The sequence below is a fragment of the Pseudomonas sp. HY2-MNA-CIBAN-0224 genome, from assembly GCF_040310285.1.
Classification (GTDB): Bacteria; Pseudomonadota; Gammaproteobacteria; order Pseudomonadales; family Pseudomonadaceae; genus Aquipseudomonas; species Aquipseudomonas helleri.
This window is the reverse complement of sequence record NZ_JBEOPQ010000020.1, coordinates 1-57256: the sequence shown is the minus strand read 5'-3', so window position 1 is coordinate 57256 and position 57256 is coordinate 1. Positions and strand designations below refer to the sequence as shown.

The following is a 57256-nucleotide window of genomic DNA, read 5'->3' as shown; positions in this document are numbered from 1 at the left end:
AGGCATACAATATATCTAAATATGAAATAGAGAGTGGGCCGGACAAACAAGGGTAGCTTGTTATAAATATTTTCTTTGAGGAGTCTTTTGATTTTTGCTTGTTTGTTTCCGGTTTTTTTAATTTGAGTATCAATTCCAAAGAAATTGTACTTTTTATTTAATATATCGATCATCTCGCGATCAGCATATTTATTATGCTTTTCAGTCCACCACCGTTGGTTGTTTAAGGGGTTGTGGAGGATCTCCCCTGGAGCTTGTGCAGTTTGGCCGTCACTCAGAACAATATGTTCATCCATCCAACGCGACTCAATTCGACCAGATCCTGTGCGCCAGATACGCAAGAGATTCAAGGGGTCATAACCGCCGAATCGAATCTTACGGCCCATGTAAATATTTCTCAGATGACAGTTGAAACCAACAGTAGAAGGAGGAGCATTCTCCAGTGCTGCCGCGAGCGATTGTTGCATAGCAGGGTTTAGCAGCTCGTCAGCATCCAAGCGCATGACCCATGTTGTTTTAATGTCGCAGTTGTCCAGCCCCCACTGAAATTGGTCCGCGTAATTTTTCCACGCACGCTGGTGGACCGTGGCTCCAAAGCTCTTGCAAATCTCGACTGTGTTGTCAGAGGAAAAACTGTCGACCACGAAAATATGTTTAGTAATAGGCAGTATTGATTCAATACAACGCTTTATATGTATATCTTCATTGTAGGTGAGGATGACAACTGAGATGTTGCTCATGAGTGATCCCGGTATCGTTCTGTGTGTATTTTAGCCGGATTGCCAAAAGCAACTTTGTTTGTAGGCAATGATTTAGTGACGAGAGATTTAATTCCAACGACGGTGTAGTCGCCGATGTTGACTCCCATCAATACAGTTACGTCACTAGTGAGCCAGCATCCCTTCCCAATATGAATTGGTTTTCTTTCAAGTTCGAAATTTACACTTTTATAATTGTGCGATCCTGTGATGAGTTGGCATCCTTGTCCAACGCAGCTGTTTTCGCCAATATGAATTGCCTCTAGACAATAGATCCATGAGCGCTCACCAACTGACGCTTGATGCCCCATTGTTAAGCGCCATGGGTATTCGATGCGCGCACTACTTGCCGGGTGAGCTGTAGAGGCGATTTTTGCACCGAATAAATTTAGAAGAAAAACTCTGTAGCGATACATAAACCAAGGTGTTGGTCGGTAGAAAATTAACCAGACGACATTCCATGCTCGAGCTAGTATCTTTTCTTTAACAGAAAAGGGAGTTGTTTGAGTTGGCGTGTAATCAATCACTTTGAACTTCCCTCTCCTTGAGTAATTTAGCTGGGTTTCCGCCGTAAACACCCCACGGTTGTGCATTTTTTGTGAGCAGTGCCGCCATTCCTACAACCGCACCTTCTGATACTGTTACACCGGGCATAATTTTCGCATAAGCACATATCCACGCTTGATCCATTATCTCAACACTTTTAATAATTAAATCGTTATGCGGGGTGGCAATATCATGTGTTCCTGTACAGATAACAGCATGCTGACTTATGGTTACGTTGCTTCCTATTTTTATAGGGCCCATAGAATAAATATCAGTATATGGGCCGATACAAGAATAATTCCCTACGGATAAGTTCCAGGGTGCCCAAATTTTGGCGCTTGGATAAACAACGCATCCAACACCTATTTTTGCTCCGAATATTCGTAGCGTTGCAATGCGCAGGCTATTTAAAGCCCAGTATGGTGTCAGGGAGAAAAATACGTTTGCAAACCACCATAGAACTCTAGCGACCTTGTTTTTTGTTGAGAATGGTGATTTATTCTCTTTTAGAGAGACGGTGGTCATTTAAGAATTTACTCCTGTGTGGAGGGTATTGATTGCGAGGCGTTTGACGATTGTTACCTCTGTTTGTGAGGTGTCATAAATTAGTAATAAAAAATATTTATTGCGCTTAGGCTTAATGATTGTTTTCTTTAATGATTTCAATCATGCGCTCAGCAGCACGACGAATGTGAAAGCGTTGAGCAAAACATTGCTTTGCCTTTTCGGACATATCGGCATAGCTAGTCGGGTTAAGAGCTAACCAACGATTTATATTTCGAGTGGTTCCTTCGACGGTATCATCATCAACGAAACCTGCTTTGTCCGATTCAATCTCACGCCAAATATTTACTTTATTGCTTATTAGAACTGGTTTGCCACACGCTAGAGCTTCTGCAACAACGATACCGAAATTTTCTTGGTGTGATGGTAAGCAAAAAGCTTCAGCTGCGTAAAAAGCGCCCCATTTAATATCTCCTGATAACATTCCCAGCCAAGAAATTCTGTCGGATATTCCTTGTTGTTCAGCTAAGATTTTAAGCGTAGGAGACCAATCTGTTTGATCTGGGCCTGCAATGACAAGTTGTAGGCTTACATCTTGGTAAGCCGCTTTTGCAAAGGCTTTAATTAATAGGTCGCAACCCTTTTTCTCATGTATTCTGCTGAGATAAAGTAATAGACGCTTTCCGTTTAGTTCAGGATAAGTTTCTAAAAAATTTTTAGAAAGATAGGCTCCGCGGTCTGGAGCATCTGCTGTGCCGAAAGCCGTTACGGCTTCATTTGCTCTATAGAGCCAAAATGTCTGGCGAGCTAAGATTTTTTCATCTTCACAAGTAAATAATACTGCTTTGGCGTCTCGCAGAACTTTGTATTCAGCCCAAGGCCAATAAAGCCATTTTTTCAAATGTTTTAGAGGGTAAGTTTTTTTGAACCATGGGTCGAGCATCCCATGTGTGAATATAAAATAAGGGACATTTTTTTTGGCTAACGAACGCCACGCACCAAAACTATGATATTGCCAAAGTCCGTCTATTATCACAGCATCAAAAGAATCGGCATTTTTATCCAGCCAAGGAGTTAATTTTTTATTATATTGATAACTCCCCTTGGAGGGGCCTAGGGCGTGTGCTTTTACAGGGTAGTCTGAAATAAAATTTGCATTTGGATCATCTAAACAAACAAGTTCAATATGATGCCCAAGGTGCTTCAAAGTTGTGTCAACCTTGCGTGCAGCCTCCATTGGGCCACCACCTGTTGGGTCTATTGAAGATATAACTCTTAAAATTCTCATGTTAGTTCCATCTATAGCTTACATTTGTTTTCGAGAACAAGTTTTACAAACTGGTCACCCATCGGTGGATTGTTGAGATCTAAGTATGTAGCGAAACTAGCGTTGGCGACATTTTTTATTGTTTCTGTTGGAAGCTGCCAAATATGATCTAACACTGCAGAAAGCCCAACTTCATTGAGTTTAGGATCGAATAAAAAGCCGTTTTCATTGTTTGTTATGTATGAGGGCTCCGGGCCCATATGATTTTCAATGTTGTGATGAACTAACGGTGGAAGCCCTAAGCTTAAATAGTGAACGATACTCAGGCCTGCATCACCGGGGTAACAACCTATTCTGCACAGTTTACTGATCTTGGCAATGTCATGATTATTATGTACTGCACCATGCCAATGAATCCATGAAATGTTTTTGTAGTGATTCATGTAGTGATCAGTTAACTGCCCGCTACCGATCACATGAAGTTCAAGGTCTGCCCCGTTATTACGCGACAGCTGAATTGCTTTGATCAAGATATCTAATCTGCAGCCATCTCGTAAGCGGCCTATAAACAATACCCCATTTTCAGTGTATTTTTTTTGATTCGGTGTGACAGTAGTTTCAAGTTCTAATGAGTTTTTTATCGTGATAAGTTTTTCCGGTAGACATTCTGCATCTAGTAAGCTTTTTTTAGAAAGCTCTGTATAGCACACATATTTTGTAGAGTATCTGCATATAGTTTTATACATCATTTTTCGAAATTTGCTTGGATTTGTATATGCGTAAAGCCCCTGGCCGTGAGCATAAAACTTCAAATTTAATATTCGACAAGCAATCATTATCATCCAAAATGATATAAATCTAGGGTTGGCAAAAGTGATCACGGCATCCGGCTTGTCTTGAAAAACTCTTAGAACAACATTTTTTTGATAAAATAAACGCCCACCAAGAAGCGATATTGAAGGGGATTGCACTGTTGTCGAATTGTCTGAACTGACGGCCATATGGCCTTGTTTTATTGCATCCGAGTTGTCATAAAAAGCAGATGTCTCGAAAATGCTTGCCAGTTTTTTAATTATCGGTGCTCTATACCCAGCTAAAATTGGTTGTATATAGAAAACAGTGTGCTTCCTTGGAGAGTTTTTGGTGGTGTTCATATTTATTAGTCGTCTTGTATTAGGTTGTGTATTTATATGCGGACTGGTTCTCGTATACTTAATACAAAAACGATTAGTGCAAAGTATAAAATACCTAGGCTGAGTGCGTCAGCAAGATATCCCTCTGTAATGCTAGTTGTTAATATGCACAAGAGTCCTGGTAGCCAGGCCTTGCGAAAGGAAAAGCACCCTCTGTTTCGAAGTGATCTTGCAATACATAAAATCAGACATACAAGCAGTGGTATGCCTGTGAGTAGCCCTCCTTGTGCTAATACCCGTAAATACGATCCTGCGGTGCCCTGTGTGTTAGAGCCAGCTCCGAAAAATGGGTTGGCAGTAAAGTTATTCCACATGGATACCCATACTTCGTTACGTGTATTACCTGCCTCGGTCATTCTCTGAATTCCTGGTATGAGCTGCTCCAAAAATTCAATAATTGAGTCGATTGAAAGCGTTATAATAAGTGCAATAAAGGCCAGTATTAAAATAGTGCTTGTCTTGAGGTACTTCTGAACATATGCATACCCCAATCCAGCTCCTATCAGGCCAAGTATTCCTGTGCGGGAACCACTCGCCATGACGAGTACTACTGAGAGAATGAGTAAGACAATTGAAAGTGAGCTATTAAAGCCTTTTCTTCCTATTTTTTTAAAGGTTATGTTAAAATCTATAATTATTGATGCGCATATTGCAAAGCTTACGCCTGCAAAATTAGGGTGTTGAAAAAGTCCTAAAAAACGACCTTTCCAACTACTCGTTGAATATTCAAAAAATAATAGATACGTGTTAAGGACTATAACTATACTTGCGAAGTAATATAACCCTTTGATGATAGACTTGTAATGTTCTTCGCTGCGAGCTGTGCCGTTTCGCGACGAGACTATGAAGTACAGTGCGAGAATGCATATGAAAGATATTGCGTGTTCAAGTCCATTTTGAGCTGTGGTCAGTAGTCTTAGAGTAAGTGCTAGTTTAAAAGCAAGTAACCAGATGGCTGGATAAATGATGTTGAATGATATTAGTCTTGGTTTTCGCATCCAAGAGAAAAATAGGGTTAATAGCCCTATAGCCCCAATGAAAGGGCTGTAGCTTTTGAGTATTAGTATTATGCCGCTATATGTTATTGTTTCAAACTCGAGGTCGTATCCAGGCTTGACTGTTGCTGCGAAAAAGAATAAAGCTATGCCAATGGATACTAAGTCTGGGCGCCAGAAATTTTTATTAATTGATTTTGGTAAAGCTGGGTTAGATCTCATTACTTATTAATATCCTTACTTGCTACAGGAGAGTTTATAAGTATCTGTGCGTCAATCTCTTCAACTAAGCTGCCCCCACTGATAGAGTTTACTTTTCTTACAAATAGCTTGTCAGATGAGATGATTTGCTCCCAGTCGTCTAGGGTGTACCATTTTTGCAAAGACGGACATATTAGATGTGTATTTACTAACCGCCATAGACCTCTGCCTTCATAAGCCTGTAGCCCGTCTGCTTTTGAATTGAATGGTGAGTTGCCAATTATCGTATGGAAGTAGTGCTCGTCAGGGGAAAAAGTTTGTTTGTTGGACTCGTAAAACCAAGGATTGTCGTTGTGATAATCTAGAATGTATTCGCAGCATTGAGGTGTCAGTGCGCACCAAGTATGTCCAAAGTAAGGAATAACTTTGTTGCTCCACTTGTTTGGAATACCTAGCTTGCGCAGAGCTTTTCTTACCGATTTATCAGCTAAGTTTAGTATTTTATTTTTACTGTTTGTAAAGGGTTCTAAAAATTGTTTATGTGTAATGAGCTTTAAGTAATGCTCTGGTGACTCCCGCATATCAATGTATTTGATGAATTGTCTTTCAGGCTCTGATACAAATATTTCGAAAATCTGTTTTTCTGGTTTTATTGGGTAATCCGAGCCTGTGATAAATACGAAGTGGGTGTAGTTTTCTGAGAATGGTAAAACAGCTTTAATTAAATTTAGTAGCGCATCAACCATGGAAATACCAGCCCACGCTACATTCACTCGATCTTCGATGAAAGTAACGGTTTTTGGGCAAGCGGATACAAAATCAGATAAATTCGCTTTGATATCTAAATGTATATAAATATCTGCATAAGTGCTTAGAGACTTAACTAAGGCGTTGAGATGTGTAGCGTCACTATGAGCAAGTATAAGATAGGCGATTTTTTTCATGGCTTTAATTTGCATAAGTGGCTATTTGTTTGATTGTTTGATACTTATATAATTGTCATTAGTTGCAAACAATGGTGGTGTTTGTTTTTCTTCGTAGGTTTAGGCGCCGCTTTAGTGTTCTCTGGACGTGTATTTTTAGAATCGATGATTTTTGTTGTTGATAACTTATCTTTAGAATCTCATACGTTAAATTTATTTGCTGTGAACGTTCGTCATCAGTATGAGGTTCAGTACCTTGGTGTATTTCAGAATACCGTGGAGTTTAGTCCCGTACGCTTTCGTACGAGATATGCAAGTACTACTTCGCACGATATTATGCTTAGTGCTGACGCAGTTGCTGCGCCTGCAATATCCCATATGGGGATGAAAATCAAACTAGCAATGATGTTTACTGCAAATCCAATGAAAATACCAATTGAAGCATCACGCTCGTGGCCTGTCATATATAAAATTTGGCCGACAGATCCAGATGCTGCGGCTATAACTTGTGCTACACATAAAATTGTTAGGCTAGAGGCGCCACGCTCAAATTCAGAACCAAATACAGTACCTAAAAGAGGTTCGGCAAACACTCCCAAAATCAATGCAAAGGGTATAGCTAATCCTAGGGTCCCACGTGCTGCAATTGTGATGACTCTTTGGAGATTTTGCATTTCGCCTAGAGAGTAGAGCTTTGAAATGGTTGGTTGTATTGCCATATTGACTACGACAAGTGAGAAGGCAACCAATTCTGCTCCCCGTGTTGCCACCTGGTATATGCCAGCAGATTCAGGGCTTTGAAGCCCTGACAGTATAAGCATATTAATTTGTGATCCGATAATGCCCGTCCCTACTATAAATAGTAGAGGTATAGAGGATTTAGACCATGCTTTCATTTCAAAGCGGGGCGTCGAGTTACGAATTTCTTTAGGTATACGTCTAACCAGAAGCCAAGCACCAACTAAGAAGCTTATCGCAGCTGCGATAAATCGCGCTGCCATTACAGTTTCTGAAGTCAACTCTAAAGAAAGAGCTTGAGAGAACCCAACCCAAGCACTTATAAATATCATGAACAGCCCAGGTGTTAACAGGTTTTCAGAAAGCTGGCCTAAAACTACATAGTGTAGCCCTCTTAATAGTGCTGAGCGCAATGCTCCTAGAGCAACGATAGGCAGTAACGCCATTGCCCACCAAAGAGAGTATGTGTAGGAAGATGCTAAGGAGTCACTTAACAGCCATACGACAATGGCTCCCAAACCCGCAAGTAAAAGTGAAGCTATTAATGTTAGTTGCCCGGTGCGTTCAAGTAAACCCCGCATCAAGCCCCATTCTTGATGTGCACGGTAACTGCTAAATAATCTAATAACTAATGTAGGGAAACCCAGCGTGGCAAAAACGCTAAGTAATGTTAGTACAGCCATTGATGATACATAGAATCCATAGCTTTCCGCCCCTAGCCAACGGGCTAGAAAGATGCTTGTAAGAAGCATCAATGTCTTGGAGGAAAGACTAAGTGCTAAACTACCAGCTGCAGCTCGGACTAAATGACGGCGTAGGGCTGAGCCCCCAGTGATAAAGTTTCGTATTTTTTTTACTGCAGTGGTCATAGACATCAATGCTCATGCTGTATGGCAATATGTAGCAAGTTAAGTCTTAGCGACCAATTGAACGGTACGTAATGCCTTTCTTTTTTATTCGACTTGGTTCAAAAATATTTCTGCCGTCAAAAATAATAGGTTCATGGAGTTGTTGTTTAATTAGTTCGAAGTCAGGAGCTTTAAATGCTTGCCATTCGGTAACAATGATTAATGCATCTGCATTTTTCAGCGACGATTCTTTAGTTCCGCACAGAGTCAGATCATCACGGCTGCCATAAATACGCTGGGTTTCTTCCATGGCCTCTGGGTCAAAAGCTTGCACTTTGGCCCCTGCTTTCCACAAAGCTTCCATTAATACTCGACTCGGAGCTTCGCGCATATCATCGGTGTTAGGCTTGAAGCTCAGACCCCAGAGTGCGAAGGTTTTACCTTTTAGGTCACCATTGAAGTGTTTAAATATTTTTTTGAACAATACAGACTTCTGTTCATCATTGCGGCTTTCTACGGCTTTGAGCACTTTAGCATCGTAGTCGATACTGTCTGCGGTACGGATCAGCGCTTGTACATCTTTCGGGAAGCATGATCCGCCATAACCTACGCCGGCATACAAAAACTGATAACCAATGCGCGGGTCAGAACCAATGCCCTGGCGTACCATTTCTATATCTGCACCGAGCATTTCTGCAAGGTTGGCCATTTCGTTCATAAAGCTGATTTTTGTTGCGAGCATGCAGTTGGCTGCGTACTTGGTGAGTTCAGCGCTGCGCACATCCATGACGATGATTTTTTCGTGGTTGCGATTGAACGGCGCGTACAGCTCGCGCATTACATCTTCAGTGGCTGTGCAACTGGTGCCGATCACTATACGGTCCGGGCGCATGCAGTCTGTTACAGCGGAGCCTTCTTTCAAAAACTCTGGGTTGGACACGACATCGAATGTCAAATCTTCACGCTGGCGCTGGGATAGCACGTGTGCGATGCGCTGGCTTACTTTATCGGCTGTACCGACTGGCACCGTCGATTTGTCGATGATGATTTGCGGGCGTTCCATATGCTTGGCGATGGTTTCAGCAACTGCTAGCACATACTTAAGGTCTGCCGAACCGTCTTCGTCTGGAGGTGTGCCGACGGCAATAAATTGCACTTCGCCATGTTTAACTCCGGCTTCAGCATCGGAGGTGAAATTCAACCGGCCTGAAGCGTAGTTTTCTTTAACCAGTGCTTCGAGGCCAGGTTCGTAAATTGGGATGTGGCCTTGTTTGAGGCGTTCGACTTTGTTGGCATCAATATCAATGCATACGACATCGTGGCCGACTTCGGCGAGTACTGCACCTTGAACGAGGCCGACGTAACCGATGCCAAAAACTGTGACTTTCATGTCGATTCCCTTTAAACATAAAGCAGATTGTAAACAATTGAGAGATGGTTTCTTGCTGAAGCTGTATGGCGATCTACAGGAACATTGGATAGAGCAAGTTATATAGATTGGGCACGCTACCGCCCCAGGATTATTCGCAAATCCCTGAAAGCGGTTTAAATATTTTTAATTTAAATTTTCTTGTTGCTTCTACGCTAAAAGAGCGCCTTTCAACTGTCAAAGGCGCTCATTGGTAGTCAATGCTTAGCTATATTAAGTGTTATCTGATTTGTATTCGTAGTTGTAGTAGCCATATGCCCCATAGCCATATTTAGCGGAAGCACGCTTTTCGACGCCATTGAAGATGGCGCCTTTTAGGTCAATACCGTTTTGTGCAAAGCGGCGCATGGTCAGTTCAACTTCCCGAGCCGGGTTTAGTTCGAAACGGGTCACAATCAAATTGGTGCCGGACTGGCGGCCAACAATGGCTGCATCGGTTACGGCCAAGAAGGGCGGTGTGTCGAGAATGACCAGGTCATATTTAGCGCTGACTTGATTAAGGAACTCGGTGAAGTTCTTGTGCATCAGAAGCTCCGATGGATTCGGTGGGATTTGCCCACGGACGATTACATCGAGATTTTCTATTTCGGTGTGATGAGTCGCGGTCTCTAGGTCACAACGCTTTGCCAAGAGATCGGACAAACCATTTCCGACCTCAAAGCCAAACATTTTATGGATGTAACCTTTGCGCATGTCCACGTCTACCAGAAGCACGCGTTGTCCCGATTGTGCAATCACGGCAGCCAAGTTCGAAGAAATAAAGGATTTACCGACTTTTGGGCTTGGACCAGAAATCATCAGACGGTTATTGTCGGCTTCCAGCATGGCAAAATGCAGGCTGGTACGCAGACTACGCAAGCCTTCAATGGCTAGATCTGTAGGATGGCTGCTGGCTAATAGAGGAGTGACACGGGTGCCTCGACCTTTAGTGCTTTTATCGTCTTCGACTTTTTGCAATGAGCTAAATGGAATCGAAGCATAAACCGGCAAGCCTAGTCTTTCGATATCATCCGGGTTCTCCACACCGCGATTAAGTGCTTTACGAAATAGCACATAGCCCATGGCTAGGAAGGCACCGAACAAGGTTGCAATCAAAACTATAAGAGCCTTTTTTGGTTTGACCGGTGTTCGCAGATCTACATCTGCGGTATCGATCAGCCGTACGTTGCCAACCGTACCTGCGCGCATTACGTCCAACTCTTGGGATTTGTTCAGCAACTGAGTATAAATTTCTGTGCTGACTTTTACGTCGCGAGTCAGGCTCAATAGTTCTTGCTGGGTCGTAGGCAAGCCTTCAACTTGTTTTGCCAACCGATTTTGTTTACCTGTCAGTTCGGCGAGTTGAGCCATCAATGCGCGATAAGCAGGGTGCTGTGGTGTGAACTTACGATCCATTTCTGCTTGCTGCAATTTTAACGTAGAGATGCTGGTGTCCAAAGCCACGATTTGGTCGAGTATGGCTTTAGCTTCGAGGCTGATATCAATCGACTTACTACGGATCTGAAATGCATTCAGCGCATTTTCTGATTTTTCCAGATCTTTACGGACTTGGGGTAGTTGGTCGTTAAGGAACCCCAGACTTTGCGCGGCTTCGGCAGAACTACGCTCAACGTTTTGTTGTACATAGAGACGAGCGATTTCATTCAGAATACTTATCGCTTTATTTGGGTCAGTATTCTCAAGTGCCAGCCCGATCATGCCGGATTCTTTGCCGCGCTCTACAACATCCAATGCTTGTTGATAACTCAAGATAGTACTTAGTCGAGAGTTTCGGCTTACATTGAAATTGGTTCCGGGATTGGCTTGTAGCTCTTTTACTTCTATTTTTATATTATTTTGGTCGTAGGGCGTACCAACTTGACCTTTTACCAATATGTTGTTGTTTTCATCTAACAAAAGATAATTGCCTGCTTCACCGCTTACCAAGGTCAGTTCTTTACCCAGTAAATCATGCGGCAGTTCCAGCTCAGAAATATCAAGGCGCTCTCCGCCCCAAGCATAACTATTCATGCCCAGCCAAGGTTGTGCGACAGTATTTTCTGGGCTAGGTTTAAAGCGCCTCGCAAAATATTCACCAATCAATGGGAAGTATTTAGGCTCAACATGGATATCCAGTTTTAGGTTGTCGACTGCTGCGCCAATATTTTTGCGTGACTTTATCAGCTCAAATTCAGTTGTCGATGGCGATTCCTTGCCCAAGATGCTGCTGACATCTGAGAATCCCAGCATGTCATTTTTCTTGGCCTCAACCTGAACCAGAGCATTCGCCTGGTACACCGGTGTCGCCAAGAGCGCATACGCCACGCCCGCAGCCATAAAGGCCCCGGTAACACTTGCGATCAACCATTTATGATCGAGCATCGTGCCCAGCAACCCCATAAGGTCGATTTCGTCGTTATCGTCTTCGCGGTCATGGGACTTTGTCACGGGAGCTTGCTGCATAATTCGATTCTTTTTCTTCACAGTATTCGAGAATTTGCTCAGCGCTTGAGGCGCTGTGCCCATGCGTTTACAGCTTCTTCAATCAGCGCGTACGCATGGTCGAAGGCGGCTTTCCCCTGGCGATAGGGGTCGTCGATTTCACGGTTGTTTTGCCATTTACCCAACAACAAGACTTTGCCGCGTGCTTCCGGTGCGATTTTCAGTACACCGTCTATGTGTTTCTTCTCCATGACAAGGATGAGATCCGAGTCATTTATCAGAGAAGAGTTCAATTGGGTACCGCTGTGGTCGCCCAGGACATGACCTTTGCTCTCAAGGACAGCACGAGCGTTTTTTTCGATGGCGTGGTTTTCCAAGGCGCCCAAGCCCGCAGAGCTCACGGCGATGCCGGAGGGGGCGAGGGCGACCCGCAGCAGATGTTCTGCGGTAGGACTGCGGCAGATGTTGCCGACGCAGACAATCAAGATTCGTTTAAACAAGGCAGCTTCCTTTGTGCCAAATATGCTCAGCCGGCGAGAGCATTCAACTAATCGTCACGACCACCATGCCCGCGTTTGGGCAATGGTTGTACCTGTCTATAAAAGCCTATGTGCAGCAATTGCTATGTGGACATGGCCTTCACAAGGCAACAGTTCCCTCTGTTTTAATTACAGATAAGGCCGGTGTGAAGTTGGAGGTGCCGAAAATTTTAACGGCGAAGGGTCTCTAAGAGCAACCTTTATGTACAAGATGTAACACAGGGGGCTATATATAGCCTTTTTCAACGATTTTAGCTTGACAAAAAATAACATTTTCTGGGCTTTTTTCTCGCTCAAATCAACCCCTTAAGTGCTGTTACGTTGCTTTGGCAGGTAAGCCTGATGCGCTGTTTTCTACGGTGCAGATGAGCATTTATGCGGCTTCCAGGGCACGTTGTCCGGGCCGGGGTTTGTGCTCACCCACTTGGGTGTGCATTGGCGGATGTCCATCCTTTTAGATGGCAACGTGCGCACTGTTCTGGTGCGGGGTGCTGCCCGCTCATCGCCCTGGCCCTACGGGCGCCGGTGCAGGGGCCACGGGCGATCTCGCGGTAGAACTGTTTACTTATATTCGGCGCTAACTGCGGCTTGGCTCTTCAGAAGTTGCATGACTATTCACCTAAATTTAGTGTTGGTGGCACTGTGATATTGATGTTGATATCAAAACATCAATTTAAGCGATAAGCGGTAAATAGCCTTGCATTACGCCTTGTTGTTGCAGAGTTTGACACTACTAATGCGCGCTAAATGTGTTAGGGCGAATCTGATATTCGCTTCAAGTTAGTGCAATTGCTCCAGATATCGCACAGCGATAAAGCAGAGTATTTAGGTCGGGTATGCGTTTTGCCAATTTGGGATACAGCTGGCTCCACCTGTCGAAATTTCTGACATAAAAATTGACCGGGCTCTTACGTCGCAGTCTACTGTATGCATGTACAGTTTATGGAAAGGCGCGTGTCATGGGTTTCTCTCTCTTGGGTCCTCTTGTTGAAGGCAGCGTTCGCTTGCCGCTGTGTACGTTCAAGATCCCGGCGGGGTTTCCGTCGCCGGCGACGGACCATATGGAGCAGCCCATCTCGCTGGATGAGGTGTTAAGCCTGCGTGCCCCGCATGTGTATCTGGTGACGATTGATGGCGACAGCATGCAGGGGGTGGGGATTTTTTCGGGTGACCTGGCGGTGGTTGATCGCTCTATTGAGGCGGCAGACGGGGATGTGGTGGTGGCTTTGCTTAATAACGAGCCGATCTGTAAGCGGCTGAGTATTCGTGGCAAGCGGGTGGTGCTGTGCTCCGAGAACCCCAAGTACCCCGACCACCATGTGCTGGAGGGCGATGATTTGTCTATTTGGGGTGTGATTACGTATAGCGTGCGCAGCCATGGCCACTAAGTCGCCTGCGGTGTTTGCGCTGATTGACTGCAATAGTTTTTATGCCAGTTGTGAGCGGGTGTTTCGCCCGGACCTGGCCAAGGTGCCGATTGTGGTGCTGAGCAACAATGATGGCTGCGTGATTGCGCGCAGTTATGACGCCAAGCCGCACATAAAAATGGGTGAGCCGTATTTTCAGATCAAGGATCGGCTGGAGGCGTTGGGGATCGTTGCGTTCTCGTCCAACTATGCGCTGTACGGCGATATGAGCGAGCGGGTGATGAGCCTGATCGAGTCTCAGTTGCCCGCCGTCGAGGTGTACAGCATTGATGAGTGTTTTGCTGATTTGACCGGCATCACCGACCCCAGCGAGGTGGGGCGCCAGTTACGCAGCAAAATTGTGCAGTGCACGGGGATCCCGGTGGGGGTGGGCATTGCCCCGACCAAAACCCTGGCCAAGTTGGCCAACTACACGGCCAAGCGGCTGCAGGCGCGTACAGGCGGGGTGGTTAATTTGTGTGGCGAGCGTGAGCGCAGTTGGGTGCTGCGTAATACGCCGGTGGCGGAGGTGTGGGGTGTGGGCCGGCGCATGACGCTGCATTTGCAAGGCATGGGCATTATGACGGCCATGGATCTGGCCAGTGCTGAGCCATGGATGCTGCGCAAAAAGTTTAGCGTGGTGATGGAGAAAACCGCCCGCGAGCTGGCCGGTACGTCGTGCCTGGAGCTGGACGAGCCAGACCCGCCCAAACAAGAGATCTGCTGTAGCCGCATGTTCGGCAAGCGCCTGACCGCCATGGCGCCTATTAAAGAAGCGGTCGCGACTTATATGATGCGCGCGTCCGAGAAGCTTCGGGCCCAGCGTTCTTATTGCCGCAAGGTGCGGGTGAGTATTCGTACGGGGATGTTCAACCCCGATGAGGCCAAGTACGCCAATGGTGTGGTGGTGACGTTGCCGTACCCGACCGACGACGTGCGCTTGCTCACCAAAGCCGCGGTTGATGCGGTGGAGTTGGTGTTTCGGCCGGGTTTTAAATACAGCAAGGCAGAGGTGCTGTTGCTGGATCTGCGCCAGCCGGGCGAGTTTACCGATGATCTGTTTGCGATTAACCAGCCTGCGGAGGCGTCGCGGGTGATGGCGGTGCTGGACGAGATCAACGGGCGCTGGGGGCGTGGCACGTTGCGCACGGCCAGTGTGCCGAGCCATCCGGAGTGGGCCATGCGCCGTGACTTGATGAGCCAGGGCTATACCACGCGGCTGGACCAACTGTGGCGGGTGGGGTGAGGTGTTTGCATGAATACACGGTTGGGCTGACGCGCCTGTCGCCAAGCAGGCGCGTGCTGCTTTAGTGCGTGGTTAAACCATCCAGCGACTTATCGACGTACGCCCTGGCCAGCTCCACCAGGTGCATGGTTGATAACACCAAACTGCGCGCATGCCCGCTCATGCCATTTCCTGCCTCACTCGCGGAGGCACCCGCGCAGCGCAACAAGTCTGACGCTTGGGCCAAAGCCGCTTCTAAATTGACGCTGTCCGGGATGACATACGTGGCCAGATCCACGTGTCGTGGAGGTTTGGGTTCGAGCAGGTAAAAGTCCAGCGCGCGCTCGGCGGCCGCACGGTCTAACAGCACATCGTTGCACTGGGCAGCATCAAGCAAGGGAAGGGTGGGTGGATCGGGGACAATCTTTTTCATGGGTACAACTCCTAATCACTTAAAGGAGCTGTCACCTGTCGCGACTAAACGAGTGGGTGGCAGCCGTACGCAGGTTAGTCGACCGGTGATCAGGAAACCCGGCGCGCCCGAAGGCGCCCTGCGCACGGCCACCATAAAACGCGGCCGAAAAAAAACGCCTCGCACAGGTGGCGCCTTGCGCCTGATCACTTGCCGGGCGACTAAACCCAACCGCTGATGGACAGCGATGGGCCGAGACTATGCCTCGAACTGGACAGGCGCAAGCGAACGGGATTTTCTCGGAAGTTTCGCGCAATTGAAAGCGAAGTGTCGTACGAAACGGCTGATTTTTTAGCGCTGCCGATGCTTTGTTTCGCAGTTTTTGGCTGTTTGCCATTGCTTAAATTGGCAACGGTTTCGTTTGAATGTTGCCTTTATTTGAAGCATGCCTTGGCCCGGTGGTGGCTGGCATAGATTTTGTAGAGCGCCCGCATGGAGAAACCCTGAGAAGGGTGCTTTACTCCAACCCACTTAAAGCGAGAGCTCCGGCGGTAAGGGGTTCCACACGGTGAATACACTGACCGAAGGCCGATCAAGGCTGGAAACCCGGGCCGACTGAATTGAGGACTCTTCATGCCTACAACGCCGGCCACACTGTTAATTGTTGATGATGACGAAGGCATCCGTAAGTTGCTGGAGATCATGCTGGAGGATCAAGGCTATCAAACGCTGAGCGCCCCTTCGGGTGAAATGGCCCTGGCCATGGTGGCCAGGCAACCGCCCGACTTGATCTTGCTCGATGCCATGATGCCGGGGATGGACGGTTACCAGGTGGCCCGGCATATCAAGGCGAACGTGGCGACCGCGAATATCCCGATCATCATGCTGTCGGGCCTCAGCGAGCAAAGCGCGCGGCTTTCAGGGCTGGAGGCGGGCGCCGAAGAGGTGCTCAGCAAGCCGGTGGTCAATGATGAACTGTGGCTCAAGGTGCGCAACCTGCTCAGGCTCAAGGCCTTTGGCGATCATCAGGTGGTGCACAGCTTGATGCTCGAGCAGCAATTGCAGAAGCGCACCATCGACGTTGAGCGGTTTCGTTCCGCCATGGGCAGCGACGAGCGCCTGTTGAAAATGGCCAACTACGACCCGCTGACCGGCTTGCCCAACCGCAACCTTTTCTACACCACCTTGCAAATGGGCCTGACCCAGGCCGAGCTTAGAGGCTGGCAACTGGCGGTGTGCACGGTCGATCTGAATGACTTTAAAAGCTTCAACGACGTGTGGGGGCATTTGATTGGTGATCAGGTGCTGGCCGAGTTTTGCCGTCGGTTGTCCAACTGCCTTAACGTCTCCGATACCTTGGGCCGTATGGACGGTCACGAATTGGCCTTGATCTTGATGATCCGCAAAGGCCAGACGGGACCTAAACAGATCGTGGACCGTATTCGTGAAGTACTGCGCGAGCCGTTCAGGGTTCAGGAGCAAGACGTGACCCTGACTGCCAGTATCGGGATTGCCCTGTACCCCGATGATGGCGCCGACGCCGAGGGGCTGATCAAACAGGCCAGCACCGCGATGAGTCGGGCCAAACAGGCGGGCAGGGACACCTACCGGTTTTACACCGCGCAAATGAACGTCGAAGTCCAGGCCCGCCAAGAACTCGAAACGGCGTTGCGTGATGCGGTACGCAAGCAGGCGTTTGAGCTGTATTACCAGCCGAAGATAAGCCTGCGCGACGGCACCCTGTGTGGGGTTGAAGCGCTGTTGCGCTGGCATCGGCCGGGTTTGCCGAGCGTGGCGCCGTCGGTGTTTGTGCCGATTCTGGAAGACATGGGGCTTATCTCCATGGTGGGGCAGTGGGTGATTGCCAGTGTTTGTAAGCAAATTGCCTGTTGGCAGCGCTCCGGTTTGGGCGTGTCGCAAGTGGCGGTCAACGTCTCGGCGCAGCAGATAACCGAAGGGGATTTAGTAGAAAACATCCAGCGCTCGCTGGATGAACATCAAATCGAGGCTAAATGGTTGGAGTTGGAGTTGACCGAAAGCTCCTTGATGTTCAACACCCCGGAGACCATCGCCAGCTTGCTGGCGTTGCGCGACATCGGGTTGAAGATCTCCATAGACGACTTTGGCACGGGGTATTCGAGCCTTGCTTACTTGAGTCGTTTCCCGATTGATAAATTGAAAATCGACATCGCTTTCATCCGCGAAGCCCCGCACAACGCCCAGGACGCGGCCATTACCCGCACCATCATCGAACTGGCCCACAGCCTCAACTTGCAAGTGATTGCAGAAGGCGTTGAAAACTGTGAGCAGTTGGCGTTTTTGACCGAGAACGGCTGTGATCAAGTCCAGGGTTACCTGTTGAGCCGACCATTGCCGACAAAAGAGCTGGAGACGTTATTGCGCGAGCAGAGATGTTTTACGTGAGACGTGGTACGCCCGTAGCAGTTGACGAGCCTTGCGAGGCTACGTCCGGGCGCGCAGCGGCCGTAAAAGAGCCAAGATCAAAAGATCGCAGCCTTCGGCGGCTCCTACGCTTTGACCGCGTACGCTTGTAGTCGCTGGCGAGGCACGAGGCTGCGAAAGATCAAAAGATCGCGAGGCAAGCTCGCTCCTACAGCTGTATTGCGCACCTGTAGCCGCTGACGAGGTACGAGGCTGCGATCGGGCGCGCAGCGGCCGTAAAAGAGCCAAACTCAAAAGATCGCAGCCTGCGGCGGCTCCTACACGTTGACCGCGTACGCCCGTAGTCGCTGACGAGGCACGAGGCTGCGAAAGATCAAAAGATCGCGAGCAAGCTCGCTCCTACAGTTGTATTGCGCACCTGTAGCCGCTGACGAGGTACGAGGCTGTGATCGGGCGCGCAGCGGCCGTAAAAGGGGCCAAGATCAAAAGATCGCAGCCTTCGGCGGCTCCTACACGTTGACCGCGCCCGCCCGTAGTCGCCGACGAGGCACGAAGGCTGCGAAAGATCAAAAGATCGCGAGGCAAGCTCGCTCCTACAGGTGTATTGCGTACGCCCGCACGCTCAATCGCTATACGCAGCACTCAATTCAACCGCCGCATGTTCGAACGCGGTTTTGATTTCTTCGATCACTTCGTCCGTGTGGTCGAAGGAGATGTACAACCGGCCGTACGGCGACGGCATGATCAGTACGCCCGCTTCGCGTAATGCCAGGTGCAGGGCTTTGGTAAACGAGGGGTTGGCGATTTGCGCAGCTTGTTCGTAGGTGCTCGGCACAACAGCGCCCAACCAGATGCCAAAGACGTTGCCGTAGCCGCTGGTGCTCACGGTGATGCCGTGGCTTTTAAAGATGCTTTCAATGGCGCCACGCAAGGCGTCGCCACGGGCGATGAGTTGCGGGTAGTCAACGCTGTCCAGTTGCGCCAGGGTGGTGGTCACGGCCGCGCAGGCCATGGGGTTGCCGCTGAAGGTGCCGCCGCGGATGACCCGGCCTTCTTCAAACCCCGCGAAGATGTGCGGTTTGGCGACGACCGCCGACACCGGTACGCCGTTGCCAATGGCTTTGCCAACGCTGGCGATGTCCGGGTCCAGGCCTTCTTGCAGGGCCGCGAGGCCCGGGTACAGGCGAAAGCCCATCAGCACTTCGTCGCTGATCACCAGTGCACCGTGGCGGTGGGCTACGTCTTGGACGTGTTTGAGGTAGCCCGGCAAGGCCATGATGCAGCCCGCATTGGCCAGCATCGGCTCCAGAATCACCGCAGCAATGTTGCTGTCTTCGGCAAACAGGCGTTCAACATCGTCAAAGTCGTTAAAACGCAGCAGGGTGGTGCGCTCTGTAGACGGGCGCTTGCCGTCGCTAAAGCTCGCTTCTTTGGAGGTGACGTTGCCGTAGCTGATGTCATCGAACCAGCCATCAAAACCCGCCGCCATTTTGGCGATTCTGCCGCGACCGGTGTAGGCACGCGCTGCGCGGCAGGCCAGGTGCACCGCTTCGCTGCCCGAGTTGGTGAAGATGACTTTGCTCAGTTCGCCGGTGTGGCTGGCCAGCGCCGTCGCCGCGCCATGCTCACGCACATGGGCCCATGACGGCGCCGCACTGTCGCTCAGTGCCTGCACGACCGCCGCATTGACGGCGTCATTGGAATGGCCCAGCAATACCGCGCCAAAGCCCAGCGCGGTGTCGATGTATTGGCGGCCCTGGTCATCCCACAGGTAGGCGCCTTTGCCGTTGCGGATAAACAGTTTTTCACCCTTGAGATCAGGCAGGATGCGGGCTGCGCTGGAAACATCACCCACTAGATTCGGCATAAAAACCTCTGAATTTGGACAAGCGTTACCCGCCCCGGGCTGTTGGGCCCGGGAAGGTGTATGGCATGGGTTATTGTTGTTTGATTTTTAGTTTTTCGTTGCGTCGTCGCAGGACTTCGAGGGTCAGCAGCATTAATACCGACAGGATGACCATGATGGTGGCGACTGCGGCAATGTTGGGGCTGATGTTTTCTCGAATGCCCGAGAACATCTGCAAGGGCAAGGTGCGCTGTGACGGGCTGGACAAAAACAGCGTGACCACGACTTCATCAAACGAGGTGGCAAACGCGAACAGCCCTCCCGAGATCACGCCGGGGGCAATCAGCGGCAGGATCACTTTGAAAAACACCGTCAGCGGCGGGGCGCCCAGGCTGGCGGCGGCCCGGCTGAGGTTGTTGTCAAAACCCTGCAACGTCGCGTTGACGGTGATGACCACAAACGGCACGCCGAGCATGGCATGGGCCAGAACCAGACCGGTGTAGCTGTTGAGCAATTGCAGCTTGGCAAAGAAGAAGTACAGGCCGACTGCAACGATCACCAGCGGCACGATCATGGGCGAAATTAGAAACGCCATGATCACGCCCTTAAAGCGAAAGTTGCCCCGGCACAGCCCCACAGACGCCAGGGTGCCGAAGATCATGGCCAGTGCCGTAGCGGCGGGGGCGATGACAAAGCTGTTTTTAAAAGCCTGACGCCACTCCTGGGACGACATCAGTTCTTCATACCAACGCAACGAAAACCCGTCCATGGGGTAGGTCAGGAACGATGACGAGTTGAACGACAGCGGAATGATCACCAGCACCGGGATAATCAAAAACAGCAGCACCAACAGGCAGATTGTTACCAGACCGAAGCGGGCCAGTTTTTCGGCTTTGGAGGCATAAGGCGGCAACATGGTCATGACCTCGCCTGGTTAGGGTGGGTAAGTTTGCCGTACACCCCATACAACAACAGGGTGGCAAGCAGCAGCAGGCTGCCGAGTGCAGACGCCATGCCCCAGTTAACGGTTTTATTGGTGTAGAACGCGACGAAGTAGCTGACCATCTGGTCCGCAGCGCCGCCCACCAGGGCCGGGGTCACGTAGTAACCAATGGCAAGAATGAAGGTCAGCAGCGCACCGGCAGCCAGGCCCGCGAAGGTCTGCGGCACATATACTCGCCAGAACGCCACGAACGGGTGCGCGCCCAGCGAAATAGCCGCCCGCACGTAGTTGCCGGGGATGTTTTTCATCACGCTGTACAGCGGCAAGATCATGAACGGCAGCAGCACATGGGTCATCGCGATGATCACCCCGGTGCGATTGAACACCAGTTGCACCGGCGCGTCGATAAGGCCCAGAAACATCAACGAACGGTTGATCAAGCCATCGGACTGCAACAACACCACCCAGGCGGCGGTGCGCACGATCAGCGAGGTCCAGAACGGCAGCAGCACGCAGATCATCAGCAGGTTGCTTTTGCCCTCTGGCAAGGTGGCCAGCCAGTACGCCACCGGGAACCCCAGTACCAGGCAGAGCAGGGTGACCACGGCGCCAATGGCAAAGGTGCGGGCAAAAATGTCCACATAGATCGACTGGTTTGGGTCGGCCTTGACGATGTTGCCGGTGGCAGAGTCGACACGCTGGTCAAGGGCGGCCAGCAAGAAGTAAGGCGTCAGCGGCGCCGATGCCTGCTTCAGGGCCTTCCAGTAATTAAGCTCGCCCCACGAACTGTCGATGGCAATCAGCGCGTCGCGTTTGGACGCCACGTCGCTGGCCGGCAGGTTGCGCAGGGTTTTGGTGATGAGGGTGCGGTAAGCCGGGATTTCATAGCTCAAGCGCTTAGCCAAAGCGCCGATCTGGCCGTTCTCTTTGGCGTTGCCCAGGTCGCTGACCAGTGCCTCGAAGGTGTGTTCGTTCGGCAGCGATTTGCCTTTCCAGAGGGCAAGCGCGTCAACGGTGGCCGGCAGCGCGGTGTTCACATCGGGGTTATCGACGCTGCGCGAGAGCAGGGTGCCGATGGGGAAAGCAAAGCACACCAGCACAAACAGAAACAGCGGTGCGATCAGCAGCAGGGATTTGAACGTGTAAGAACGTTCGGACTTTCTGAGCTTGGCCCTGAGACTGGGCGTCTGCTCCTGGGTCTGGCCGGATTGAGTGGCGGCGGGCTGACTCATGATCGACATCTCAGTGCTTGGTCACGTCCAGAGCGCGGATGTGCTCTGGTGACCAGGAAAGTGAAATCGAACTGCCAACCGTCCAGCTGTTGTTCATGTGCGAGGCCGGCAGCTTGACCATGAAGTTCGGCTGCCCGGCAATTTCGGTGATCATGCGCACGTGGTCGCCCAGGTAGATGTATTCCTGAATGCGCGCGGTCAGCGGCGTGCTGCCCGCCGGGCCGACCACTACCCGCTCGGGGCGAATACACAGGGCCACCTGGTCGCCCGGCTGGCACTCGGCCACCGGCACGGCGCGGATCAGGCTGCCGTCATCCAGACGCGCCACTGCATACTGCTCGTCGCAATACATAAAGGTGCCGAGCAAGGTGTTGTTCTCGCCGATAAATTGCGCCACAAAGCTTTTGTTCGGGGCCTCGTAAATGGCGGTCGGGGTGTCGATCTGCTGGATCACGCCGTCGTTGAACACCGCCACGCGGTCGGACATGGTCAAGGCTTCGCTTTGGTCGTGGGTCACGTACACCACGGTCAGGCCCAACTGCTGGTGCAGGTGCTTGATTTCCAGTTGCATGTGTTCGCGCAATTGCTTGTCGAGGGCGCCCAGCGGTTCGTCCATCAGCACCAGTTTGGGGTCAAACACGAGCGCACGGGCCAGGGCGACACGTTGCTGCTGGCCACCCGACAGTTGCGCGGGGTAGCGTTTTGCGAATTCGGTGAGTTTCACCATGTCCAGAGCGCGGCTGACTTTGTGCTTTTTGTCGACGCTGTTCATTTTGCGGACAGAAAGCGGAAAGGCCAGGTTTTGCTCAATGGTCATGTGCGGGAAGAGCGCGTAGTTCTGGAACACCATGCCGATGTTGCGCTTGTGCGGCGCAAGGTTGTGCAGCGGCTTGTCGTTCAGGTAAATCTCGCCATGGGTCGGCGTTTCGAAGCCGGCCAGCATCATCAGGCTGGTGGTTTTGCCCGACCCGGACGGGCCCAGCAGGGTGACAAATTCGCCTTCTTTAATATCGAGGTTCAAATCCTTGACCACGGGGCGTATGCCGTCGTAGGTCTTCTGAATATTTTTAAAACTGACCAAGTGTTTCACGTAACCATCCTCACTTGAGAGCAGGCGCACAGCATCTTCGCCAGGGCATGCTCGCTCATCATGATGAGAGGCACCGGCGCGCAGATAACGTCGTGGACCTGCCACCGGGGAACCAGTGGCAGGGTGACCAAGAGGCGGGGGTTTACTTCTGGGCGACCCAGGCGTTGAAACGCTCGGTCAGCGGTTCGATGTTCTCAACCCAGAACTCGACATCGATAGGGATCGACTGCGCGAGGTTTTCCGGGGTGGTGGGCAGGGTGTGCTTCAAGTCTGCCGGAACAAATTCGTTGGCGTTCTTGTTGGTCAGGCCATAGGCGATGTACTTGGGCAGCTTGGCCTGTGCTTCGGGCTTGCTCGCGAAGGCGATGAAGTCCATGGCTTCGGCTTTGTTCTCGCTGCCTTTGAGCACAGCCCAGGAGTCGATGGCCGATACGCTGCCGTTCCACAGGAACTTGAAGTTTTTGCCTTCGTTGGTGTTAAAACCGGTGATGCGGCCGTTATACGACGAGCTCATCACGATGTCGCCGGCAGACAGCATTTGCAGCGGTTGTGCTGCGGCTTCCCACCACACGATGTCCGACTTGATGGTGCCCAGTTTGTTGAAGGCACGATCGACGCCTTCCGGGGTGCGCAACACTTTGTACACGTCGGCAGGTTTGACCCCATCAGCAATCAGCGCGAACTCAAGTGCGTATTTAGGGCCTTTGCGCAGGCCGCGTTTGCCCGGGATTTTTTCCAGGTCAAAGAAGTCGGCCCACGAGGTCGGCTCGGTCTTGAGCTTGTCACCGTCCCACGACAGGCCGGTGTTCCAGACGATGTTGCCGACACCGCAGTCGCTCACCGCTTCGGGAATAAAATCAGCTTTGTTGCCGATTTTGGCCCAGTCAATTTTTTCATAGAGCCCGGACTCGCAGCCCAGTACAAGGTCTTCACCTTCTACTTCGACTACGTCCCAGTTAGGGTTGCCAGCTTTGACTTTGGCGTCGAGCACGCCCACTCCGCCGTCCCAGCTTTGGTCGAGTACTTTTTTGCCGGTTTGTTTGGCAAAAGGTGCAAAAAAAAGCTCGCGCTGTGCGTCCTGAAAGTTGCCTCCCCAGGAGACAATCGTTAGATCACGGGCAGTGGCAACTTGGGAAGCTGCTAAACCAATGAGGGCAAGTCCATATGCTGCAACAGCGTGGCGTGATTTATGCATTATTAGCCTCTACGCAGATGTTGTGATTCAGTGGTAAAAATTTTTACCACTGGTGATGTCTCCAGGCAAGCTTTATTTTCGCTGACGATTAAAACCTGAATCGCCCGATAAACGGTAAGCGATTGTTTTCTCACGTCTAAAATTTAAAAAAGACTGACAAACCCTACTGGCGGTCTTTTTTTTAGCTAGAGTAATAAACGTTTTCTTCAGGGGTGAGCCTGTTTGAAACCGTGCTACTTTGCTGCGCCTGGAGTGTGCAACAGGATACGGGATTACCCGACCTGGTGCGTTTAAGTTGCCTTTACCGTGTAAGAAAATTCGGCAGTTCAAGGTCCACATTAAACTTTGGCCCGCTCGGGTGCCGTTTAGCTAAGGAATTCACCGTGACAGAAACATCGGCGACAGGGCGAAGCCCGCATATCCGGGAAGAGCTCCCTGAAAGCCCACCAGAGGTTTTGGAGACCGCCACCGTAGGCGCAAGGCTCAAGGCGTTACGACAAAGTCGAGGTCTCTCGATCAGGGGCCTGGCAGAGCTGGCCGGTGTGCCGCATGCCACGCTTTCGATTATCGAGCGGGATAAATCCAGCCCGTCTGTAAGCATCCTCAAGCGTTTGCTCAGGCCTTTGAACGTCACCCTCAGCGTGTTTTTTTCCGACTCGGCAGTGGTTGACCGCGCCGTGTTTTACAAAGCCAATGAGCTGGTCGAACTCGCTGATGGCAAGAAGCTATCATACAGGCAAGTGGGAGCGAATCTCGAAAATAGTTCGATGATGATCCTCCATGAACGTTACGAACCGGGTGCAGACACCGGTGAAGAAGGCGAAGAGCTGTATTCCCACGACGCCGAAGAAGGCGGCATTGTCATTGAAGGGCGTTTGGAAATGACCGTAGGTGATGAGATCCGCGTGTTGTCGCCGGGGGATGCCTACTACTTTGACAGCCGTTTGCCGCACCGCATGCGCAACCCGTTTGATGAAGTGTGCATTGTTGTCAGCGCGGTATCGCCGCCGACCTTTTGATGCACAGCAGCGCCGAGCAAAAACTGTAGGAGCGAGCTTGCTCGCGATCTCTTGATCTTTTTAAAAGATCGCGAGGCAAGCTCGCTCCTACAGGGACGGTGAGTGATTTAGTCCCAAGGCGAGGCCTTCAATTTCTGCTCCAGAAAATCCCTGAACACACGTATGCGCGGGCTCAGGTTTTTGCGGTGGGTGTAGATGAGGTAAATGGGCTCTTTGGACGGGATGTCGTAGGCCTGCAGCAAGGGCACCAGCCTGCCTGCCTTGAGGTCCGCGCCTATATGGAACTGCGCAAGCTTGACGATTCCGCCGCCGTTCAAGGCGATGTCGCGCTGTAAATCCCCTTGGGCAAAGACCGCCTTGGGCTTGATGGCTACCGTGACGGTTTCGCCGTCGACCCTGAACTGCCAGTTGTTCCAGGCACTGTTAAAGGCAAAGTTGAAGCAGTCGTGGTTGAGCAGGTCTTCCGGATGATTGGGCGTGCCTTTACGGGCGAGGTATTCGGGGGAGGCGCAGATGATCCACGCGCTTTCACCGATTTTGCGCGCAACGCGAGATGAGTCCGGCAACACGCCACTGTGAATGGCGATGTCCAGGCCCTGGTCAAAGTGGTCGACATACTGTGGGCCGACCTGCAAATCAACCGTGAGGCCGGGGTAGGTCGCCATGAACTCCGGCAGCCAGGGCACGATCTGGTGTTTGGCGAAGGTAGTCATGGTGTGGATGCGCAGCGCGCCGCTGACCTGGGTTGGGAAGGCCTCGGCCAACGAGTCGGCTTCGGCCATGGCGTTCATGACTTTGCGTGCGCTCATCAGGTAGGCCGAGCCTTCTTCGGTGAGCGTGAGGCTGCGGTTGCCGCGCTGGAACAGACGCACTTGCAGGCGGTTTTCGAGGCGGCTGATCAACTTGCTGACGGTGGACGGGGTGATTCCGTTCGCCCTGGCGGCCACCGAGAAATTGCCGTGTTCGTGCGCCCACAGGAAGGCTTGCATCTGGGAAAAATTATCCATTTTTATTCTCATCGCAACGAATGCGAGCAGCCTGCCATCAATCACCCACCCAAACAACTCGCCTCACTGGCGAAGGTGGCTCAGCAGTGCCTGCAATGGATGCTGCAACGCTTTGCCTTCATGGCGCTTGACCTGGCTGCGGCAGGAATAGCCATCGGCAATCAGGTTGCCGCTCGGCATGTGCCGTTCGACCAACGGCTGCCAGGACTGCGAATAAATAACCGCCGAGGTCTTGGCGTTGCGGGCTTCATGGCCGTAAGTCCCGGACATGCCGCAGCAGCCGCTGGGCAGCACCTGCAGCGTGAGGCCAAAGCCTTCGAAAACCTTCTTCCACAGATCAACGCTGCCCGGCTCGTTGGTGCGCTCGGTGCAGTGCGGCAGGAACTGGTACACCTGCGGGGTGCCGTGCTTGAGCGTATCGGGCAATGCCGTCACTAGCCACTCTTGCGGCAGGGCCACTTGCGGAGCGCGGCCTTGTTCGAGGGTTTTAGCGTATTCCTGGCGGTACACCAGGGTCATGGCCGGGTCGAGGCCCACCAGCGGTATGCCGCTTTGCTCCAATGCCATCAAGCCTTTGGCGGTGTTGGCTGCAGTCTTTTTAAAGGCCCCGAGAAAGCCCTGCACTTGCAACGGTTTGCCGTTGGGCGAGAAGGGCGCGAGGTAAACCTGATAGCCCAGCCGGGCAATCAACTCGATCCATTGTGCCGCCAATGGCGTTTCGAAATAGCGGGTAAAGGCGTCCTGCACCAGGATCACGCTGCGTTTGCGCTGCTCGTCACTCAACCGTGAAAGGGTTTTCGGCGTGGCGATTTGCACGTTCCATTGCGCGCACACGGCATGGAAATCCATCAGGCTCAGCAGCGGGCTGTCGACCATGCCGACCACGCGTTCCAGCAGGTATTTAACCGGCGCAGCGCTCATCAAGGCGTTGTACAGCCTCGGGAAGCGCGCAATGTGCGGGATGCTGAATTCCAGCGAGCCCACGGCGTAGTCTTTGAGCGGGCGCAGGTAGCGGCTGTGGTAGAGCTCCAGAAAACGCGCGCGAAAATCCGGCACGTTGACCTTGACCGGGCACTGCCCCGCGCAGGATTTGCACGCCAGGCAGCCGGCCATGGCGTCATACACTTCGTGGGAGAAGTCTTTCTCACCCATCAATCCGGCCAGCGAGTTGCGGGTTCTGCGCAGCACGCCGGTGGAGTAGTTGCCCAGCAGGTCCACGCCTTGCGCCCCTTGCTGGCGAAGCCATTCACGCATCAGCGAAGCGCGGCCTTTAGGCGAATGGATACGGTCGCGGGTGGCTTTCCAGGACGGGCACATCGCGTCATCCGGGTCGAAGTTGTAGCAGGCACCGTTGCCGTTGCAGTGCACGGCGCTTTGGTAGCTTTGCCACACGCGCTCGTCGATTTGCCGGTCCAGATCACCGCGCAGCGGCACTTCGTCGACGCGGGTCAAGCGGGCCGTGCTGACCTGCGCCGGTGTGGCGATTTTGCCGGGGTTGAGCTGGTTGAACGGGTCGAACGCGGCTTTGATTGCCTGCAACGCCGGGTACAGTGCGCCAAAGTATTTAGGCCCGTATTCGGAGCGCAGGCCTTTGCCGTGCTCGCCCCACAGCAAGCCGCCGTATTTGTGCGTGAGGGCCGCCACGCCATCGGAAATCGGGCGAATAAGCGCCGCCTGGCGCGGGTCTTTCATGTCGAGGATCGGGCGCACGTGCAACACCCCGGCATCGACGTGGCCGAACATGCCGTACTCCAGTGCGTAACTGTCCAGCAGGGCGCGGAACTCAGCGATGTAGTCCGCGAGGTTTTCCGGCGGCACGGCGGTGTCTTCTACAAAGGGCTGCGGCCGGGCCTCGCCCTGCACGTTGCCGAGTAAGCCCACAGAGCGTTTGCGCATGGTGTAGACGCGTTTCACCGCTTCACTGCCCACCGCCAGTGTATGGCCCAGGCGGCGCACACCGTTGTCGGTGTTCAAGTGTTCGATAAAGTCATGAACGCGCTGCTCCAGGCGCTCGTTGTCATCGTCGCTGAACTCGATCAGGTTGATGCCCAGGGTGGGCGTGGCCGGGTCCTGGGGGAAGTATTCGGCGACGCCATGCCAGACGATGTCTTTCATCGCCAGCATCAGGACTTTTGAGTCCACCGTTTCGATCGACAGCGGCTTGAGGGCCATCAGCGCCTTGGCATCGCGCAGCGCGTCCATGAAGCTGGCGTAGCGCACGTTGACCAAAATTGAATGCTGCGGGATGGGCAGCACGTTGAGCTTGGCTTCGATGATAAAACCCAGCGAGCCCTCAGAGCCGCACAGCAGGCTGTTGAGGTTGAAGCGCCCATCGGCTTCGCGCAAGTGGGCGAGGTCATAGCCGGTGAGGCAGCGATTGAGCGGCGGGAAGATTTCTTTGATCAGTTGCTGCTGGTTGTCGGCAATGTCTTGGGCGCAGCGATAGACCTCGCCGATCACGTCGTTGCGCTCGGCCTGGCGGTGCGCCAGGTCGTTTGCCAGCGCCTCACTGTCGAGGCGTTTGCCGCTCAGCAGCACGGTCGACAGTTCGAGCACGTGGTCGCGGGTTTTACCGTAGGTGCAACTGCCCTGGCCGCTGGCGTCGGTGTTGATCATGCCGCCGATGGTGGCCCGGTTCGAGGTGGACAGCTCGGGGGCAAAGAACAGGCCGTGGGCTTTTAGTGCTGCGTTGAGCTGGTCTTTGACCACACCGCTTTGCACGCGCACCCAGCGCTCTTCGACGTTGATTTCGAGGATGTTATTGAGGTGGCGGGACAGATCGACCACCAGCCCGTCGGTCAGCGACTGGCCGTTGGTGCCCGTGCCGCCGCCACGCGCGGTCAGCACGATGGAGCGGTACTCCGGCCGCGCAGCGAGTGCGCTCAGGCATTCGACATCGGCGTAATCTTTGGGGAACACCGCAGCCTGCGGCAAGCGTTGATAAATGGAGTTGTCGGTGGCCAGCACGGTTCTGAGGCCGAAATCACTGGCGATTTCACCCTTGAAGCCTTCCGTTGTCAGTGCGCTTAGAAAACGTTGGTAAGCGTCATCAAGACGATGGAGAGGGGCGAGGCGGGCGATCATCGGTGGTATTTCCTGCAGGCAAATTCAGTTCTACATTCACTCGGCGCATGGAGCTGGCTAACGCGCTCGCGCGGTGAAATTGATTTGGCAGGATTTTCAGGGTCTTGGCGCCACAAGGCAAACGTATAACGTGCAGCCTTTGCATGAGGTTTATGCATGAATGGGGCATACGCACTTGTAGCCGCTGACGAGGCACGAGGCTGCGATGCGGGCCGCAGGACCGCCATAAGGGGGTCGCTGCGCAACCCATCGCAGCCTCGTGCCTCGTCAGCGGCTACAAAGAGTGTGGGGATTACTCGGTGGGGAGTTTTTCCAGGGCGGCGCGCAGGGCGTCTGCGTTGGCGAAGGTTTGCTGCGACACCAGCGTACCGTTGTCCAGTTGCAACCACAGCACCTGGTCGTCTGCGCCGGGGTATTGTGCGGCGATCTTGCCGTCGCGATCCAGAACGACGCGGTAGCTGTAGTCGCGCATTTTAGGGATGGCGATGAATTTGCCGATCAATGACGGCATAGCATGCACGTCCGCCAAAAAGGCGACATGGCGGGCCTCAAAGTAGCCTTTTGGCTGGTTTTCCAGCGCTGCTTTTACCAGCTTGGAACCGTCCATGTTGCGGGCCACCAACAGCACGTGGGTGTTGGCGTCCAGGGTGTAAGGCTGGTCGTGCTGGTCTTGCAACGTCCAGGGGGTAAGGTGCTCACCCACCGTGGCGGCGAAACTTTGCATCGACAGGGCGCTTAACAGCAGTAAAAGTGCAATTCTCACTGTGTAGTCTCTCTATTTTCGGGTGGTTTTCTGGGCTAGACGTTTGACCCAGTCGCCGCCACAGGCGCGCTGGCATTCGTCTTCGGAGTCATAAAAAACGTGGTTGGCCACCTGACGCATGTTGATATTGGCGTCGGCCAGGGCGCGGGTGGTGAGTTCAACCATAAACCGCGCCTCGCCATCGGCCAGGGCGAAGTCTTTGTTGACCTGGTTGTCGAACACCCAGACCACCTTCAGGCTGGCCGGGAAAGCTTCGAAGTCGACTGAATGGGTGAGCCAGACAAAGCCCGGAATTTGCCCTTTGGCGGTTTCACATGCATCGGTCAGGTGTTTAACCAGACGGCGTTCGATCTGTGCCTGGTTACGTTTGTTCAAAGACATGGGTGAATCCTGTGGGCAGCAGTGGCAAAAGCGCAATTGTACGTGAACTGTCCCTTAGCCATTGATCTACTTCACATCGCTAAAAAGATGCGTTTACGTCAAAAGTGCCACCTGAGGTAGAATGTCGCGGTTTGAAGGCTGACACCGCCGGTTTTCGCAGCCGGGCAGGCTCTCTGGAAAGAGTTGCAAGAGGTGTCAGTACCAATGGAGTCGCAAGAAGGTGTCGGGAGTGAAGGAGCTGGACAGGTCAGACCTGTTATCGGCCGCGCCCGGCACTTACCCGAAATGTCACCCAAGTAGCTGAAGCCAAAAGCAATAAAAGATCAGCGCCCAAGGTACATAAAAGTGAGGTCTATAGTGTGCATAGGCCTTATATATCTACCCGGTCCAAGGCCTGATGAGGGGCTCGGTTGCAGGCAAGCCTGTCCTGTAACCCTGTCCAGTTCTGTTCAGCGCGCCGTGCCGGGTAGATGGCGTTTTATCTTAGGTACGACAACATGTTAAAGAAGATGAACAAAGGGCTTTTGGGCCTGGCGCTGACCATGGGCATCACGTCCGTGCACGCTGCCGAGCCAAAGCACGTTGATGTCCTGCTGATTGGCGGCGGCATCATGAGCGCTACCTTGGGTGTCTGGCTCAACGAGCTGGAACCCGGCCTGTCCATGGAGATGATCGAACGTCTCGATGGCGTCGCTCAAGAAAGCTCCAACGGCTGGAACAACGCGGGTACCGGTCACTCGGCGTTGGCTGAACTGAACTACACCCCTGAAGACAAGAACGGCAACGTTGAGATCCCAAAGGCCATTGAAATCAATGAAGCCTTCCAGATCTCGCGTCAGTTCTGGGCCTGGCAGGTCAAGAACGGTGTTCTGAAAAACCCTCGTTCGTTCATCAACTCCACTCCGCACATGAGCTTTGTGTGGGGCGATGACAACATCAAGTTCTTGAAAAAACGCTACGAGGCGCTGCAGGCCAGCCCTCTGTTCGCGGGTATGCAGTACTCCGAAGACGCGGACCAGATCAAGAAGTGGGTTCCGCTGATGATGGAAGGGCGTGACCCGAACCAGAAAGTCGCGGCCACCTGGACGCCAATCGGTACTGACGTGAACTTCGGCGAAATCACGCGCCAGTTCGTGTCTTACCTGCAAACCAAGCCTGGTTTCACGCTCAACCTGTCCAGCGAAGTCAAAGACATCAAGCGCAACGAAGATGGTTCGTGGCGTGTGGTGTACAAAAACCTCAAGGACGGCACCACCAGCGAAACTGACGCCAAGTTTGTCTTCATCGGCGCGGGCGGCGGTGCTCTGCACCTGCTGCAGAAATCCGGTATCCCTGAAGCCAAGGAATACGCTGGCTTCCCGGTAGGCGGTTCGTTCCTGGTGACCGATAACCCGACGGTTGCCGAGCAGCACCTGGCCAAGGCTTACGGTAAGGCTTCGGTTGGCGCTCCGCCCATGTCGGTTCCGCACCTGGACACCCGCGTGCTGGATGGCAAGCGCGTCATCCTGTTTGGCCCGTTCGCGACCTTCTCGACCAAGTTCCTGAAAGAAGGCTCGTACTTCGACCTGCTGACCAGCACCACGGCGCACAACATCTGGCCAATGACCAAAGTCGGTATCGAACAATACCCGCTGGTTGAGTACCTGGCCGGCCAGCTGATGCTGTCGGACGAAGACCGCTTCAACGCGCTGAAAGAGTACTACCCGAACGCCAAGCAAGAAGACTGGCGTCTGTGGCAAGCCGGTCAGCGTGTGCAGATCATCAAGCGTGACGAAGAGAAAGGCGGCGTGCTGAAACTGGGCACCGAGATCGTTGCTGCAAAAGACGGCAGCATTGCCGGTTTGCTGGGCGCTTCGCCAGGTGCTTCGACCGCTGCGCCGATCATGCTCAACGTGCTTGAAACCGTGTTTAAGGACAAGGTTGCGACCCCTGAGTGGCAAGCCAAGCTGCACCAGATCGTGCCAAGCTACGGCACCAAGCTGAACGCTTCGCCTGAGCGCGTTGCACAAGAATGGGCGTACACCGCCGATGTGCTGCAACTGACTCCGCCGCCGGCCATCCCGGCAGCTAACGCTACACCAGCAGCACCTGCTGAGCCGGCCAAGCCTGCTCCAAGCAACCCAGCGGCCGACATGGCGCTGTAAAAAAGCAGCCCCGCCCAACTGTGTTGGGCGGGGCTCTTTTTTAGCCTCGTAACCGTCCTCGCTACACTCCTCGCAAAATCCCTTCCTGCTTAAGCGTTACTGCGTGCCGAACAACGCGGTCCAGTAGATGCCTGCATCACTTTTAGGGTCTGTCGCATAGGCGGCGCCCAACTCGCGAAATTGCGGGTTCATGATATTGGCGCAGTGCCCGGGGCTTGCCAGCCAGCCATCGACGACTTTGCGGGGCGTGTCCAGGCCGGCGGCGATGTTCTCGCCGATTTGCTGGGCAATGTAGCCAGCCAGTTCTGCGCGATCTCCCGGCGTGCCGCCGGTGCGGTCTTTGTGGTCAAAGTAATTGTTGTTGGCCATGTCGCGGGTGTGCGTCTGGGCGGCGGTCTCCAGGGTGGCGTTCCAGGTCAATGGGCCGGTAGGTGCGAAGGCTTGGGTGCCGCATTGGCGTGGCTGGGTGCGGGCGCTGTTGACCAGCTCAAGGACCTTTTGGCCCTCTGCCTGAGCGTCGCCCAGGCGTGCAGTCAACAGCGGGCGTGCCAGCACAATGCGCCAATCCTGCCCGGTGTGGCTGACACCGATGTCGACAAACTGCGGGTCGAGCACCACTTTGCAGAAGCTTTCGCGCACTGCTTTCATCGCCGCTTCGGAGTCACGCGGGCCCGAGAGGTTGATGGCTTGCACGTTGACCATCGGGTAGGCGGCTTGCGCGAGCGACTCCTGCAAATCGCCAAAACCGTTGGCGGGCAGTACCAGACGAATATCAGAGGTCAGCGGGGGCAGTTCTTGCGACGCTTGGGCGCCGCACGGTTGCGCCTGGCTGCGATACACGTTGATCGAGTCAACCAGTTGCGATTCTTCGCTGGCCAGTGCGCTGGCGCTGAAGATCAGGCCCAGGCTAAACCCGGCAAGGCGGGTGAGGGTGAAGTGACGGCGCATAACGTTGCCTCGGATCGGAATGCGCCCATCATGCGTTATTTCAGGCTGGCCACGAAAGCCTTGGCTTTGGCGGTGAGCTGGTCGATCTGGCGGTCGCGTTTCTTTTCGGCGTCCATCATGGCTTTTTTGCCGTTACGATTGAGCAGGTAGGTGTGGATCTGCCGCACCTCGGTGGACTGATACACCGCTGCCACGTCCAGCACGCCCATGAGCCCGTCCGAGCTGTAATCGCGGGTGTTCATGAGCACTTGCGGGCCACGGGTGCCGATGACCTTAAAGCCCATGCGTTGCAGGGCGGCGACTTTGCTTACGCTGCAGCTCAGTTCGGTGTGCGGGTAGCGGCGGGTGACTTCCTCCAGCATGGCCTGCATCACGCCCAGGTGGCGATGGCTGGCCAACTCGGCCATATAGGCCACACCGCAGGCCTGCGGGTCGTCTTTGTACGGCAAGTACAGGACGAAGCCGGTGACCTTCTCCGGGTCTTGTTCATCGGTGGCGACAATCAGTTCTACGGCAATGCCTTTTGAGCCGTCGAGGGCTTGCAGGTACAGGTGCACTTCAAAGCCGATGGCGTACTGATAGATGCTGTAGAGCAGGTTGCTCGGCGCGATTTCCATGGCGCTGATGTCGCTGAGATGGTCAACGACCAGTTGCATGATCTGTGCGTTGATCGGCTCGCTGATCGGCGTGTCGAAGTGGGTGAGGGTGGTCATAAGCGTGGCCTGTGAGGCGAGTAAACTGCTGTTGTAGGAGCGAGCTTGTCTCGCGATCTTTTGATTGTTTAAAAAGATCGCGAGGCAAGCTCGCTCCTACAAAGGGGATGGTTTAGCGCTGGCTTAGCCAGTAGTCATGCAAGGCACGGGCGGCCGGGGCTACCAGGGCGACTTGTTGCTGGTAGGCCGGTACGTCGAAGTCTTCTGGCAGTTCAAAGTTGTCTTGCTCAGCCAGGTCGACGATGGTTTTCAGCAGGCCGGTCTGGATGTCGGGCATGTCGGGCCATTGCGCCAGGGTCACGCCGCGGATGTAGCCGAAGCACCATTCTTCAGCCAGGGTCAAGGTTTGGCCCTGGTGTTCGGATTCTTCAAAGCGCGGCGCAAAGGTTTTGCTGTCTTCTGCCAGTTGGCGGGCCAGGGTGTTGAAGTGGCGTACGCTCAGCTCGATGAAGTGTTTGGCTTCTTCGGGGTCTTCCCAGTCCGGGTTCTGGCCGCCCCAGATCGCGGGGAACCAGTCGGCGATGTCGACCTGCGTCGGGCTTGAAACCAGTGCAGTGAAGAAGCCATCCAGCTCGCAGGTGTTGAGGATGGAGTGATCGTCGCCGTATTTGAGCAGGGTGTCTTCGAGTGCGTCGAAGTCGGCGGCATTCAGAGGCTGGCTGTGCATGGCAGGTTCCTTGGCATGTAGTCCTGGGTCAACGTTACGTCAGGCGTGTCAGCGTCAGTCAACCCGAACAATCGAATCAACCACAAAGTATTTAAAGCCGGCTTTGGCCAGGGCTTTTTTAGCTTCTTGTTCGGCGTCGAACTGGCTCAGCAGTTTGGAGTCGTGAATGAACACGGTTTCTTCGCCGTCATAGACTTTGCTGACGTGCAGGGTAACCCGCAACATCGGCCCTCGACGCTTGACCGGTGCACGCGGTGCGGGCTTGGGGGTGAGGGTTGCAGCGGGTTTGGGTGTGGCGGGAATTGCAGGTGGCGCGGGTGGCGTAACTGGCTTTGTCGCTACGGGCAGATCAAGGCCGAGCGCTATACGCATTTCGTCCTCGGTGAATCCGGTGCTCATGGTGTGGCTCTATTGTTATTCAAAAACGCGCTTATAAGTGATTGAGTAGGCATAAGCAAGGAAAACCAGCGCCTTGGCTTGATAATTGCCGGATATGTCGCAAAGTTTACTTTTATCAGGAGGTTCAGGTGTCACGCAGCAAGTCGTGACTGTCGAGCAGCTTGTAGGCAATTTCCGGGCGTTTTTCCAAAGCCCGTCGTATGGCCGCCGGGATCGACTGGCGCGTTTTGCGACACAAACCTGGCTGGTCGGCGACACGGATTTCGATCCCGCGCATGGTCCGTACCTCATTGAAGCCGGGTTCAACCTGCACCTTTATGCCTAATTGTTCATACATGCGCTGTTGCATGCGCTGCAGATCGTCCAGGCTCTGGATGTTCTCCAGGTGCTCAAGCATGACTTTTTCGGCCTGGCGGGTGAGGCCCAGAATGCGCAGGTCGGGGGCAGGTTGCGCCAACAGGTGGTCGCGCTCGCAATTACAAGCGCCGGGAGGGCAGGGTTGGCGGACCACAGTGGATGAGCTCATGGGCATGAGCATAGCCATATCGGTCCGCAGTTGTCGCGTGTCAGGGAGCCTTGAGGCGCCGGACCACCAGGTCGATCAGTTCGTTGATCATCGGCGCGAAGGCTTTGGCCGTGCAGGTTTGCCCCAGCATCACGGTGCGCGTGGTGAGGTGTGAAAACAGCGCGTCGAACAGAATGGGCGGCAGTTCGGAGAACGAACTGTTGGCCGCGACGAGGCCGCGATGGCGTTGTTCTTCGAGCAGGTTGAAGATCAACTGGTGCCAGACTTGGGGGCCGTGTTCATACCAGGTTTGCCCCACTTGCGGCACGTGCGCCGAGCCGTTGACCACCAGCCGGTAGAAGTCGACATGGCGCGGGCTGGTGACCACCGCCACGAGTTCTTCAAGAATCAGCTCCAGGCCGCGGGTCAGTTCGACACCCGAGGTGTCGAGTTGCTTGAGGTTGATGATGAAGTCTTCGCAGAGGTACTCGACCACGGCCACCAGCAAGTCGGCCTTGCTGCCGAAGTAGCGGTAAATCGTGGCTTTGGAGCCGCCGGCAGCGGCTACGATGGCGTCCATGCTGAGGCCATCGTAGCCCTGCTGCAAAAACAGTTCACTGGCTGTGATCAGCAAGTTGCGCCGCTTCTCCTCGCTCCGGGTTGCGGTTGAAGGGCTGGAGCGGTGCAACTGTGGCATGGGAACTACTCTTTTTCAGGGAGCGCGTACGCTATCACGTAATCCCCGCGATCTGGAGACTGACGTGCGCCACCGGCGACGATAACCACGTACTGGCGTCCGGTTTTAGGCGACAGGTAGGTCATGGGCGTGGCTTGCCCGCCGACCGGCAGGCGGCCTTTCCAGACTTCCTTGCCGGTGGCCATGTCCATGGCCCGCAGGTAGTAGTCTTGCGTGCCCGCGTAGAACACCAGGCCGGAGGCGGTGGTTGCACCGCCGCCCAGGGTCGGCATGCCCAGCGGGATCGGCAGGTTGGCGCGTACACCGTTAATCACGGCGTCTTCAACCGTACCGGCAGGGCGCTCCCAGACTTTCTTGCGGGTGTTCAGGTCCACGGCGGCAAACACGCCCCAAGGCGGGCTCTGGCACGGAATGCCCAGCGGCGAGTTGAAGCCTTTGTGGTCGATCACGAACGGCGTCCCTTCCATCGGGTAGGTGCTGCCGACGCCGTGGCCGGATTTGAGGTGCGACAGGTCGACGTTTTCACGCGGTACCAGCTTGACCACCTGCGGGATGCGGATGTCGTTGACGAACAGGTAACCGGTTTTTTCGTCGATCGCGCCGCCACCCCAGTTGAAGCCACCGTAGTAGCCCGGATAAATCAGGGTGTCCTGGGTGCTTGGGGCGGTGAACTCACCGTTGTAGTTGAGCTTTTTGAAGTTGATGCGGCACATCAGCTGATCAAAGAACGTGGCGCCCCACATGTCTTTTTCGGTCAGTGGATCGGCACCGAACGTCGGCATGCCCACCGAGTACGGTTGGGTTTTGGCCACCCAGTCTCCGGCAGCGACGTCCTGTGGTACCGGCTTCTCGATCACGTCGGCAATCGGCTGGCCGGTGCGACGGTCAAGCATGAAGATCTGCCCGCGCTTGGTCAGCTGGATCAGCGCCGGGATAGTCCCGCCTTTGCCGTCCGGCACGTCATACAGCGACGGTTGCGCGGCAATGTCGTAGTCCCACAGGTCGTGATGCACGGTCTGGAAGGTCCAGCGCTCGCGGCCTGTTGCCATGTCCAGGGCGACCACGGCCGAGGAGTACTTCTCGGTCAGCTCCGGGCGGGTGCCGCCCCAGAAGTCCGGCTGCTGGTTACCGAGTGGCAGGTACACCAGGCCCAGCTCATCGTCGAACGCAGGCGTGGACCACATGTTCGGCGTACTGCGGGTGTAGGTTTCGCCTTCAGGTGGCAGCTTGGTGATGTCCGGGTTGCCCAGGTCCCAGGCCCAGACCAGCTCACCGGTGTCGGCGCTGAACGCACGGATCACGCCCGAGGGTTCGTCCAGTGAGCGGCCATCAAAGACCCAGCCGCCGAGGATGATCAAGTTGCGCGAAATGGTCGGTGCCGAGGTGTAGGCGTAGTAGGGCACGTTTTCCATGACTCGGCCCAGGCCCGTGGTCAGGTCGACTGAACCGTGGTCACCGAAGTCTTCGCAGGGCTTGCCGGTTTCTGCGTCGATGGAGATCAGGCGCGCATCCATGGTCACTTGCACGATGCGCTTGGCGCAGCTGTTGCCCTGGGCCGCTTTGGCTGGCTTCAGATCCGCGAACACCAAGGGGTGTTCGACCTTGGCCGGCTCGTAGTAACTCACGCCACGGCAGCGGTTCCAGGTTTTGGTGTTTTGCGCTTTTGGATCGAAGGTCCAGCGTTGCTCGCCGGTGTCGGCGTCCAGGGCAATCACTTTGCTGGTCGGGGTGCAGGTGTACAGGGTGTCACCGACCTGGATCGGGGTGTTCTGGTACTCCGATGCGCCCTCGGCGATTTCGCCGGTGCGGTAGGTCCAGGCCACTTGCAGTTTGTCGACGTTGTCTTTGTTGATTTGCGTCTGCGCCGAGAAGCGCGTACCAGCCGGGTTGCTGCCGTAATGGCTCCAGTCGGTGGCTTTATCGGTGCCTTTTGCTTGCGGCTGGGCGGCCAGAGAAGGCTCGCCTTCAATCACTCCGTGGGGGATGAACAGGGCGTAGAAGCCCACGGCCAACACCCCCGCAAACACGGCTGCGCCGCCGTAGCTGGCTGCGCGGTGACGGCCTTGGCTGAGCCATGGGTGCAGCAACGCGGCCAGCAGGCCGATGACCAGAAACGGGGCCAGACGCGGCACCATCGGCCAGAACGTGAAGCCCACTTCCCACAGTGCCCAAATGACGGTCGCGACAAACACAACGCCAATCACCAGCGTGGCGGCGGGCTTTGTGCGTACATACAACACGCCGCTTATCAGCAGGCCGAAACCTGCCAGCAGGTAGTACCAGGAGCCGCCCAGTGTGACCAGTTGAGCGCCCATGATTGCCAGAAACAGGCCGCTTAGCCCAAGCAAAATCCCGAAGACACCCAGTATCAGGTGTCTCCCTTTAGAGGCAGGTGCCTCTTGTTTAGCATTTTTCATTACGGTATCCCTGATGCCCGCAGCCAAGGCCTTTACATGCACTGCGAGCGTAGGTTTTAGAATGGTACTGTACGGTACAGTTTTTATTTTGAGCCTGTTTTTGTCACAAATAAAGACAATTTGTCGCAGAGGTGAAATTTTATTTAAGGACGCGGTTGCGTCTTTGGGCTGGCGATGGCAACCGTAGTCGCTGACGAGGAACGAAGGCTGCGATCAGATCAAAAGATCGCAGCCTGCGGCAGCGCCTACACGAGGTCTTCATCGAGGAGTGCGGCGTACAACTGACGGTCGATATTGGCCCCGCTCAAAATCACGGCCACGCGGCGGCCTTGCTGTTGCGGCTGTTCTTTGATCAGCCCGGCCAATGCGGCGGCACCCGCGCCTTCAGCGGTGTTGTGGGTGGCTTCGTGGTACACGCGGATGGCGTGGGCAATGTCGCGGTCTGATACGCGGATCACTCTTGCGGCGCCCTTGGCGATGATTGCCAGCGCATCAGGTTGTGGCTGGCGGCAGGCCAGGCCGTCGGCGAAGGTGTGGGCGGTGTCAGTGCACACCACTTGGCCTTGCTCGACACTCTGCGCATACGCATCGGCATGCTCGGACACCACGCCGACAATCTCGGTCTGCAGCCCCAGCAGGTCGCGGGCCTGGATCAGCCCGCAGATGCCCGAACCCATGCCGATGGGCACGTACACGGTGTGCAGGTCGGGCACGGCCTCCAGCAACTCCAGCGCATAGGTGGCAACCCCGCGAATCAGGTCCGGGTGAAAGGCCGGCACCAGGTGCAGATGATGCTCGGCGGCCAGGGCAGCGGCATGGCTGCGTGCTTCGTCGAAGTCTTTGCCGTGCTCGATCACTGTGGCGCCCAGTGCGCGCATGGCGGCGTTCTTTTCTCGGGAATTACCTTCGGGCACCACGATGCTGATTGCCAGCCCATGGGCGCGCGCGGCCAATGCCAGGCTCTGGCCGTGATTGCCACGGGTGGCGGTGACCAGGCCGCGAGTGTCGGGCTCTCGGGTCAGCAGGCCCTGCACGTACAACATGCCGCCGCGCACTTTAAAGGCGCCGGTCGGCGTATGGTTTTCGTGCTTGACCCAGACCGTGCAGTCCAATTGCTCGGCCAGCAGGGGCCAGGCCAGTTGCGGGGTAGGGGACATGCTTTGGTACACAGTGGTCGCGGCGAGTCGAAGGGCTGTCAGGTCAAACATGGCACACCGTCATCAGGGGGATTTGACTCGATTCTAGAGGCGTCGCATTGTATGGGCCGAGACTTATATTGCATGGCCAACAATAAATGTGGATACCCCTCATAACCGATTCAGCGCAACCGCGTTATCTGGCGCTGGTAGACGCGATTGCCCACGCGATCAGCTGCGGTGAACTCAAACCCGGTGAGCGTTTGCCGCCACAACGGCGGCTGGCCTGGGCATTGGGCTGGAACCCCAGCACCACCATGCAGGCTTATCGCGAGGCGGCGCGGCGCCATCTTGTGTCAGGCGAAGTCGGGCGCGGCACCTACGTGCTGTCGGGCAGCCAGGAGGCGACGTTGTTCCGTTTGCAACAGGTCGATGAGCACACCGGGCAAATTGATCTGCGCACCAACATCCCGGCGATAGACCACGCCAGCCAAAGCGATCCGCAGGCCCTGCAATGGTTGCTGGAAACCCATCAGTCGATTCGGTTGCAGCATTACCTGAGCGCGGCCGACCTGCTCCAGGCCCGCGCCGTCGGGGCCAACTGGCTCAAGGCACGTGGCCTGCCTGTGCCGCTGGACAACATCATGCTGTGCACCGGCGCGCAGCAAGGGTTGTTCACGGTGTTGCTGTCGTTGTGCCAGGCGGGTGAGCCGGTGCTGGTTGAAGCGCTGACCGCGCCGGGGATCAAAGCCGCCTGCGCGCAACTGCGTTTGCCGATGCATGGCATCGCCATGGACGGGCAAGGCATCGTGCCCGATGACTTTGACCGCATCATCCGCGCCACCGGGGCGCGCATGGCGGTGCTGACTCCGACCCTGCACAACCCGACATCGGCGGTGATGGGCGACGAACGCAAGCAGGCGATTGCCCGGATTGCCCGGCGCCATGGTGTGTGGATCATTGAAGACGACGTATATGGCGCGCTCACCGACAGCCCGCCGTTGTGCAACTACCAGGGGGACTTGGGGATACTCGTCAGCAGCTTGTCAAAGACCGTGGCTGCCGGGGTGCGCCTGGGCTGGATTGTTGCCAGCCCGGCGTTGCTGGCGCGCATCGACCCGCATGCGCAATCGGCGCACTGGGGGATTTCGCCCCTGTGCGTGGCGATTGCCAATCAATGGCTCAGTGACGGCACGGCAGTGCAGCGCTTGGCCTGGCAAACCGAAGAAGTCACCCGGCGCTGGCGCCTGGCGAAAAAATTGCTGGGCGCGGTGATGACCCAGACAGACACGCCATCGCCGCATATCTGGCTGACCCTGGCCCCCGCTGACGTCAGCTTTGCCCACGCCTGTCAAAAGGTCGGTGTGGAGGTGGTGTCGGCGGAGGTATTTGCGGTTAAATCCTGCACCCTGAACGCGGTACGCATCAGCCTGACGGCGGCATCGAGTGCGCAACGCTTGAAAGTCGCGCTGGAGCGTATTGCCCGGCTTATTGACCAAGGAACCCCATGCGCAGAGAAATAGGCTACTGGCACCGCGAAGGTCGCGAGCTGTTTTACTACCTGGAATTCAAGCCCGAAACGGCCGAGTTCTACCTCACCTGCGAGCACACCCCGAGCGAAGGTGAAGGCAGCGTACGTTCGGTATTGCTCAGCGAAGCGCGGGGCGAGCGCTACTACGAAGACGCGTTGCTGATCATCAAAGAAGAACTGTTCAAGCAGTACACCGTGTAACCACGGTTTACACTGCCCTTTGTGGGAGCGGGCTTGCTCGCGATGGTCGTTAACGATGACGCGTATTTGCCTGGCAAATGAGGCGCTCTGAAGGCCATCGCGAGCAAGCCCGCTCCCACTTGGGTCGTGTTGCGATTATGTTCAGTTGGGTGGGGTTAATCAGCGCAACCGCTCAAGCATCTGGTAGTACCACATGCCCGCCGCCAGCATCGGATTGCCGAGGAGGTCGCCCATGGGCACGCGGATGTGCTGGCAGCTAGCAAAGGTGTCGAACTGCTCCAGTTGGCCGGTGATCGCCCGGCCCATGATTTCGCCCATGATGTGGCTGGTGGCGATGCCGTGCCCCGAGTAGCCCTGGCAGTACCAGACGTTGTCCGAGAGTTTGCCCAGTTGCGGGATGCGGTTGATCACAATGCCCATCGCGCAGCTCCACTGGTACTCGATGTTCACCCCTTTGAGCGCCGGGAAGGTCTGCTCGATGCACGGGCGCAATTCCCCCGCGATATCGCGCGAGTCTTTGCCGCTGTAATTGGCACCGCCGCCAAACAGCAGGCGGCCATCGGCGGTCATGCGGTAGTAGTCGAGCACGAAGCGGCAGTCATACACCGCGAGGTCTTGGGGGTTCAACTGGCGAGCGAGGTCGCCCAGGGGTTCGGTGGTGACGATCCCGCCCATGGCCGGGAAGATCTTGCCCTTGAGCTTGCCCGGCTCCAGCTTGTGATACACATCACCAGCCAGCAGCACCTGATTGGCGTCGATGCGGCCGTGGGCCGTACGCACGCCGGGGGTGTCGCCGTGGATGATTTCCAGCACTTCGCTGTTTTCGAAAATCAGCGCGCCGAGGCTTTCGGCTGCGCGGGCCTCGCCAATGCACAGGTTGAGCGGGTGCAGGTGCATGTTGCGCATATTCTTGATCGCGCCGTCATACAGGTCACTTTGCAGAATGTCGCGCACCTGGCTGCGGTCGAGCAACGACACTTCACTGCCCATGCCACGGCGCACCGCTTCGTCGTAGTCCTTGCGCAAGCCTTCCATGTGGCTGGGCTTGTAAGCGGCATGCAAATGACCGTGCTTGAGGTCACAGCGGATGCCGTATTTTTCGACCCGCTGCTGGATAATCTCGTGCCCGCGCCAACGCAAGTGCCAGATAAAGTCATCGACCTGGCTGCCAAGGCGACGGCGCATCTGCTTGCGCATCGCTTCATCGCCCGAGAGGCTGCCGGTCACTTGCCCGCCATTACGCCCGCTGGCGCCCCAGCCGATTTTGTTGCTCTCGACAATGGCCACTTTCAGGCCTTTTTCGGCCAGCTCGACGGCGGTCGCCACGCCGGTAAAACCGCCGCCAATAATCACCACATCAACCCGGTGCTGGCCTTGCAGCGTCGGGTAATCGGTTTCATGGGTGAGGGTGGCGGTGTAATAAGAGTTGCAACGTTCAGACATGGTGGCTCCGTTATCCTTCTTATAGGGGTGAGGCAGAAAGGGGGCTATGGCGCCCGCGCCGGTCCTGCTCATCCACTTCAGCCATGTACTGACGATAGGCGAGTTATGAGGGTGAAATAAACCCCCTGTTACCAAGTTTTACAGCGACGTGATCAGAACGTGACTTCGCTCACTTGCAGTACCCAGGTGATGGTCTGAGTTTTGTCATCCCACACATAGCGAAAATGCGGGCCTTGGCGTGGAATCGAAAGCGCAGGCGGGCGAAAGGGTGCAACGCATTCGTGGCCGGCAAGGCGCACGCTGTTGTACAGCAGCCCCCAGGCCGAGGCCTCGCGGTGTTGTTTGGCAAAGGCTTGCGAAGTGCCATAACTGGACAGGGAAGGGTGGTGCAAGTCGGGTTCGGCGCGTACATCGATCATTGGCTCAAGCACGGTGTTGATGTAGGTGCGCAGGGTGATTTCGATGCTCGCTTCCTGAGTGGCGCGCCAGAATTGTTCCTGATGAAAGCGGGTCTCGGCGATGGCGGCGTCAAGGCTGTTGGCGCAGTAATAAACCCCGTAACTGCCATCGGTGAAGCGGCTGGCACGACCGATATGGGTAAAAGCCGCCATGATCGGGGTCGAGCCTTCACCACACAGGCGGTCTTGTGGATGCACGCGGTTAAGGACCCCGGCCTGGTCGCGCAGGCGGTCATTGGTCAGGCTTTCGAGGGCAAAGGCGATGTCCAGATCGGCCGGGTCAAGGGTGTCCTCAAACACCGAAATGGGCGGGAACGCACTGTTGATGATGCGATAAGCGTTGTTCCACTCGGGTAACACGCTTAACAACGGAGTGTCTGGCATCAGCCCCGCACCCCATCGAGATAGCGGCGCACATCTGCCAGGTCGACGACCTGACCGCCGAGCATGTAGCTCAACGCACTTTGGCCGTTGAATGGCGCGGTGTTATTGGCTTTGTGGACCCACTCGTAAGCCCGCTCGGGCTGATTGCTGAACAGGATGCGCAGCGCTTTGTGCACGCCCATCAGGTACGAAATACGCTCAAGGGTGTCGTGGGGCAGACGGACATTCGGCAGTTTTTTGTACTTGAAGTACGTGGTGTTGCCGATAGCGCCGAGCAGGGTGCATTGCTGATCTTTGCTGCAACCCCAGTGCTCCATCAAATTGAAGAAGAACGTTAGGGCGACACGGCCCGCATCACCGCTGGTGATATCGGGCCGGGTGTTGTGGACGACTAAATGCATGGTGGCCTCCAAGGCGTTGATACCTTGGAGGCTACACCGTATCTGGATAATTACAACGAATGTATCCGCATATGAACTGGGTAATCCATTGCTTTATGTGTTGGGCAGCGACTTGGCCTTGTTCATACACCGCTGGCGGCGTTCATCAACGCGTTGCGCAAACCAGGCCGTGGTGAGGTTGCGGGTGATTTTAGGGCTTTGCAGGGTGATGCCCGGCAATACGGCGCGGGGTAGCGGTTTGGTCTGTTGACGGTCGGCCAGGGCAAAGATTTTGCGATAGACCTCGGTCTGTTCAAATTCAAGGCGTTCACCTTTGAGCAACTGCTGGCGGATCTGGTTATCGTTCAAGCCCAGTTGCTTGCCCAACACGCGAACGGCGCGTTCGGTGGAGCCCACGGCGTAAGAGCCGGGGATGGTCACGTCGCCATCCAGTGCCAGCTGTATGCCCGACACCTGGCTCACGGCATTTTGAAACGCAGCATTGCGGCTGGCATACCAGCCCGCATTGAAGTCAGCAAAGCGATACAGCGATTGCGTGTAGTCGGCCGGGTAGCCGAGCAAGTGGGCGGTACCAAAGTACATGCCGCCGCGACGGGTAAAGACTTCCTGGCGGATCGTGCCCGGTATCGGGTAGGGGTAATCCTGGGCGTGTTTTTCGGCAAAGGCGATGCTGACCTGCATTGGCCCGCCGGTATGCACCGGGTTGAGGCTGCCAAACAGGTTTTTGCCCAGTGGCACCATGCCGATAAAGTCATCGAAGATGGCGCTCAACTGGCCTTCGGTCCGAGCCGCATCAAGGCGCTGGTTATAGGTTTTGCCCGTTGGCGAGGTGATGTTCAGCGCACTGCGCACCACGAACTCCGGGATGTGCAGTTTGCCCGCGCGCCGATTGATTTCACTGCGGGCAATTTTTGCCAGGTTGGGCACCGGCGGATCTGCCTGAAAAGTCGACTCCTGCTCAGTCACGGCCAGCACCGAGCACAGGTTTTCGTCGTTGGGTTCAAGCTTTTGCGCGGCGAAGGCGGTGTAAATGTCGTTGGCCCAGCCCTGGCGATCCGCAACGTTGGCGGGCAGCAGTTGAAGCAACCGCGCACGCGCCTGTTCGGGCGTGCGACCGGGTAGGGTCTGGGTGCTTTGGCTGCTGCACCCGGCGATCACAATGGGCAAAGAAAGCGTTAATACCTGCATGAAAAATCGATTCACTAACGCTTAACTCCCCAAAAAATAGAACGATGTGCTGACGTATCAATCGTCTCGTGTCAGCACTTCCAGCAGTTCGATCTCAAACGTGAGGTCCGAGTTCGGTGTGATGTGTTTGCCCATGCTTCTTTCACCATAGGCCAAGTGCGCGGGAACTTGCAGTTTGCGCTTGCCGCCCACTTTCATCCCCATCAGGCCCTGGTCCCAGCCCTTAATGACGCGGCCAGTGCCTATGACGCACTGGAACGGCTTGCCGCGCTCATGGGAGGAGTCGAAGACCGTGCCATCTGCGAGCCAGCCGGTGTAGTGCGTGGAGATCAGGGCGCCTTTGACGGCAGCTTTGCCTTCGCCCTGTGCGAGGTCGGTGATCTGTAGTTCATTGTTCATGGTGCGGGACTCGAAATTAAAACGTGTAGAAGCGAGCTTGCCTCGCGATCTTTTGATCTTTCGCGAGGCGAGCTGAGATTGCGCGGTTTTTCTCAGGATGCGGCCCGTTTGGCAATCGGTTTTAAATTTTTTTTTCGTAGGACAAGGCTCTAAAACAAAGGGCTTGCGGAACTTATCAATGAGTATGGTTGTCATTCGCGCTTTACTCTCAATTGAGAATGGTTACTATTGTCGCCCTGGCAGCGCCGGGGTGAGCTAAGCAAGACGAGATCCTTTATGGGAATCGTGCCCAGCCATTCCAGCCTTTGGCCTGCTGAGCACACTCCATTGTTAAGGGATCAACTGGACATGTCGTCTCGATTCAAACGCAGTCAATTTTCACTGGCTATTGTGGCCGCACTGGCTTCACCGACCTTGCTTGCCGATGCGCTGGAGCGTGAACGCGATGAAGTGCCCGTGGAGGCCAGCGATCTGCCGGTAGATGGCAGTAAGCAGGCGCTGCAACTGGAAGAAACCCGTGTATTGGGCACCGCCGCTGAAGAACTCAAGCAGGCGCCGGGCGTGTCGATCATTACCGCTGAAGACATTAAAAAACGTCCGCCGGCCAATGATCTTTCCGACATCATTCGTCGTGAGCCCGGGGTTAACCTCACCGGCAACAGTTCCAGTGGCGCACGCGGTAACAACCGCCAGATTGACTTGCGTGGCATGGGCCCGGAAAACACCTTGATCCTGATCGACGGCAAGCCGTCTTCTTCACGCAACGCCCAGCGTTACGGCTGGAGCGGCGACCGCGATACCCGTGGCGAAACCAACTGGGTACCGGCCGAAGAAGTGGAACGTATCGAAATCCTCCGCGGCCCGGCGGCTGCCCGTTACGGTTCCGGGGCGATGGGCGGGGTGGTCAACATCATCACCAAGCGCCCGACCGACAAGCTCGGTGGCTCTTTGACGGCCTACTACCTGTCACCGGATGACAGCGCAGAAGGCATCAGCAAGCGCACCAACTTCAACCTCAGCGGCCCGATCACCGACGACCTGGTGTTTCGCGTGTATGGCGGCTTGAGCAAAACCGACGCGGATGACGCGCGCATCAATACCAGCGAGCAGGCCTACGCAGACAGCGTGGTAGCAGGCCGAGAAGGCGTGCGCAATAAAGACGTCAACGGCTTGTTGAGCTGGCAGTTCACCCCGGAACAGTCCCTGGACCTTGAAGCCAGCTACAGCCGCCAGGGCAATATCTACGCGGGCGACACCATGCTCAACAGCGGGGGTGATTTCGTTAACAGCCTGTACGGCAAAGAAACCTCGGTGCTGCAACGCAGCATGTTTTCGGCCACCCACAATGGCTCGTTTGACTGGGGCACCACCATGGCCATGCTCAGCCATGACCTGACCCGCAACTCGCGTTTGAACGAAGGCTTGGCGGGCTACGGTGAAGGTGCACCGTCTGAGTCGGCCGGCAGCTTCCAGTCGCGCCTGCGCAACACCCGGGCCAAGGCTGAAGCCAACTTGCCGCTGGACTTCTACACCCATCAGGTACTGACCTTGGGCGGCGAATACCTGTACGAGTCGCTGAATGATCCGGGCTCGTTGCGTCCGCAAAGCTGGGACCCGGGCGCTGACGGTACTGCGGGTATTCCGGGCACTGACCGCACACAGACCAAGTCCACCGCCAACAGCTACGCGTTCTACGTTGAGGACAACCTCGAAGCCGGGTCCAAAACCATCGTGACGCCGGGCCTGCGCTACGACCACCACGACAAGTTTGGCGGCAACTGGAGCCCGAGCCTCAACGCTTCGCACCAGATCACTGATGAACTGAGCCTCAAAGGCGGTATTGCCCGGGCCTACAAAACCCCGAACTTGTACCAGTCCAACCCCAACTATCTGTTGTACAGCCGTGGTAACGGTTGCAGCTCGGTAGAAGTCAATCTGGGAGGATGCTACCTGGTGGGTAACCCGGACCTCAAACCGGAAATCAGCATCAACAAAGAGATCGGTCTGGCGTTTGACAAAGGCAACTGGCGCACCAGCGCGACGTACTTCCGTAACGACTACCAGAACAAAATCAATGCCAGCAACGAATCCGCGTTCCGCCTGCCCAACGGCCGTCGTGTATTGCAGTGGGAAAACAGCGGCAAGGCCATCGTGCAAGGGGTTGAGGGCAACCTGTTCGTCAACCTGCGCAAGGACCTGGACTGGAACACCAACCTGACCTACATGATCGACAGCAAAGACAAGAAAACCGGCGAGCCATTGAGTATCATTCCCAAGTACACGCTCAACACCACCCTGGACTGGTATGCCACAGAACAGCTTTCGTTCCAGGTCAGCGGCACGTACTACGGCGAGCAGAAGGCGCCCAAATACAACATGCGCGCCAACGAGTCACTGGACAAATCGGTGCAGCAGTCGGTTGACCCGTATGGCTTGGTGGGGCTGAGCAGCGGCTATGAGTTCAACAAAAATCTGAGCGTGCGGGTGGGCATCAACAACCTGCTCGACAAGCAGCTGTACCGCAAGGGCAACGCTGACGAGGCGGGCGCCCAGACCTACAACGAAGCGGGCCGTGCCTACTTTGCGTCGGTGACCACCTCGTTCTGATCACAGCATTGGCCTGACCGCTGTTTGGGTGCAGGCAATAACAGGCGCGACATCCTTTGCAGGTGTCGCGCCGTTGTCACATTGGGCTCTGGCAAAACCGTGGCTGGGGCTGATGAAGGATTGAACAGATGAAACTTGCATCGTCGGCATGGCTGCCGATTCTGTCTCGCGCACTGGCCGCCATGGTGGGCGGCTATGTGTTTACCTATGCCTTTACGGCGGCGCTGGCGCGGCTGTTGCCAATGGACAACGTGGACTCAATGCTGGTCGCCAGCCTGTTGTCGTTCGCCATCTACACCTGTGCCATTTTGTGGGCCTTTATGGCGCGTCATCAGTGGTCGGCCTGGATGGGTGCCGTGCTGGCGCTGCCATTGGCCGCGATCGGTTTTTGGCCGCAACTGCTGGAGCGACTCGGATGAAACAGACCATCACCCAATCTCTGGCCTGGTTGCACACCTGGGGTGGACTGATCGTAGGCTGGTTGTTGTTTGCGATTTTTCTGACCGGCAGCCTGGCGGTGTTCGATCAAGAGATCGACAACTGGATGCACCCGGAGCTGCCCGCCCACCACTTGACGGACGAACAGGCCGTGGAGCGCGGGTTGAGCTACTTGCGCGAGCATGAGCCCAACGCCAAACAATGGGGCGTAAGCCTGCCCTATGATCGCTCGCCCGAGTTGCGCGCCTCGACCGGCGGGCGTCGCGACGGCGTATCGGTGACCCTGGACCCCAACACTGGTGAAGTCTTGCCGGTACGCGAGTCGGCGGGCGGGCGCTTCTTTTTCCTGTTCCACTTCACCCTGTTCATGCCCGGCATGCTCGGGATTTATGTGGTCGGTGCGCTGGCCATGGGCATGCTGGCGGCGTTGATCAGCGGCATCGTGATCCACAAAAAATTCTTCAAGGAGTTCTTCACCTTTCGCCCCGCCAAAGGCCAGCGTTCGTGGCTCGACGCGCACAACGCCAGCGCCGTGCTGTTGCTGCCGTTTCACCTGATGATTACCTACAGCGGGCTGGCTATTTTCCTGGTGATCTACATGCCCGCGGCCATGGACGCGCTGTTTGATGGCAGTCGCGACGCGTTTTTCAAGGCCCAGGACCCTGCGCCTGCGGTGGTCGAGGCCAAACGCCCGGCGCGGGCTGAACCGGCACCGCTGGTGGCGATCGGGCCGTTGCTGACCAAAGCCCGCGACGTTATGGGGCCGTTAAGCGGGGTGAGCATTACCAACCCTGGCATGAGCAACGCCGAAATCCAGATCCGGCCAATTCTGGGCAACCGCATTGCCCTGATCAAAGGCGGCGGCATGCGGTTTGACGGGGTCACGGGCGAGCAACTGTCCGGGCCGACCGAGATGCGCGCTTCGGTGCTCACGCACCGGGTGATTTCCGGTATGCACTTTGCGCAGTTTGGCGGTTACCCGATGCGCTGGGTGTACTTCATTTGCGGGTTGATCAGCAGCGCCATGATCGCCACCGGGCTGGTGCTGTTCACCGTAAAACGGCGCCGTAAATACGCCAGCGAAGGCCGGGTGGCCCAAGTGCTTTACCGGATGATCGAGGCCGTTAACGTTACGGTGATGGCGGGCTTGAGCCTGGCCTGCATCGCTTACCTGTGGGGCAATCACCTACTGCCGGTGGGCATGGCCGAGCGCCCGGATGCCGAGTTGACGGTGTTCTTTGGCGTGTGGGCCTTGACCCTGGTGCATGCCTTGCTGCGCCCGCGCATGCACGCCTGGCGTGAGCAGCTTGGGTTTGCAGGGGTAATGTGCCTGAGCTTGCCGCTGGTGAGCCTGCTGACGGTTGATTATTCGTGGGCATTGCACAGCCGCATGGGCGTTGAACTCACCGCCATGGCTTTGGGGGGCGTATTGTTGTGGGCGTGCTGGAAAGTCTCGCAGCCGCAAGTCGAGCGGGTGCCGCGTAAAAAGACCGCGGTGCTGGCGGAGGTGAACTGAGATGCTGGCACATTACTTTGCAGCCTGGGCCTTTGCCTATATCGGCATGCTTGCCCTGTGCCAAGGGCTTGAGCGCCATTACAAGCAAGTCTGGAACAAACCGCCGTCAGCCGTACTGCGTCGCACTTTACGCGGGGCAGGGTGGTTGAGTCTGGCGTTGAGCTTCTATTTTTGCGGCATGGCCTGGGGCTGGGCAATGGGTTCCATTGGTTGGTTTGGCCTGATCTCGCTCAGTGGCTTTGCGTTGCTGATGTTGTTGCCGTACCGCGCACGGCTGGCCGTGTGGCTGCCGCTAGGGTTCGTCCCACTGTGGGCGGTAATCGAAATGTTGAGCCTTTACCGTTGGTCTGTTTAGGTATTTTTGACAGGTAGGCAGCCCCGCGCAAATGACCGAATCTCTTGAGTCAAACAGACTCAGTTTTCGGTCATTTCGCGGAGTGCTCCAGTATGTCCCTGATTGATGAAGTTCAAGGCCTGTGCGAGCGCTTGGCGCCTTTGGGCTGGCATGATCTGTTGTTGCTGCACGGTCTGGATATTCAGGCCCGCCCGCTGGCTGAAGAGTTGAGCAAGGAGCTGGCGGTTGATCGGGCGGTCAAAGGCTTTGAAGACTTTTCGTTGCAGGGCGCACGTGCCATCGAAGCCGGCAACCCTGCACGCAGTTTGCTCTTCCACGCCTTGGCCTCGCCCAATGTGCTGCAGGCTGCCAATGGTGATGCACTTACCGACTTTGCCACTGCGGCAGAACTCGAGACACTGCTCAACTACGTCTATGGCGTTGCCCTGCCTACCCTTAAATCGCTACAGGACCAGGCAGGCGCCAACGCGACCTTGGGGCTGGTGGTGTTTGCCACCGAGTATCGTGCCCGTGCCGATACCCCTCACCACCGGCATGCAGACCTGTGCTTTTGTCGCACAGGCATTGCCCGAGTCGGCACTGCGCCCGCCCTTTACGACCCTCAACTGCGCGGTTTCACACCTTTTGTCGAGGCGCAGCCACAGGCCATGCGGGTTATCCCTGCGCGCTTTGGCGTCTATGTGGCCGTACGGGAAAAAGGGCAGACGGGGCCGGGATGGGTCGAGGGGGATGACCAACTGGATTTTTGGCGGCCCTTGCACAAAGTGTTCAACGGCACGCAATGCATTGACGGTTTTGACCTGCAAGTGGACCTGCAGGCTTTTCACGTCAATGAAAAGCTGCGCCAGTTTCAACTGCGTAAAGGCCAGGAGGCGGACTGGTTCGAACCCGATATTTCTAAGCCACCATTTGTGCAGACTCAAGCGCTTGCAGAGTGGGCGGACAGTCAGCTGTTCGGGCCGGGCTTGTGTGTACCGCTTGCGAAACACAGGCTGGTTGAGCCCGCTGAATACAAGGGTATGCTGGTTTCTTTCCACGTTCCGCCCGACGCCAAGTTTAATTACATCATCAATAAACGCTTTCAACTGCTGGACGACGGTTCGGTTCGCGATTTAAACAACGAGCCGAACGTCGAGGCGATTGTCCTGGATGGCAACTATCGCGCGCTGCACTTTATCGACTTCACCGCCGAGGGCTGGATCAAGGCCGATTGTCCGGCCTTGAGTACCGCTATCGGGCTAAACGTGGCGGCGTATTCAATTCTGGCCGCGCCCGATTTCTACCCGGCCTGCGGGCAAGCTCAATTGAGCGAGTGGGCACAACAGCAAGGCTTTCCCGAGCGGATCTGGTACTCCACATTAGCGGCGCTTTCTGAGCGCAGAGTTGCGGGCAATCCTGACCTCGCGGGCGGGCATTTTGTCCTCGAAGACAAAAGCATCACCGCTGTGTTGACCGCGGGCTCACCCTCGCAGGAGGGGCAAACCATTGGCGATTCGGCGAGTGCAAAGCGCCAGTCCTGTCTGGCCGACACGGCGGCGGGCACCTTCAGCCCCGGTTGGGAGATTGCCGGTGACGGCCAATTTGTGCCTGAATACGTGTGTGCTTATTTGCTCGGCAGCCCGTTCACAGAGGATGTGCGGATCTGCTCGGCAGCCGGGGGCTACTGGCCTGCAGTAACCCCGGACAGCGCAAGGACCTTTGAGCCCTATGTGTCCAAACCGACGATTATTCCTCTGACGGATGCCGAAATAGGGTTGCTGGAGCAAACGTCCTGGGATGGGCTGACGGGGCCGCGCCTGATCACCGTGGATGGGCGTCAAGTGGTCGAATGCACGGCGTATGCGTACAGCGATTACACCCGCAATGCACTGGACGGGCAATTGTCGTTGCACCTGACAGGGCAGACCTCCCAGGCTGAGTATCAGCAGCGGATTCTGGCCATGCAGTCAGCCTATGCCGCAGTAGATGCCAATACCCGTGCAGAACAGGGCCTGTGGTCAGTGTTGTCCTTCACGCCGGTCGATGGCGTTGACTGGGCGCTGCCAAGAGCCGATTTAAAAGCCTGGTCCGTGCTGCAGGAGCAGATTTTTTTCTTTCGGATTTATCGGTATGACGCCATCTCGACCCCCTCCGATTACACCAAGCGGCACATAGAGGTACTCGAACTGGTTGAGCTTTTTATCGGTGATGAGTCCCTACTGATAAAGCGCAACGACCAACCGTGGCAGATAACACCGCGTGGCTGATAGGGATGTGGTCATCGTTGGTGCCGGCCCGGCCGGTACGGCTGCCGCCATTTTATGTGCGCAGCGCGGGTTGCGGGTGACGTTGCTGGAACAAGCGGCTTTCCCTCGCGCTCGTCCAGGAGAAACATTGCCGCCCGGGGTTGAAGCCGTGCTGAACCAACTTGGTATCGCGCAAGCAATCAACCAGGGTGGCTTTGTGCGTCACCCGGGGCATGCCGTGAAATGGGCGGGCGAGCGTTTGTTCAGCGCGTTTGGTGAGAGCGCCAGCGGGCCGGCGTTGGGGTATCAAATCCCGCGCGAGACGCTCGACAGCCTGCTCCTGGCCCGTGCCGCCGGTTTGGGCGTTGAGGTGCTGCAGCCGTGTCGAGTGCTGGGCGTGCTTCGTGAGCGGCAGCAGGTTTGCGGCGTCAGCACGGCACAAGGTGACAAGTTGGCGGCATTGGTAGTAGATGCCAGCGGTGGCAATGGCTGGTTGTCGCGCCAATTGGGCTTGCCCTGGCGCACCTATTCCCCCCGGTTGCTCGCTCACTATGGCTACGCAACGGGCGACTTGCCTGAAGGCGCTGAGGTGTGCGGGATTGAAGCTGATCCGTTTGGCTGGTACTGGATGGCCAAGATTCGCAGCGATTTCTACCACTGGACGCGCCTGTGTTTTACCCACACGGGCACCCATCAGGCTGTTCCGCCAGCGGTTTTCAAACCGTTGCTTACCAGTGGCCCCGTTCGCGGTGCTGATGTCACGTGGCGTCTCTGCCAGCAGGCCTGTGGCGACGGTTTTTTTATCGCGGGTGATTCCGCTTTCGTGCTGGACCCTTCCTCCGGGCACGGCGTAGTCAAGGCACTGATGACGGGCATGATGGCTGCGCATGCTGTGGTTGAGTCCCTGAGCACCCCTTGGCACGTGCTAAGCATCCAGCAGCAATATCAATACTGGATCAACGACTGGTTTAACCGTGATCGGCTGAAAATGAGTGAGTTTTATCGCACTCATCCATTTGCACCTGAGTGGTGCGCTTAGATCACGCTGTAGGAGCGAGCTTGCCTCGCGATCTTTTAAAGATCAAAAGATCGCGAGACAAGCTCGCTCCTACAGGGGATTGTGCAGCGCTACGCGTCTAGATCAGATAAACCATTTGTTCCGGGCTTCTGCCAGCAGTTCGTGCATGAGTGCTTCAACATCATAGAAGCTCAGTTTGCTGAAGCTGTGTTCTTCTTCGAACGTCCCGCACTTGCTGAAAATTCCGACCAGGCCATGGGTATGACTTTGCACGGTCTCCCACTCCAGGGTGTCATTGCCCAGCGACAGTAGGTCTTGACTGAACGTCACTTTGGGTTCGATCACACTGTGAACCGTGGTGATGTAGAGTTGCTCGCAGTCGGTCCCGTGCTGCTTGAGTCGTTCATTGAGAAAGTCGCGCACCTGAGCGTTGTAGGCGCCAGCGCCTGCTTTACCACCTACCGTTGGAGCGTCATTGTTGTCGGTCAAGTTCAAGGTAAAACTCCTTTTATTACAGCCGGCCTATCCAGCTTCATGCTGTGAGAAATTCGGCCGGCTAAAACCTTTCGATGACCTATTGGAAAGCTTATTGGCCGTGTGCCTGCGGTACATAGTTATGCCATGTTTGTAACAGCAGTTATCGTGGCTGGACCTTGGGCTTGATCAGTCGGTTGGCAATCAGGTCCAGGCTGCTGCAAAACATGAAGTACACCAGCGCGACAAACAGGTAGATCTCGGTTGGATGCACCATCACCCGGTTGCTGACTTGGGTCGCCACAAACGACAGCTCCCCCACGCCAATCACGTACGCCAGCGACGTGTCCTTGATCAGTGAAATCCATTGGTTGAGGAATGAAGGCAGCATCATCGGCAATGCTTGCGGCAGGATGATCAAACGCAACACTTGCCATGTGCCCAGCCCCAACGCTTTGCCCGCAGCCCATTGCCCCGCCGGTAAACTGCTGATGCCCGCGTACACCGAATGCGCAAGGTAGGCGCCGCCAATCAACGACAGGGCGCAGACCACAGTGGCCAATGCCGGTACATCGACATTGAACACAATCGGCAACAGAAAGTAGCTCCAGAAAATCAGCATCAGCACTGGAATGGCCCGCAAAAATCCCAGCACGCCGAGCAATACCCAACGTACTTTAGAGCGAATCATCACCAGGGCAATGCCCAATACCAGACCCAAAATGGCCGAAATCACCCCGGAAAACAGGCTCAACACCAGGGTTAATGCAGCTCCGCCCAGCGGGCCGTTGGGGTAGGCGCCGATCAAGAAGTACGACAGGTTGTCGCTAATCACCGAAAAGTCCATGGCTTAGAGCACTCCCTGCCGATACCACTTGCTGCGCGCAATCAACTGACCGATGACTTCAAGCAGGGCGATGCTCAATACATACAGCAGTGTGGCGAAACCGAAGGCCTGGAAGGTCTTGAAGGTTTCGGTTTCGACCTGACGCGATGCATAAGACAGTTCCGCCAAGCCGATGGCCATGGTCAGCGACGAGTTTTTCAGGGCATTCATGTATTGCCCCAGCAGGGGCCCCAGTGCGGTGCGCAGAGCTTGCGGGAAGACGATGTAGCGCCACACTTGCGCCGGTTTGAAGCCCAGCGCCAACCCGGCGGCACGTTGCTCAAGGCGCACCGAACTGACGCCTGCGCGGAACTCCTCGCAAATAAACGCCGCGGTGTAGAGCATCAGGCCCCAGAAACCGGCAAGAAACTCAAAGGACGGCCATTCAAGCTCGAACAGACCCAGGTCCAGACTGCGCGGCTGGTTAAGCCACACCACCAAGCCTTCGGGCAGCATAGCCGTAACCCCGAAGTACCAGAAAAACAGCTGCACCAGCAGCGGCGTATTACGAAATAGCGCCAGATATGCCCGTGCGGACCATGACCAGAGGCGCGAGGGCGAGATCCTCGCCAGGCACAGCACAAACCCCAGCCCGGTGGCTACCAGGCAGGTCAACAGCGAAAGGATCAGGGTGAGAACAAAACCATCGAACAGCCAGTGCAGGTATTGCGGGGCAAGCAGTTCACCGAACATAAACAACGTCCATCCAGAAACAAACAAACCCGTCCGGTTGTCCGTGACGGGTTATTCAGTGTTGCTAGCGCGACTTAGCTCTTGTCGCCGATTTTGTACAGGCGGGTCAGCGGGGTTTTGGTGTTCGGGCCGAACCAGGCGTCATAAATACCCTTTGCCTTGCCGTCAGCTTCAAGCTCAGTCAGGGTTTCGTTGACCACGTCGGTCAGACGCGTTTCGCCTTTAGGGATGCCCACGCCGATCAGGTCATTGGAAATGGTGAACGGCGGCACTTCGTACTTGTCTTTGTCCGGCACATTGGCCAGCAAGCCGATCAGTTTTGGGCCGTCCTGGGTAATCGCCTGCACGTTGCCATTGCGCAGAGCGGTGAAGGCGAACGGGGTATCGTCGTAGGCAATGACTTTAGCGCCCGGGAATTTCTCGCGCAGCACGCCTTCGTTGACCGCGCCTTTGTCGACGCCGACGCGCCATTTGTTCAGGTCTTCCTCGGATTTAAGGGTGCCTTTTTTGACGATAAATTGCTGGCCCGAGGCGAAGTACGGAATGCTGAAGTTCACCTGCTCGGCGCGTTCAGGGGTGATGGTGAAGTTGGCCAGTACCAGGTCGACCTTGTTGGAGAGCAACAGCGGTACGCGGTTGGCCGGGTTGGTCGGTTGCAGTTGCAGTTTCACGCCCAGTTTGTCGGCGATGGCCTTGGCGTAGTCCACGTCCAGACCTTCGATTTGCTTGCTTTTAGCGTCCACGAAACCGAATGGCGGGTTGCTGTCAAACGAAGCCACGCGCAGTACGCCGGACTTTTTGATGTCATCCAGACGATCAGCGTGCGCCAGGCCCGACAAAACAGCCAATGTCAGCGCGGTGAGTGCAGTGAGTTTTTTCATTTCGTTCTCATCATGAGTTAGAAGATTTATGACGAGAGTCTTGCAGGAAAATAAGCTTTTAAAAAAGAATATAAAACGATTTAAATATTCCATTTATTTATATGCCTGTAGGAGCGAGCTTGCCTCGCGATCTTTTAAAAGATCAAAAGATCGCGAGGCAAGCT

At 55.3% G+C, this 57256-nt stretch carries 51 protein-coding genes (1 of these 51 cut by a window edge); 13 read left to right on the top strand and 38 right to left on the bottom strand.

Annotated elements, in window-relative coordinates; genetic code table 11:
• The 11 genes from AAEZ03_RS11955 to AAEZ03_RS11905 all read right to left on the bottom strand — a co-directional run.
• Positions 1 to 740 carry the 5' portion of a glycosyltransferase family 2 protein gene (locus tag AAEZ03_RS11955; protein ID WP_350578817.1) on the bottom strand. The gene continues 172 nt to the left of window position 1, outside the view, so the window shows 740 of its 912 coding nt (coding positions 1–740); its start codon is at positions 738 to 740; the stop codon falls past the left edge of the window.
• A complete protein-coding gene (locus AAEZ03_RS11950) occupies positions 737 to 1285 on the bottom strand; it encodes an LbetaH domain-containing protein (RefSeq protein WP_350578814.1) in 549 nt (182 codons plus the stop codon). Before AAEZ03_RS11950 ends, AAEZ03_RS11955 begins: the two co-directional genes overlap by 4 nt.
• Positions 1278 to 1829, bottom strand: a complete 552-nt coding sequence (locus AAEZ03_RS11945; RefSeq protein ID WP_350578811.1) for an LbetaH domain-containing protein — start codon at positions 1827 to 1829, stop codon at positions 1278 to 1280. Before AAEZ03_RS11945 ends, AAEZ03_RS11950 begins: the two co-directional genes overlap by 8 nt.
• Before the next feature lie 112 nt (positions 1830 to 1941).
• Positions 1942 to 3096, bottom strand: coding sequence for a glycosyltransferase (locus tag AAEZ03_RS11940; protein ID WP_350578809.1), 1155 nt, complete (start codon positions 3094 to 3096; stop codon positions 1942 to 1944).
• Between the two features lie 11 nt (positions 3097 to 3107).
• Complete coding sequence (locus tag AAEZ03_RS11935) at positions 3108 to 4229, bottom strand: glycosyltransferase (RefSeq protein ID WP_350578806.1); 1122 nt, start codon at positions 4227 to 4229, stop codon at positions 3108 to 3110.
• 32 nt (positions 4230 to 4261) lie between these two features.
• Positions 4262 to 5485, bottom strand: coding sequence for an O-antigen ligase family protein (locus tag AAEZ03_RS11930; RefSeq protein WP_350578803.1), 1224 nt, complete (start codon positions 5483 to 5485; stop codon positions 4262 to 4264).
• The gene (locus AAEZ03_RS11925; RefSeq protein WP_350578800.1) at positions 5485 to 6408 is read right to left on the bottom strand and encodes a beta-1,6-N-acetylglucosaminyltransferase; all 924 of its coding nucleotides are present in this window, start codon (positions 6406 to 6408) and stop codon (positions 5485 to 5487) included. Before AAEZ03_RS11925 ends, AAEZ03_RS11930 begins: the two co-directional genes overlap by 1 nt.
• A gap of 245 nt (positions 6409 to 6653) precedes the next feature.
• Entirely contained in the window at positions 6654 to 8000 is a 1347-nt protein-coding gene (locus tag AAEZ03_RS11920; RefSeq protein ID WP_350578797.1) for an oligosaccharide flippase family protein, read from the bottom strand.
• A 40-nt stretch (positions 8001 to 8040) separates the two neighbouring features.
• Positions 8041 to 9363 carry a UDP-glucose dehydrogenase family protein gene (locus AAEZ03_RS11915; RefSeq protein ID WP_350578794.1) on the bottom strand — a complete coding sequence of 441 codons (1323 nt, stop codon included), beginning with the start codon at positions 9361 to 9363 and terminating at the stop codon, positions 8041 to 8043.
• Between the two features lie 252 nt (positions 9364 to 9615).
• Entirely contained in the window at positions 9616 to 11844 is a 2229-nt protein-coding gene (locus AAEZ03_RS11910) for a polysaccharide biosynthesis tyrosine autokinase (RefSeq protein WP_350578858.1), read from the bottom strand.
• 38 nt (positions 11845 to 11882) lie between these two features.
• On the bottom strand, positions 11883 to 12323 hold the full coding sequence (locus AAEZ03_RS11905; protein WP_123748807.1) for a low molecular weight protein-tyrosine-phosphatase: 441 nt from the start codon (positions 12321 to 12323) through the stop codon (positions 11883 to 11885).
• 998 nt (positions 12324 to 13321) lie between these two features.
• Here AAEZ03_RS11905 and AAEZ03_RS11900 point away from each other — a divergent pair.
• Positions 13322 to 13750, top strand: coding sequence for a LexA family protein (locus tag AAEZ03_RS11900; protein WP_123748809.1), 429 nt, complete (start codon positions 13322 to 13324; stop codon positions 13748 to 13750).
• Positions 13740 to 15014: a translesion error-prone DNA polymerase V subunit UmuC gene (umuC, locus tag AAEZ03_RS11895; RefSeq protein ID WP_350578790.1), complete on the top strand. Its 1275-nt coding sequence runs from the start codon at positions 13740 to 13742 to the stop codon at positions 15012 to 15014. The genes AAEZ03_RS11900 and umuC overlap by 11 nt, the downstream gene beginning before the upstream one ends.
• Positions 15015 to 15075: 61 nt before the next feature.
• Here umuC and AAEZ03_RS11890 read toward each other — a convergent pair whose 3' ends face one another.
• Positions 15076 to 15426: a DUF6124 family protein gene (locus AAEZ03_RS11890; RefSeq protein WP_153425999.1), complete on the bottom strand. Its 351-nt coding sequence runs from the start codon at positions 15424 to 15426 to the stop codon at positions 15076 to 15078.
• Between the two features lie 612 nt (positions 15427 to 16038).
• Between AAEZ03_RS11890 and AAEZ03_RS11885 the strand changes: the two genes are divergently transcribed.
• Positions 16039 to 17829, top strand: coding sequence for a putative bifunctional diguanylate cyclase/phosphodiesterase (locus AAEZ03_RS11885; RefSeq protein ID WP_350578787.1), 1791 nt, complete (start codon positions 16039 to 16041; stop codon positions 17827 to 17829).
• 601 nt (positions 17830 to 18430) lie between these two features.
• Here AAEZ03_RS11885 and AAEZ03_RS11880 read toward each other — a convergent pair.
• From AAEZ03_RS11880 to AAEZ03_RS11860, 5 genes are all read right to left on the bottom strand, one after another.
• A complete protein-coding gene (locus AAEZ03_RS11880; protein WP_350578784.1) occupies positions 18431 to 19675 on the bottom strand; it encodes an aspartate aminotransferase family protein in 1245 nt (414 codons plus the stop codon).
• A gap of 70 nt (positions 19676 to 19745) precedes the next feature.
• Entirely contained in the window at positions 19746 to 20570 is an 825-nt protein-coding gene (locus AAEZ03_RS11875; protein ID WP_350578856.1) for an ABC transporter permease, read from the bottom strand.
• A gap of 2 nt (positions 20571 to 20572) precedes the next feature.
• A complete protein-coding gene (locus AAEZ03_RS11870; protein ID WP_350578781.1) occupies positions 20573 to 21829 on the bottom strand; it encodes an ABC transporter permease in 1257 nt (418 codons plus the stop codon).
• Positions 21830 to 21839: 10 nt separating this feature from the next.
• On the bottom strand, positions 21840 to 22943 hold the full coding sequence (locus tag AAEZ03_RS11865) for an ABC transporter ATP-binding protein (RefSeq protein WP_227024752.1): 1104 nt from the start codon (positions 22941 to 22943) through the stop codon (positions 21840 to 21842).
• A 118-nt stretch (positions 22944 to 23061) separates the two neighbouring features.
• Positions 23062 to 24114, bottom strand: a complete 1053-nt coding sequence (locus tag AAEZ03_RS11860; RefSeq protein WP_123748818.1) for an ABC transporter substrate-binding protein — start codon at positions 24112 to 24114, stop codon at positions 23062 to 23064.
• Between the two features lie 383 nt (positions 24115 to 24497).
• Here AAEZ03_RS11860 and AAEZ03_RS11855 point away from each other — a divergent pair, with 383 nt between their 5' ends.
• Positions 24498 to 25133 carry a cupin domain-containing protein gene (locus AAEZ03_RS11855; protein WP_082148724.1) on the top strand — a complete coding sequence of 212 codons (636 nt, stop codon included), beginning with the start codon at positions 24498 to 24500 and terminating at the stop codon, positions 25131 to 25133.
• A gap of 107 nt (positions 25134 to 25240) precedes the next feature.
• Here the strand turns inward: AAEZ03_RS11855 and AAEZ03_RS11850 are convergent, their stop codons facing one another.
• The 4 genes from AAEZ03_RS11850 to AAEZ03_RS11835 all read right to left on the bottom strand — a co-directional run bounded on the left by AAEZ03_RS11850 (position 25241) and on the right by AAEZ03_RS11835 (position 30368).
• Positions 25241 to 26140 (bottom strand): LysR family transcriptional regulator, encoded by a 900-nt coding sequence (locus AAEZ03_RS11850; RefSeq protein WP_350578777.1) that lies wholly within the window; start codon positions 26138 to 26140, stop codon positions 25241 to 25243.
• 63 nt (positions 26141 to 26203) lie between these two features.
• Positions 26204 to 29224: a D-2-hydroxyglutarate dehydrogenase YdiJ gene (ydiJ, locus tag AAEZ03_RS11845; RefSeq protein WP_350578774.1), complete on the bottom strand. Its 3021-nt coding sequence runs from the start codon at positions 29222 to 29224 to the stop codon at positions 26204 to 26206.
• 292 nt (positions 29225 to 29516) lie between these two features.
• On the bottom strand, positions 29517 to 29987 hold the full coding sequence (locus tag AAEZ03_RS11840; RefSeq protein WP_350578771.1) for an FAD/FMN-containing dehydrogenase: 471 nt from the start codon (positions 29985 to 29987) through the stop codon (positions 29517 to 29519).
• Positions 29988 to 29999: 12 nt separating this feature from the next.
• Entirely contained in the window at positions 30000 to 30368 is a 369-nt protein-coding gene (locus tag AAEZ03_RS11835; protein WP_350578768.1) for a hypothetical protein, read from the bottom strand.
• A gap of 497 nt (positions 30369 to 30865) precedes the next feature.
• On the opposite strand from AAEZ03_RS11835, the gene mqo reads away from it, so the two are divergent.
• Positions 30866 to 32512, top strand: coding sequence for a malate dehydrogenase (quinone) (gene mqo, locus AAEZ03_RS11830; protein ID WP_350578765.1), 1647 nt, complete (start codon positions 30866 to 30868; stop codon positions 32510 to 32512).
• Between the two features lie 96 nt (positions 32513 to 32608).
• Here the strand turns inward: mqo and AAEZ03_RS11825 are convergent, their stop codons facing one another.
• The 8 genes from AAEZ03_RS11825 to AAEZ03_RS11790 form a co-directional block, all read right to left on the bottom strand.
• Complete coding sequence (locus AAEZ03_RS11825) at positions 32609 to 33460, bottom strand: CAP domain-containing protein (RefSeq protein ID WP_350578763.1); 852 nt, start codon at positions 33458 to 33460, stop codon at positions 32609 to 32611.
• Positions 33461 to 33495: 35 nt separating this feature from the next.
• Entirely contained in the window at positions 33496 to 34173 is a 678-nt protein-coding gene (locus tag AAEZ03_RS11820) for a GNAT family N-acetyltransferase (RefSeq protein WP_278938720.1), read from the bottom strand.
• Between the two features lie 112 nt (positions 34174 to 34285).
• Positions 34286 to 34840, bottom strand: a complete 555-nt coding sequence (locus AAEZ03_RS11815; RefSeq protein ID WP_278938721.1) for a UPF0149 family protein — start codon at positions 34838 to 34840, stop codon at positions 34286 to 34288.
• A 54-nt stretch (positions 34841 to 34894) separates the two neighbouring features.
• A complete protein-coding gene (locus AAEZ03_RS11810; protein WP_048388753.1) occupies positions 34895 to 35239 on the bottom strand; it encodes a hypothetical protein in 345 nt (114 codons plus the stop codon).
• Between the two features lie 124 nt (positions 35240 to 35363).
• On the bottom strand, positions 35364 to 35765 hold the full coding sequence (locus AAEZ03_RS11805) for a hypothetical protein (RefSeq protein WP_278938723.1): 402 nt from the start codon (positions 35763 to 35765) through the stop codon (positions 35364 to 35366).
• Between the two features lie 40 nt (positions 35766 to 35805).
• Positions 35806 to 36441 (bottom strand): TetR/AcrR family transcriptional regulator, encoded by a 636-nt coding sequence (locus tag AAEZ03_RS11800; protein WP_350578760.1) that lies wholly within the window; start codon positions 36439 to 36441, stop codon positions 35806 to 35808.
• Between the two features lie 5 nt (positions 36442 to 36446).
• Positions 36447 to 38858: a membrane-bound PQQ-dependent dehydrogenase, glucose/quinate/shikimate family gene (locus tag AAEZ03_RS11795; protein WP_350578757.1), complete on the bottom strand. Its 2412-nt coding sequence runs from the start codon at positions 38856 to 38858 to the stop codon at positions 36447 to 36449.
• Between the two features lie 245 nt (positions 38859 to 39103).
• Positions 39104 to 40066, bottom strand: coding sequence for a threonine dehydratase (locus AAEZ03_RS11790; protein WP_350578754.1), 963 nt, complete (start codon positions 40064 to 40066; stop codon positions 39104 to 39106).
• Positions 40067 to 40152: 86 nt separating this feature from the next.
• Between AAEZ03_RS11790 and AAEZ03_RS11785 the strand changes: the two genes are divergently transcribed.
• Positions 40153 to 41517, top strand: a complete 1365-nt coding sequence (locus AAEZ03_RS11785; RefSeq protein ID WP_350578752.1) for an aminotransferase-like domain-containing protein — start codon at positions 40153 to 40155, stop codon at positions 41515 to 41517.
• Positions 41502 to 41726 (top strand): hypothetical protein, encoded by a 225-nt coding sequence (locus AAEZ03_RS11780; RefSeq protein ID WP_047275647.1) that lies wholly within the window; start codon positions 41502 to 41504, stop codon positions 41724 to 41726. The genes AAEZ03_RS11785 and AAEZ03_RS11780 overlap by 16 nt, the downstream gene beginning before the upstream one ends.
• Before the next feature lie 159 nt (positions 41727 to 41885).
• Here the strand turns inward: AAEZ03_RS11780 and AAEZ03_RS11775 are convergent, their stop codons facing one another.
• From AAEZ03_RS11775 to AAEZ03_RS11755, 5 genes are all read right to left on the bottom strand, one after another.
• The gene (locus tag AAEZ03_RS11775; protein ID WP_350578748.1) at positions 41886 to 43169 is read right to left on the bottom strand and encodes an NAD(P)/FAD-dependent oxidoreductase; all 1284 of its coding nucleotides are present in this window, start codon (positions 43167 to 43169) and stop codon (positions 41886 to 41888) included.
• A gap of 152 nt (positions 43170 to 43321) precedes the next feature.
• Positions 43322 to 44011: an RES family NAD+ phosphorylase gene (locus tag AAEZ03_RS11770; protein ID WP_350578745.1), complete on the bottom strand. Its 690-nt coding sequence runs from the start codon at positions 44009 to 44011 to the stop codon at positions 43322 to 43324.
• On the bottom strand, positions 44011 to 44412 hold the full coding sequence (locus tag AAEZ03_RS11765) for an MbcA/ParS/Xre antitoxin family protein (RefSeq protein ID WP_278938731.1): 402 nt from the start codon (positions 44410 to 44412) through the stop codon (positions 44011 to 44013). The genes AAEZ03_RS11770 and AAEZ03_RS11765 overlap by 1 nt, the downstream gene beginning before the upstream one ends.
• Before the next feature lie 93 nt (positions 44413 to 44505).
• Positions 44506 to 45600: a DUF1615 domain-containing protein gene (locus AAEZ03_RS11760; protein ID WP_350578853.1), complete on the bottom strand. Its 1095-nt coding sequence runs from the start codon at positions 45598 to 45600 to the stop codon at positions 44506 to 44508.
• A 57-nt stretch (positions 45601 to 45657) separates the two neighbouring features.
• Positions 45658 to 45999, bottom strand: a complete 342-nt coding sequence (locus tag AAEZ03_RS11755; RefSeq protein ID WP_350578743.1) for an FKBP-type peptidyl-prolyl cis-trans isomerase — start codon at positions 45997 to 45999, stop codon at positions 45658 to 45660.
• 348 nt (positions 46000 to 46347) lie between these two features.
• Between AAEZ03_RS11755 and AAEZ03_RS11750 the strand changes: the two genes are divergently transcribed.
• The 6 genes from AAEZ03_RS11750 to AAEZ03_RS11725 all read left to right on the top strand — a co-directional run bounded on the left by AAEZ03_RS11750 (position 46348) and on the right by AAEZ03_RS11725 (position 54179).
• Positions 46348 to 48606 (top strand): TonB-dependent siderophore receptor, encoded by a 2259-nt coding sequence (locus tag AAEZ03_RS11750; protein ID WP_350578741.1) that lies wholly within the window; start codon positions 46348 to 46350, stop codon positions 48604 to 48606.
• A 128-nt stretch (positions 48607 to 48734) separates the two neighbouring features.
• Positions 48735 to 49025, top strand: a complete 291-nt coding sequence (locus AAEZ03_RS11745) for a hypothetical protein (protein WP_048369950.1) — start codon at positions 48735 to 48737, stop codon at positions 49023 to 49025.
• Complete coding sequence (locus AAEZ03_RS11740; RefSeq protein ID WP_350578738.1) at positions 49022 to 50560, top strand: PepSY-associated TM helix domain-containing protein; 1539 nt, start codon at positions 49022 to 49024, stop codon at positions 50558 to 50560. The genes AAEZ03_RS11745 and AAEZ03_RS11740 overlap by 4 nt, the downstream gene beginning before the upstream one ends.
• A 1-nt stretch (position 50561) precedes the next feature.
• Positions 50562 to 50915, top strand: coding sequence for a DUF3325 domain-containing protein (locus tag AAEZ03_RS11735; RefSeq protein ID WP_350578735.1), 354 nt, complete (start codon positions 50562 to 50564; stop codon positions 50913 to 50915).
• Between the two features lie 92 nt (positions 50916 to 51007).
• A complete protein-coding gene (locus AAEZ03_RS11730; protein ID WP_350578732.1) occupies positions 51008 to 53161 on the top strand; it encodes a hypothetical protein in 2154 nt (717 codons plus the stop codon).
• On the top strand, positions 53154 to 54179 hold the full coding sequence (locus AAEZ03_RS11725; protein WP_350578729.1) for an NAD(P)/FAD-dependent oxidoreductase: 1026 nt from the start codon (positions 53154 to 53156) through the stop codon (positions 54177 to 54179). The genes AAEZ03_RS11730 and AAEZ03_RS11725 overlap by 8 nt, the downstream gene beginning before the upstream one ends.
• Positions 54180 to 54281: 102 nt before the next feature.
• Here AAEZ03_RS11725 and AAEZ03_RS11720 read toward each other — a convergent pair whose 3' ends face one another.
• The 4 genes from AAEZ03_RS11720 to AAEZ03_RS11705 all read right to left on the bottom strand — a co-directional run bounded on the left by AAEZ03_RS11720 (position 54282) and on the right by AAEZ03_RS11705 (position 57092).
• Positions 54282 to 54653: a hypothetical protein gene (locus AAEZ03_RS11720; RefSeq protein WP_123748837.1), complete on the bottom strand. Its 372-nt coding sequence runs from the start codon at positions 54651 to 54653 to the stop codon at positions 54282 to 54284.
• Positions 54654 to 54795: 142 nt separating this feature from the next.
• Positions 54796 to 55479: an amino acid ABC transporter permease gene (locus AAEZ03_RS11715; RefSeq protein WP_123748838.1), complete on the bottom strand. Its 684-nt coding sequence runs from the start codon at positions 55477 to 55479 to the stop codon at positions 54796 to 54798.
• A 3-nt stretch (positions 55480 to 55482) separates the two neighbouring features.
• The gene (locus tag AAEZ03_RS11710; protein WP_350578726.1) at positions 55483 to 56211 is read right to left on the bottom strand and encodes an amino acid ABC transporter permease; all 729 of its coding nucleotides are present in this window, start codon (positions 56209 to 56211) and stop codon (positions 55483 to 55485) included.
• Positions 56212 to 56285: 74 nt separating this feature from the next.
• The gene (locus tag AAEZ03_RS11705; RefSeq protein ID WP_350578723.1) at positions 56286 to 57092 is read right to left on the bottom strand and encodes an ABC transporter substrate-binding protein; all 807 of its coding nucleotides are present in this window, start codon (positions 57090 to 57092) and stop codon (positions 56286 to 56288) included.
• Positions 57093 to 57256: the final 164 nt, after the last annotated feature.

Bases quoted from the DNA above. Each gene is read 5' to 3' on its own strand.
- AAEZ03_RS11880 (WP_350578784.1), bottom strand. From the start codon at position 19,675: ATGCCGAATCTAGTGGGTGATGTTTCCAGCGCAGCCCGCATCCTGCCT.
- AAEZ03_RS11920 (WP_350578797.1), bottom strand. From the start codon at position 8,000: ATGTCTATGACCACTGCAGTAAAAAAAATACGAAACTTTATCACTGGG.
- AAEZ03_RS11730 (WP_350578732.1), top strand. From the start codon at position 51,008: ATGTCCCTGATTGATGAAGTTCAAGGCCTGTGCGAGCGCTTGGCGCCT.
- AAEZ03_RS11705 (WP_350578723.1), bottom strand. From the start codon at position 57,092: ATGAAAAAACTCACTGCACTCACCGCGCTGACATTGGCTGTTTTGTCG.
- AAEZ03_RS11740 (WP_350578738.1), top strand. From the start codon at position 49,022: ATGAAACAGACCATCACCCAATCTCTGGCCTGGTTGCACACCTGGGGT.
- AAEZ03_RS11785 (WP_350578752.1), top strand. From the start codon at position 40,153: ATGTGGATACCCCTCATAACCGATTCAGCGCAACCGCGTTATCTGGCG.
- AAEZ03_RS11930 (WP_350578803.1), bottom strand. From the start codon at position 5,485: ATGAGATCTAACCCAGCTTTACCAAAATCAATTAATAAAAATTTCTGG.
- AAEZ03_RS11870 (WP_350578781.1), bottom strand. From the start codon at position 21,829: ATGAGTCAGCCCGCCGCCACTCAATCCGGCCAGACCCAGGAGCAGACG.
- AAEZ03_RS11945 (WP_350578811.1), bottom strand. From the start codon at position 1,829: ATGACCACCGTCTCTCTAAAAGAGAATAAATCACCATTCTCAACAAAA.
- AAEZ03_RS11775 (WP_350578748.1), bottom strand. From the start codon at position 43,169: ATGTCTGAACGTTGCAACTCTTATTACACCGCCACCCTCACCCATGAA.
- AAEZ03_RS11800 (WP_350578760.1), bottom strand. From the start codon at position 36,441: ATGCCACAGTTGCACCGCTCCAGCCCTTCAACCGCAACCCGGAGCGAG.
- AAEZ03_RS11770 (WP_350578745.1), bottom strand. From the start codon at position 44,011: ATGCCAGACACTCCGTTGTTAAGCGTGTTACCCGAGTGGAACAACGCT.
- AAEZ03_RS11915 (WP_350578794.1), bottom strand. From the start codon at position 9,363: ATGAAAGTCACAGTTTTTGGCATCGGTTACGTCGGCCTCGTTCAAGGT.
- AAEZ03_RS11735 (WP_350578735.1), top strand. From the start codon at position 50,562: ATGCTGGCACATTACTTTGCAGCCTGGGCCTTTGCCTATATCGGCATG.
- AAEZ03_RS11765 (WP_278938731.1), bottom strand. From the start codon at position 44,412: ATGCATTTAGTCGTCCACAACACCCGGCCCGATATCACCAGCGGTGAT.
- AAEZ03_RS11890 (WP_153425999.1), bottom strand. From the start codon at position 15,426: ATGAAAAAGATTGTCCCCGATCCACCCACCCTTCCCTTGCTTGATGCT.
- AAEZ03_RS11755 (WP_350578743.1), bottom strand. From the start codon at position 45,999: ATGAACAATGAACTACAGATCACCGACCTCGCACAGGGCGAAGGCAAA.
- AAEZ03_RS11850 (WP_350578777.1), bottom strand. From the start codon at position 26,140: ATGGATAATTTTTCCCAGATGCAAGCCTTCCTGTGGGCGCACGAACAC.
- AAEZ03_RS11745 (WP_048369950.1), top strand. From the start codon at position 48,735: ATGAAACTTGCATCGTCGGCATGGCTGCCGATTCTGTCTCGCGCACTG.
- mqo (WP_350578765.1), top strand. From the start codon at position 30,866: ATGTTAAAGAAGATGAACAAAGGGCTTTTGGGCCTGGCGCTGACCATG.
- AAEZ03_RS11805 (WP_278938723.1), bottom strand. From the start codon at position 35,765: ATGAGCTCATCCACTGTGGTCCGCCAACCCTGCCCTCCCGGCGCTTGT.
- umuC (WP_350578790.1), top strand. From the start codon at position 13,740: ATGGCCACTAAGTCGCCTGCGGTGTTTGCGCTGATTGACTGCAATAGT.
- AAEZ03_RS11815 (WP_278938721.1), bottom strand. From the start codon at position 34,840: ATGCACAGCCAGCCTCTGAATGCCGCCGACTTCGACGCACTCGAAGAC.
- AAEZ03_RS11790 (WP_350578754.1), bottom strand. From the start codon at position 40,066: ATGTTTGACCTGACAGCCCTTCGACTCGCCGCGACCACTGTGTACCAA.
- AAEZ03_RS11940 (WP_350578809.1), bottom strand. From the start codon at position 3,096: ATGAGAATTTTAAGAGTTATATCTTCAATAGACCCAACAGGTGGTGGC.
- AAEZ03_RS11835 (WP_350578768.1), bottom strand. From the start codon at position 30,368: ATGTCTTTGAACAAACGTAACCAGGCACAGATCGAACGCCGTCTGGTT.
- AAEZ03_RS11885 (WP_350578787.1), top strand. From the start codon at position 16,039: ATGCCTACAACGCCGGCCACACTGTTAATTGTTGATGATGACGAAGGC.
- AAEZ03_RS11715 (WP_123748838.1), bottom strand. From the start codon at position 55,479: ATGGACTTTTCGGTGATTAGCGACAACCTGTCGTACTTCTTGATCGGC.
- AAEZ03_RS11875 (WP_350578856.1), bottom strand. From the start codon at position 20,570: ATGTTGCCGCCTTATGCCTCCAAAGCCGAAAAACTGGCCCGCTTCGGT.
- AAEZ03_RS11925 (WP_350578800.1), bottom strand. From the start codon at position 6,408: ATGAAAAAAATCGCCTATCTTATACTTGCTCATAGTGACGCTACACAT.
- AAEZ03_RS11900 (WP_123748809.1), top strand. From the start codon at position 13,322: ATGGGTTTCTCTCTCTTGGGTCCTCTTGTTGAAGGCAGCGTTCGCTTG.
- AAEZ03_RS11910 (WP_350578858.1), bottom strand. From the start codon at position 11,844: ATGCAGCAAGCTCCCGTGACAAAGTCCCATGACCGCGAAGACGATAAC.
- AAEZ03_RS11860 (WP_123748818.1), bottom strand. From the start codon at position 24,114: ATGCATAAATCACGCCACGCTGTTGCAGCATATGGACTTGCCCTCATT.
- AAEZ03_RS11795 (WP_350578757.1), bottom strand. From the start codon at position 38,858: ATGAAAAATGCTAAACAAGAGGCACCTGCCTCTAAAGGGAGACACCTG.
- AAEZ03_RS11825 (WP_350578763.1), bottom strand. From the start codon at position 33,460: ATGCGCCGTCACTTCACCCTCACCCGCCTTGCCGGGTTTAGCCTGGGC.
- AAEZ03_RS11810 (WP_048388753.1), bottom strand. From the start codon at position 35,239: ATGAGCACCGGATTCACCGAGGACGAAATGCGTATAGCGCTCGGCCTT.
- AAEZ03_RS11760 (WP_350578853.1), bottom strand. From the start codon at position 45,600: ATGCAGGTATTAACGCTTTCTTTGCCCATTGTGATCGCCGGGTGCAGC.
- AAEZ03_RS11935 (WP_350578806.1), bottom strand. From the start codon at position 4,229: ATGAACACCACCAAAAACTCTCCAAGGAAGCACACTGTTTTCTATATA.
- ydiJ (WP_350578774.1), bottom strand. From the start codon at position 29,224: ATGATCGCCCGCCTCGCCCCTCTCCATCGTCTTGATGACGCTTACCAA.
- AAEZ03_RS11750 (WP_350578741.1), top strand. From the start codon at position 46,348: ATGTCGTCTCGATTCAAACGCAGTCAATTTTCACTGGCTATTGTGGCC.
- AAEZ03_RS11820 (WP_278938720.1), bottom strand. From the start codon at position 34,173: ATGACCACCCTCACCCACTTCGACACGCCGATCAGCGAGCCGATCAAC.
- AAEZ03_RS11710 (WP_350578726.1), bottom strand. From the start codon at position 56,211: ATGTTCGGTGAACTGCTTGCCCCGCAATACCTGCACTGGCTGTTCGAT.
- AAEZ03_RS11780 (WP_047275647.1), top strand. From the start codon at position 41,502: ATGCGCAGAGAAATAGGCTACTGGCACCGCGAAGGTCGCGAGCTGTTT.